At 40.8% G+C, this 56,781-nt stretch carries 63 protein-coding genes and 5 pseudogenes (1 of these 68 only partly in view); 46 read left to right on the forward strand and 22 right to left on the reverse strand.

The window, feature by feature from the left end; genetic code table 11:
- Positions 1-117 precede the first annotated feature (117 nt).
- From O9139_RS16670 to O9139_RS16680, 3 genes are all read left to right on the forward strand, one after another.
- A complete protein-coding gene (locus tag O9139_RS16670; protein WP_270880605.1) occupies positions 118-756 on the forward strand; it encodes an FMN-dependent NADH-azoreductase in 639 nt (212 codons plus the stop codon).
- 21 nt (positions 757-777) lie between these two features.
- Entirely contained in the window at positions 778-1,461 is a 684-nt protein-coding gene (locus O9139_RS16675) for an FMN-dependent NADH-azoreductase (protein WP_270880606.1), read from the forward strand.
- Positions 1,462-1,738: 277 nt separating this feature from the next.
- Positions 1,739-1,942, forward strand: a complete 204-nt coding sequence (locus O9139_RS16680) for a hypothetical protein (RefSeq protein WP_270880607.1) — start codon at positions 1,739-1,741, stop codon at positions 1,940-1,942.
- A gap of 105 nt (positions 1,943-2,047) precedes the next feature.
- Here O9139_RS16680 and O9139_RS16685 read toward each other — a convergent pair whose 3' ends face one another.
- Positions 2,048-2,821: a cysteine hydrolase gene (locus O9139_RS16685; RefSeq protein WP_270880608.1), complete on the reverse strand. Its 774-nt coding sequence runs from the start codon at positions 2,819-2,821 to the stop codon at positions 2,048-2,050.
- 142 nt (positions 2,822-2,963) lie between these two features.
- On the opposite strand from O9139_RS16685, the pseudogene O9139_RS16690 reads away from it, so the two are divergent.
- The 3 genes and pseudogenes from O9139_RS16690 to O9139_RS16700 all read left to right on the forward strand — a co-directional run.
- Positions 2,964-3,608, forward strand: a pseudogene (locus O9139_RS16690) (SDR family NAD(P)-dependent oxidoreductase); the annotation flags it as partial.
- Positions 3,609-3,749: 141 nt separating this feature from the next.
- Positions 3,750-4,120 (forward strand): annotated as a pseudogene (locus tag O9139_RS16695) (pirin family protein).
- 411 nt (positions 4,121-4,531) lie between these two features.
- The gene (locus O9139_RS16700; RefSeq protein ID WP_270880609.1) at positions 4,532-5,329 is read left to right on the forward strand and encodes a sulfite exporter TauE/SafE family protein; all 798 of its coding nucleotides are present in this window, start codon (positions 4,532-4,534) and stop codon (positions 5,327-5,329) included.
- Positions 5,330-5,497: 168 nt separating this feature from the next.
- Here O9139_RS16700 and O9139_RS16705 read toward each other — a convergent pair whose 3' ends face one another.
- Positions 5,498-5,845, reverse strand: coding sequence for a putative quinol monooxygenase (locus tag O9139_RS16705; protein WP_270880610.1), 348 nt, complete (start codon positions 5,843-5,845; stop codon positions 5,498-5,500).
- A gap of 93 nt (positions 5,846-5,938) precedes the next feature.
- Between O9139_RS16705 and O9139_RS16710 the strand changes: the two genes are divergently transcribed.
- The 4 genes from O9139_RS16710 (at position 5,939) to O9139_RS16725 (ending at position 10,391) form a co-directional block, all read left to right on the forward strand.
- The gene (locus tag O9139_RS16710; protein WP_377526701.1) at positions 5,939-6,253 is read left to right on the forward strand and encodes a thioredoxin family protein; all 315 of its coding nucleotides are present in this window, start codon (positions 5,939-5,941) and stop codon (positions 6,251-6,253) included.
- A 134-nt stretch (positions 6,254-6,387) separates the two neighbouring features.
- Positions 6,388-7,875 (forward strand): spore germination protein, encoded by a 1,488-nt coding sequence (locus O9139_RS16715; protein ID WP_270880611.1) that lies wholly within the window; start codon positions 6,388-6,390, stop codon positions 7,873-7,875.
- Complete coding sequence (locus O9139_RS16720; RefSeq protein ID WP_270880612.1) at positions 7,826-9,040, forward strand: Ger(x)C family spore germination protein; 1,215 nt, start codon at positions 7,826-7,828, stop codon at positions 9,038-9,040. Before O9139_RS16715 ends, O9139_RS16720 begins: the two co-directional genes overlap by 50 nt.
- Before the next feature lie 259 nt (positions 9,041-9,299).
- On the forward strand, positions 9,300-10,391 hold the full coding sequence (locus O9139_RS16725; RefSeq protein WP_270880613.1) for a GerAB/ArcD/ProY family transporter: 1,092 nt from the start codon (positions 9,300-9,302) through the stop codon (positions 10,389-10,391).
- On the opposite strand, the gene O9139_RS33345 is transcribed toward O9139_RS16725, so the two are convergent.
- From O9139_RS33345 to O9139_RS16730, 3 genes and pseudogenes are all read right to left on the reverse strand, one after another.
- Complete coding sequence (locus O9139_RS33345) at positions 10,386-10,610, reverse strand: IS3 family transposase (RefSeq protein WP_408638367.1); 225 nt, start codon at positions 10,608-10,610, stop codon at positions 10,386-10,388. The two genes, O9139_RS16725 and O9139_RS33345, sit on opposite strands and share 6 nt — an antisense overlap.
- Positions 10,517-10,825 (reverse strand): annotated as a pseudogene (locus O9139_RS33350) (DDE-type integrase/transposase/recombinase); the annotation flags it as partial. The gene O9139_RS33345 and the pseudogene O9139_RS33350, both read right to left, overlap by 94 nt.
- Positions 10,826-10,892: 67 nt before the next feature.
- Positions 10,893-11,417 (reverse strand): MFS transporter, encoded by a 525-nt coding sequence (locus tag O9139_RS16730; RefSeq protein WP_270880614.1) that lies wholly within the window; start codon positions 11,415-11,417, stop codon positions 10,893-10,895.
- Here O9139_RS16730 and O9139_RS16735 point away from each other — a divergent pair.
- From O9139_RS16735 to O9139_RS16750, 4 genes and pseudogenes are all read left to right on the forward strand, one after another.
- Entirely contained in the window at positions 11,380-11,793 is a 414-nt protein-coding gene (locus tag O9139_RS16735; RefSeq protein WP_270880615.1) for a Crp/Fnr family transcriptional regulator, read from the forward strand. The two genes, O9139_RS16730 and O9139_RS16735, sit on opposite strands and share 38 nt — an antisense overlap.
- A 90-nt stretch (positions 11,794-11,883) precedes the next feature.
- A pseudogene (locus tag O9139_RS16740) lies at positions 11,884-12,219 on the forward strand (isochorismatase family protein); the annotation flags it as partial.
- 631 nt (positions 12,220-12,850) lie between these two features.
- Positions 12,851-14,050, forward strand: coding sequence for an MFS transporter (locus O9139_RS16745; protein WP_270880616.1), 1,200 nt, complete (start codon positions 12,851-12,853; stop codon positions 14,048-14,050).
- Between the two features lie 37 nt (positions 14,051-14,087).
- Positions 14,088-14,441 (forward strand): winged helix-turn-helix transcriptional regulator, encoded by a 354-nt coding sequence (locus O9139_RS16750; RefSeq protein WP_270880617.1) that lies wholly within the window; start codon positions 14,088-14,090, stop codon positions 14,439-14,441.
- 294 nt (positions 14,442-14,735) lie between these two features.
- On the opposite strand, the gene O9139_RS16755 is transcribed toward O9139_RS16750, so the two are convergent.
- From O9139_RS16755 to O9139_RS16765, 3 genes are all read right to left on the reverse strand, one after another.
- Positions 14,736-15,083 carry a winged helix-turn-helix transcriptional regulator gene (locus tag O9139_RS16755; RefSeq protein WP_270880618.1) on the reverse strand — a complete coding sequence of 116 codons (348 nt, stop codon included), beginning with the start codon at positions 15,081-15,083 and terminating at the stop codon, positions 14,736-14,738.
- A gap of 446 nt (positions 15,084-15,529) precedes the next feature.
- Positions 15,530-15,904 (reverse strand): nuclear transport factor 2 family protein, encoded by a 375-nt coding sequence (locus O9139_RS16760; protein ID WP_270880619.1) that lies wholly within the window; start codon positions 15,902-15,904, stop codon positions 15,530-15,532.
- Positions 15,905-15,978: 74 nt separating this feature from the next.
- A complete protein-coding gene (locus tag O9139_RS16765) occupies positions 15,979-16,320 on the reverse strand; it encodes a putative quinol monooxygenase (protein WP_270880620.1) in 342 nt (113 codons plus the stop codon).
- A 621-nt stretch (positions 16,321-16,941) separates the two neighbouring features.
- Here O9139_RS16765 and O9139_RS16770 point away from each other — a divergent pair.
- From O9139_RS16770 to O9139_RS16805, 8 genes are all read left to right on the forward strand, one after another.
- Positions 16,942-17,580 carry an FMN-dependent NADH-azoreductase gene (locus tag O9139_RS16770; RefSeq protein ID WP_270880621.1) on the forward strand — a complete coding sequence of 213 codons (639 nt, stop codon included), beginning with the start codon at positions 16,942-16,944 and terminating at the stop codon, positions 17,578-17,580.
- A gap of 14 nt (positions 17,581-17,594) precedes the next feature.
- Complete coding sequence (locus O9139_RS16775; protein ID WP_270880622.1) at positions 17,595-18,293, forward strand: pirin family protein; 699 nt, start codon at positions 17,595-17,597, stop codon at positions 18,291-18,293.
- 210 nt (positions 18,294-18,503) lie between these two features.
- The gene (locus O9139_RS16780; RefSeq protein ID WP_270880623.1) at positions 18,504-18,986 is read left to right on the forward strand and encodes a GNAT family N-acetyltransferase; all 483 of its coding nucleotides are present in this window, start codon (positions 18,504-18,506) and stop codon (positions 18,984-18,986) included.
- A gap of 357 nt (positions 18,987-19,343) precedes the next feature.
- A complete protein-coding gene (locus O9139_RS16785; protein WP_270880624.1) occupies positions 19,344-20,039 on the forward strand; it encodes a pirin family protein in 696 nt (231 codons plus the stop codon).
- A gap of 24 nt (positions 20,040-20,063) precedes the next feature.
- Positions 20,064-20,390: a hypothetical protein gene (locus O9139_RS16790; RefSeq protein ID WP_270880625.1), complete on the forward strand. Its 327-nt coding sequence runs from the start codon at positions 20,064-20,066 to the stop codon at positions 20,388-20,390.
- A gap of 393 nt (positions 20,391-20,783) precedes the next feature.
- Positions 20,784-21,245, forward strand: coding sequence for a thioredoxin (gene trxA, locus O9139_RS16795; RefSeq protein WP_333742727.1), 462 nt, complete (start codon positions 20,784-20,786; stop codon positions 21,243-21,245).
- 44 nt (positions 21,246-21,289) lie between these two features.
- Positions 21,290-22,219: a thioredoxin-disulfide reductase gene (gene trxB, locus O9139_RS16800; RefSeq protein ID WP_270880626.1), complete on the forward strand. Its 930-nt coding sequence runs from the start codon at positions 21,290-21,292 to the stop codon at positions 22,217-22,219.
- 27 nt (positions 22,220-22,246) lie between these two features.
- Entirely contained in the window at positions 22,247-22,567 is a 321-nt protein-coding gene (locus O9139_RS16805; protein ID WP_270880627.1) for a thioredoxin family protein, read from the forward strand.
- A gap of 228 nt (positions 22,568-22,795) precedes the next feature.
- Here O9139_RS16805 and O9139_RS16810 read toward each other — a convergent pair whose 3' ends face one another.
- From O9139_RS16810 to O9139_RS16820, 3 genes are all read right to left on the reverse strand, one after another.
- Entirely contained in the window at positions 22,796-23,494 is a 699-nt protein-coding gene (locus O9139_RS16810; protein ID WP_270880628.1) for a Crp/Fnr family transcriptional regulator, read from the reverse strand.
- Positions 23,487-23,723 carry a glutaredoxin family protein gene (locus O9139_RS16815; protein ID WP_270880629.1) on the reverse strand — a complete coding sequence of 79 codons (237 nt, stop codon included), beginning with the start codon at positions 23,721-23,723 and terminating at the stop codon, positions 23,487-23,489. Before O9139_RS16815 ends, O9139_RS16810 begins: the two co-directional genes overlap by 8 nt.
- Before the next feature lie 65 nt (positions 23,724-23,788).
- A complete protein-coding gene (locus tag O9139_RS16820) occupies positions 23,789-24,142 on the reverse strand; it encodes a DsrE family protein (protein ID WP_270880630.1) in 354 nt (117 codons plus the stop codon).
- A gap of 959 nt (positions 24,143-25,101) precedes the next feature.
- Here O9139_RS16820 and O9139_RS16825 point away from each other — a divergent pair.
- The 6 genes from O9139_RS16825 (at position 25,102) to O9139_RS16850 (ending at position 31,093) form a co-directional block, all read left to right on the forward strand.
- Complete coding sequence (locus O9139_RS16825; protein ID WP_270880680.1) at positions 25,102-25,800, forward strand: Crp/Fnr family transcriptional regulator; 699 nt, start codon at positions 25,102-25,104, stop codon at positions 25,798-25,800.
- A 616-nt stretch (positions 25,801-26,416) separates the two neighbouring features.
- Complete coding sequence (locus O9139_RS16830; RefSeq protein ID WP_270880631.1) at positions 26,417-26,875, forward strand: cupin domain-containing protein; 459 nt, start codon at positions 26,417-26,419, stop codon at positions 26,873-26,875.
- 163 nt (positions 26,876-27,038) lie between these two features.
- Complete coding sequence (locus O9139_RS16835; protein ID WP_270880632.1) at positions 27,039-28,415, forward strand: FAD-dependent oxidoreductase; 1,377 nt, start codon at positions 27,039-27,041, stop codon at positions 28,413-28,415.
- 259 nt (positions 28,416-28,674) lie between these two features.
- Positions 28,675-29,580 (forward strand): pyridoxamine 5'-phosphate oxidase family protein, encoded by a 906-nt coding sequence (locus O9139_RS16840; RefSeq protein ID WP_270880633.1) that lies wholly within the window; start codon positions 28,675-28,677, stop codon positions 29,578-29,580.
- A gap of 356 nt (positions 29,581-29,936) precedes the next feature.
- Positions 29,937-30,215: a hypothetical protein gene (locus O9139_RS16845; protein WP_270880634.1), complete on the forward strand. Its 279-nt coding sequence runs from the start codon at positions 29,937-29,939 to the stop codon at positions 30,213-30,215.
- Between the two features lie 182 nt (positions 30,216-30,397).
- Complete coding sequence (locus O9139_RS16850; RefSeq protein WP_270880635.1) at positions 30,398-31,093, forward strand: nuclease-related domain-containing protein; 696 nt, start codon at positions 30,398-30,400, stop codon at positions 31,091-31,093.
- A gap of 165 nt (positions 31,094-31,258) precedes the next feature.
- Here O9139_RS16850 and O9139_RS16855 read toward each other — a convergent pair whose 3' ends face one another.
- Positions 31,259-31,867, reverse strand: a complete 609-nt coding sequence (locus O9139_RS16855) for a hypothetical protein (protein ID WP_270880636.1) — start codon at positions 31,865-31,867, stop codon at positions 31,259-31,261.
- Positions 31,868-32,091: 224 nt separating this feature from the next.
- Here O9139_RS16855 and O9139_RS16860 point away from each other — a divergent pair, with 224 nt between their 5' ends.
- The 4 genes from O9139_RS16860 (at position 32,092) to O9139_RS16875 (ending at position 36,053) form a co-directional block, all read left to right on the forward strand.
- Positions 32,092-32,367, forward strand: coding sequence for a hypothetical protein (locus O9139_RS16860; RefSeq protein WP_270880637.1), 276 nt, complete (start codon positions 32,092-32,094; stop codon positions 32,365-32,367).
- A 995-nt stretch (positions 32,368-33,362) separates the two neighbouring features.
- Complete coding sequence (locus O9139_RS16865) at positions 33,363-33,632, forward strand: hypothetical protein (protein WP_270880638.1); 270 nt, start codon at positions 33,363-33,365, stop codon at positions 33,630-33,632.
- A 391-nt stretch (positions 33,633-34,023) separates the two neighbouring features.
- Positions 34,024-35,106: a putative lipid II flippase FtsW gene (gene ftsW / locus O9139_RS16870; protein WP_270880639.1), complete on the forward strand. Its 1,083-nt coding sequence runs from the start codon at positions 34,024-34,026 to the stop codon at positions 35,104-35,106.
- Between the two features lie 209 nt (positions 35,107-35,315).
- Positions 35,316-36,053: an MATE family efflux transporter gene (locus tag O9139_RS16875; RefSeq protein ID WP_270880640.1), complete on the forward strand. Its 738-nt coding sequence runs from the start codon at positions 35,316-35,318 to the stop codon at positions 36,051-36,053.
- 199 nt (positions 36,054-36,252) lie between these two features.
- Here O9139_RS16875 and O9139_RS16880 read toward each other — a convergent pair whose 3' ends face one another.
- The 6 genes from O9139_RS16880 to O9139_RS16905 are packed head-to-tail and all read right to left on the reverse strand — an operon-like array spanning position 36,253 to position 41,672.
- Positions 36,253-36,591 (reverse strand): IS110 family transposase, encoded by a 339-nt coding sequence (locus O9139_RS16880; RefSeq protein WP_270880641.1) that lies wholly within the window; start codon positions 36,589-36,591, stop codon positions 36,253-36,255.
- 15 nt (positions 36,592-36,606) lie between these two features.
- Positions 36,607-37,815, reverse strand: a complete 1,209-nt coding sequence (locus tag O9139_RS16885) for an aminotransferase-like domain-containing protein (RefSeq protein WP_270880642.1) — start codon at positions 37,813-37,815, stop codon at positions 36,607-36,609.
- Positions 37,816-37,839: 24 nt separating this feature from the next.
- Positions 37,840-38,616: an ATP-binding cassette domain-containing protein gene (locus O9139_RS16890; protein WP_270880643.1), complete on the reverse strand. Its 777-nt coding sequence runs from the start codon at positions 38,614-38,616 to the stop codon at positions 37,840-37,842.
- Positions 38,617-38,635: 19 nt separating this feature from the next.
- Complete coding sequence (gene ssuC, locus O9139_RS16895) at positions 38,636-39,421, reverse strand: aliphatic sulfonate ABC transporter permease SsuC (RefSeq protein ID WP_270880644.1); 786 nt, start codon at positions 39,419-39,421, stop codon at positions 38,636-38,638.
- A gap of 26 nt (positions 39,422-39,447) precedes the next feature.
- Positions 39,448-40,527 (reverse strand): ABC transporter substrate-binding protein, encoded by a 1,080-nt coding sequence (locus O9139_RS16900; RefSeq protein ID WP_270880645.1) that lies wholly within the window; start codon positions 40,525-40,527, stop codon positions 39,448-39,450.
- 35 nt (positions 40,528-40,562) lie between these two features.
- Complete coding sequence (locus O9139_RS16905; protein WP_270880646.1) at positions 40,563-41,672, reverse strand: iron-containing alcohol dehydrogenase family protein; 1,110 nt, start codon at positions 41,670-41,672, stop codon at positions 40,563-40,565.
- A gap of 776 nt (positions 41,673-42,448) precedes the next feature.
- Between O9139_RS16905 and O9139_RS16910 the strand changes: the two genes are divergently transcribed.
- Positions 42,449-42,592: a hypothetical protein gene (locus O9139_RS16910; RefSeq protein ID WP_270880647.1), complete on the forward strand. Its 144-nt coding sequence runs from the start codon at positions 42,449-42,451 to the stop codon at positions 42,590-42,592.
- 237 nt (positions 42,593-42,829) lie between these two features.
- On the forward strand, positions 42,830-43,069 hold the full coding sequence (locus O9139_RS16915; protein WP_270880648.1) for a hypothetical protein: 240 nt from the start codon (positions 42,830-42,832) through the stop codon (positions 43,067-43,069).
- A gap of 204 nt (positions 43,070-43,273) precedes the next feature.
- Here O9139_RS16915 and O9139_RS16920 read toward each other — a convergent pair whose 3' ends face one another.
- On the reverse strand, positions 43,274-44,233 hold the full coding sequence (locus tag O9139_RS16920) for a Rieske 2Fe-2S domain-containing protein (protein ID WP_377526696.1): 960 nt from the start codon (positions 44,231-44,233) through the stop codon (positions 43,274-43,276).
- Positions 44,206-44,455, reverse strand: a pseudogene (locus O9139_RS33355) (IS110 family transposase); the annotation flags it as partial. The pseudogene O9139_RS33355 and the gene O9139_RS16920, both read right to left, overlap by 28 nt.
- Positions 44,456-45,353: 898 nt before the next feature.
- Here O9139_RS33355 and O9139_RS16930 point away from each other — a divergent pair.
- The 7 genes from O9139_RS16930 (at position 45,354) to O9139_RS16960 (ending at position 50,004) form a co-directional block, all read left to right on the forward strand.
- Complete coding sequence (locus tag O9139_RS16930; protein WP_270880650.1) at positions 45,354-45,779, forward strand: hypothetical protein; 426 nt, start codon at positions 45,354-45,356, stop codon at positions 45,777-45,779.
- Between the two features lie 179 nt (positions 45,780-45,958).
- A complete protein-coding gene (locus O9139_RS16935) occupies positions 45,959-46,393 on the forward strand; it encodes a hypothetical protein (RefSeq protein WP_270880651.1) in 435 nt (144 codons plus the stop codon).
- A gap of 346 nt (positions 46,394-46,739) precedes the next feature.
- Positions 46,740-47,186: an HIT family protein gene (locus tag O9139_RS16940; protein WP_270880652.1), complete on the forward strand. Its 447-nt coding sequence runs from the start codon at positions 46,740-46,742 to the stop codon at positions 47,184-47,186.
- A gap of 80 nt (positions 47,187-47,266) precedes the next feature.
- Positions 47,267-48,013 carry a GNAT family N-acetyltransferase gene (locus tag O9139_RS16945; protein ID WP_270880653.1) on the forward strand — a complete coding sequence of 249 codons (747 nt, stop codon included), beginning with the start codon at positions 47,267-47,269 and terminating at the stop codon, positions 48,011-48,013.
- Positions 48,014-48,233: 220 nt separating this feature from the next.
- Positions 48,234-48,959 carry an ATP-binding protein gene (locus O9139_RS16950; protein ID WP_270880654.1) on the forward strand — a complete coding sequence of 242 codons (726 nt, stop codon included), beginning with the start codon at positions 48,234-48,236 and terminating at the stop codon, positions 48,957-48,959.
- Between the two features lie 181 nt (positions 48,960-49,140).
- Positions 49,141-49,428, forward strand: a complete 288-nt coding sequence (locus O9139_RS16955) for a hypothetical protein (protein WP_270880655.1) — start codon at positions 49,141-49,143, stop codon at positions 49,426-49,428.
- A gap of 300 nt (positions 49,429-49,728) precedes the next feature.
- A complete protein-coding gene (locus O9139_RS16960) occupies positions 49,729-50,004 on the forward strand; it encodes a hypothetical protein (RefSeq protein WP_270880656.1) in 276 nt (91 codons plus the stop codon).
- Positions 50,005-50,114: 110 nt separating this feature from the next.
- Here O9139_RS16960 and O9139_RS16965 read toward each other — a convergent pair whose 3' ends face one another.
- Positions 50,115-51,170, reverse strand: coding sequence for a LacI family DNA-binding transcriptional regulator (locus O9139_RS16965; protein WP_270880657.1), 1,056 nt, complete (start codon positions 51,168-51,170; stop codon positions 50,115-50,117).
- Between the two features lie 326 nt (positions 51,171-51,496).
- Here O9139_RS16965 and rpiB point away from each other — a divergent pair, with 326 nt between their 5' ends.
- Together rpiB and O9139_RS16975 are read left to right on the forward strand one after the other, a co-directional pair.
- Complete coding sequence (gene rpiB / locus O9139_RS16970; RefSeq protein ID WP_270880658.1) at positions 51,497-51,958, forward strand: ribose 5-phosphate isomerase B; 462 nt, start codon at positions 51,497-51,499, stop codon at positions 51,956-51,958.
- 21 nt (positions 51,959-51,979) lie between these two features.
- Complete coding sequence (locus O9139_RS16975; RefSeq protein ID WP_270880659.1) at positions 51,980-52,807, forward strand: helix-turn-helix transcriptional regulator; 828 nt, start codon at positions 51,980-51,982, stop codon at positions 52,805-52,807.
- Between the two features lie 101 nt (positions 52,808-52,908).
- Here the strand turns inward: O9139_RS16975 and O9139_RS16980 are convergent, their stop codons facing one another.
- Positions 52,909-53,847, reverse strand: a complete 939-nt coding sequence (locus tag O9139_RS16980; protein WP_270880660.1) for a nucleoside hydrolase — start codon at positions 53,845-53,847, stop codon at positions 52,909-52,911.
- 265 nt (positions 53,848-54,112) lie between these two features.
- Between O9139_RS16980 and O9139_RS16985 the strand changes: the two genes are divergently transcribed.
- From O9139_RS16985 to O9139_RS16995, 3 genes are all read left to right on the forward strand, one after another.
- Complete coding sequence (locus O9139_RS16985; protein WP_270880661.1) at positions 54,113-55,072, forward strand: ABC transporter permease; 960 nt, start codon at positions 54,113-54,115, stop codon at positions 55,070-55,072.
- On the forward strand, positions 55,069-55,992 hold the full coding sequence (locus O9139_RS16990; protein ID WP_270880662.1) for a carbohydrate ABC transporter permease: 924 nt from the start codon (positions 55,069-55,071) through the stop codon (positions 55,990-55,992). The genes O9139_RS16985 and O9139_RS16990 overlap by 4 nt, the downstream gene beginning before the upstream one ends.
- A 62-nt stretch (positions 55,993-56,054) precedes the next feature.
- Positions 56,055-56,781, forward strand: partial view of an extracellular solute-binding protein gene (locus O9139_RS16995; RefSeq protein WP_270880663.1) — the beginning only. The gene runs 806 nt beyond the window's last position; only the first 727 of its 1,533 coding nucleotides appear in the window; its start codon is at positions 56,055-56,057; the stop codon falls past the right edge of the window.

Consider the following 56,781-nt stretch of genomic DNA (forward strand, 5'->3'; position numbering starts at 1 on the left):
AATGTAAGGTGCTTTAATTTTATTGATAATGGATTGATACTCATTTTCTAATAGAATTCTGCTTTTTAAAAAGGAATATGAATCCCAAAATTATAGATGAAAGAAGGAAAATTTATTATGTCAACTTTATTGTATATTACAGCGCATCCGAACGAGACTGAGGCATCTTATAGCTTGGCGGTAGGAAAGCAATTTCTCGAGGCTTACAGAGCTGCTAATCCGAATGACGAAATCTTACATCTTGATCTATTCAAAATGGATATCCCGCGCCTTGATGCAGACGTATTTAGTGCCTGGGGGAAACTGGGTTCGGGTACAACATTCGAACAATTAACGAATGCAGAGCAATCTAAAATTGGCAGACTCGCCGAGTTGGTGGATCAATTTGTTGCAGCAGATAAATATGTATTCGTAAATCCGACATGGAACTTCTCATTTCCTCCTGTGATGAAAGCTTATGTTGATGCAATTTGTGTTGCAGGAAAGACTTTTAAGTATACAGAAAATGGTCCTATCGGCCTTCTCGAAAGCAAAAAAGCAATTCATATTCAAGCAAGTGGCAGTGTATTATCCCCTGGTTCAGCTTTCGCAGATTTTGAAATTGGTCACCGTCATTTAGAAGTTATTATGAAATTCATTGGAGTACCCAGCTTAGAGACTGTATTTGTGGAAGGTATGGCCGCGGCTCCGGATCAAGCCCGTCAAATTAAAGAGGATGCTATCGTACAAGCTTGGAAGCTGGCAAAAACATTCTAAGTTGAAGGAGTTTATCAAACAATGATCCAATTTATGAAAAAAATATTCGGTTCTTCAAAGGCTAAAGAAAAGAAAGAGAAAGTGTTATATATCACAGCTCATCCCAATAACCAAGATACTTCATATAGCTTGGCGGTAGGGGCCGAATTTATTGAAAGTTATCTTCAATCACATCCTTCTGATGAAGTAGTTCATCTTGATCTCTATAATGCGATTATTCCGGACATTGATTCCGATGTGTTTAATGGATGGAGAAAGCTGGCTGACGGCGTAGACTTAACCCATGCTGAAAAAGCTAAAGTTGAACGTTTGAACGAATTAGTCGAACAGTTTATTGCAGCGGATAAGTATGTATTTGTAAACCCAACATGGAATTTTTCGTATCCTCCAGTGTTAAAGGCATATATTGATGCTATCTGTGTTGCAGGTAAAACTTTTAAGTATGTTCCAGACAAAGGTCCAGTTGGCTTATTAGACCTTAAAAAAGCAGTTCATATCCAAGCAAGCGGAAGTTTGTTGTCACCTGGCTCGGAGATGGAGAGTTTCGAAATGGGGCATCGTCATTTGGATGTCATTATGAAATTCCTAGGCGTTCCAAACTTTGAAGCGATTTTTGTTGAAGGCATGGGAGCAGCTTCTGATCAAACACAAGTGATAAAAGATAAAGCTATCCGTAAAGCTCGTGAATTAGCGAAAACATTTTAAATAGAAAGTGATAACGGCTTCGATTTCATCGGAGCCGTTTTTTTATGCAGAATATCACCCATATAAATTTGCTCATTTTTTCAGCCTCAAGTCTATGCCAATATACGCGTTCAAGGTACTAATCATTTTTTGTTAGGTAATCTATCTTACAGAATGATTACTTTGAAAGAGTTATCATATAAAAGTTAGAAATAGCATTTGCAAGAGATATACTCAAATATTTAAAGAATCATTTAATATTCCACCAATCGATATTATAAAGGAGATGTAGATAATCATGAATGAAGCTATTAAACAAGGTCTTGTTGGATGTTTTATGGGTGCGATTATGAGTTTTCTCATGAACTATTTCGTTTTACCTTTACCTACGACAGTGTTTGGAAATGCATTGGGTAATGCGATGAGTGGTGTATTAAGCGGATTTATGGGTGGTTTCATGGGAATTCTTATGTTTCTTCGAGCCAAAAAAAGAAAAAAATAAAAGTGAGAATTAATTTTGTTTTCATTTATTGTGTGCGTAATAACTAAAAGAGGGTGAATTTCCCTAGCTTAACGGCTAGGGAACCCTCATTTACATTTGGAGAATCTATTGATTTCTTGGTTTCGTGGATTTCATTTTCTGTACTACCTCACTAGTTGGCCAACTCGCACTGGCAATCATTTTAAAATTAGTTTTAGCAACCATGTCCCCATCCATTATTGGAGCGGCAGTTGCATCATAAATCACCGCAACTTCAAATCCTTGCTCAACAAGTTCTCGTAAATGAGATTCAACGCACAAGTTTGCTGCCATTCCTCCAAGAAGAACACGAGTAATTCCTGCTTTTCGTAGTTGTAAGACTAAGTCATTCGATTCGGGACCGTAAATCTTGTGAGGACTTGTAATAACTGCGTTAGTTTCTTTGAGTAGGGGTTTAAAACTTTCAAAAAAATCAGCACCTGAACCCTCGAATCCTTCGAGAGTTAAAGGACCTTTTCTTTGAAACATTTTATTAGCATGCGTCCAATCTTCCATAACTCCTCCAAACAACCATTTCTGGTCATATGGATAATAATAATGCGGAGAAATAAATACTTTATACTTATTTTCTTTTGCTGTTTTTAGAAGCAACTCAATGTTCTCAATGGTGTGATTTTTTGCAATGCTTTCTTTCATTAAATTCCAAGCAACACCCTTGGGGCTGAGATAATCATTTTGCGGATCTGTAAATACTAAAGCAGTTGTGATTGAATCTATCCTCATACCTGCATTTGTTTGTTGAGGTGCTGATTCTGAAGCTATAACAGGCTGTTGAAGTGCATAAAAGCAAAGACTGCTTTGGAACAAAAACAAGAGAAGCCACCGAATTGTTTTACTCATAATTCGCTCCTTTTTCATTTGGAATCATTATATATTTGTATACTATGTACTTATTATTGGGATTTATCCGTTTCTTGTTCATTGAGTGTATTCTAATTAATATCTAATACCGCATAAATAACTAGGTTGGCGGAAAGCTAAAGTATCTGGCCGCCGGCGAAGCGAATTGGATGCGGCGGTCAAATTAATTGGGAAGAGAGTAACCGGCATTCAAGGTGACATCTCTAATCTGAGCGATTTGAACAAGCTCTTTGATGAAGTGAAGCAGGAGAAAGGACACCTGGATTTTCTATTCGCAAACGCTGGCCTTGGCAGTATTCTGCCTCTGGGTCATATTACGGAAGAGCAGTACCATCTGACTTTCGATGTTAATGTGAAGGGAACCTTGTTTACCATCCAAAAAGCACTGCCGCTGTTTCCAAACAGTACAGGCTCGATCATCTTGACAGGTTCAACAGCGGGCACGATCGGCGATGCAGGATTTAGCGTCTACGGAGGATCCAAGGCAGCTCTTCGTCAGATGGCGAGGAACTGGATCATGGACTTGAAAGGCACCGGAATACGGTTAAATGTTCTGAGTCCTGGTATGATCCACTCGCCTGCTTATGACGATTTGTTTGGCGAAGCGCTGGATCAAGTCTTTGCTTCCGCCAAGGATAACGTTCCGATGAGACGTGTAGGAAAGACGGACGAGATCGCGAGTGCCGTCATGTTTCTGGCCTCGGAGGAAAGCAGCTATGTAAACGGCATCGAACTTTTCGTTGACGGCGGCATGGCTCAAATCTGATTAAATCATTAAAGCGTGCATCCGAACCTCATGATTAAATTCAAATCAGGCAGAGGAGTTTATTTCTTTGCCTGGTTTTTATTATTGGGATGTTCAACCTCCCCCTATAATTTGAAATAAGGAATAAGGAGTCGATGATAAATGATAACCGTGTGTACGGCAGATTCTAGAAACTCATTTGACCTTGGTTGGCTAAGAGGATGTCATAGTTTTTCGTTCGGGAATGATTTCGATGAAGGAAATTCGTCTTTTGGACCCATGCGCGTCTTGAATGATGATATCATTTCACCTAAGCGTGGGTTTGGGCCACATCCTCATAGCGACATGGAGATATTATCAATAGTTCTTAAGGGGAACTTCGGCACGAGGACAGCCTAGGAAATGTGAGGACTACGAATTTTGGCAGTATACAACGCATGTCTGCCGGTACTGGGGTAGTGCATATGGAACATAATCCATCTAAAACCGACTATGTATCCTTCCTTCAATTATGGTTCGAGCCTGAACAATGAGGTCTAACTCCGTCCTATGAGGCGACGAGTTTTGAAGTTGAAGTGCTCTCAGGGCGTTTATTGCCGATCGCATCCAGCAATGCAATGGAAAACACAGTCGCTAAATTACACCAAGAGATGACGGTTTATTTAAGTAAGCTGAAAGCAGGCTCGACAATAACGTTCAAACAAGAACAAGGAGAAGAGTATTTTTGTTCGTAATCGAGGGACGAATATTGCGGTTTTATTGGAGTTACCGGAGACTTCGGGTAAAGTAAACACTAGTAAAGCGTATAAAGCGCCGCTGCGATCGCTATAATGGATTTTGTATGACTTGAGAGGAAACCCAAAACGGTCAATCGTTAAAAAATCGAGAGTTTCACGAGGTGCAAGTAAGTGTATCCAATAATAATGTCGTGGGATGTCCCTGCGATGCTAGTGATGTTCATGCTTGGTTTAATCGCTTCGACATTTGGTGCAATTGTGGGTTTAGGCGGTGGGGTTGTAATCGTGCCCGCGTTGCTCCTGCTCGGCCCATCCATGCTTAGCAAGAACATAGACACGTCGCTGGCAGTTGGTGTATCGCTCGGTGCGCTCGTGTTTACATCGTTTACATCGACGCTAACGTTTGTGAAGGAGGGCAAAGTCGACCTTCGCAGTGCGCTATTCTTTTCGCTCTCGAGCGGTCCATTATCAGTATTAGGTGCTAGCCTGACCTCACTGTTCGATCCAGTAATATTCCGGCGAGCCTTCGGATATTTCATGCTTTTCATGGTCATTTTAATTCTGTTTCGAAAACGAATCAAACCTTATAAAGGTAACTGGCGCTATGTGCGGAAATACACAGATGCCGCTGGTGTGGAGCAAGAATACGGTTATAACGTGTTACCGGCACTGTTAATTGGTGGGGCTGTCGGCTTGATTGCCGGATTGCTCGGCATTGGTGGTGGTATTTTACTTATTCCCACCATGCTACTTTTGTTCCGCTTCCCGCCGCATATGGCTACGGCTACCTCGATGGCCGTTATCTTCGTCTCGGCATTGTTCGGCAGCGGCATGCATCTGATCCGCGGTGAATGGGATTGGCTGCTTGTATTGTCTCTGGCCCCAGGAGCGCTGCTTGGTGGCTGGATCGGGGCACGCATCTCTCGACGAATCAGCAGCGTGCTGCTGATTCGCATCATGTGCGGCACCTTGCTGCTGTTCGCGGTGAGGATGATCATAACATAGCTCAGCGAATGAGCCCAGGTATTAATACCCAGGGTATTTTCAATAGAAGTGGTCTTGCATCGTGTTGCCATAAAAAACAATCCCCCCCAGTTCATGTTGAGTTCCTTGTGAACTCAGCATGAACTGGAGGGGATTTTATTAAATATTTAAGAGCTTAATTCCTTTGCTTCAAGAAAAATGCTTGCCTACAGTAATCGTAGTTCCCCACTCAGCTGTTGGTGTGTAGAAGCTAAGCTCTCTTCTCAATAAAAACTCTGCTGCCTTAGTATAAGGACCCTGACGGTAAGCCTTCGATTCCTCTTCTGCCAGCCAAGTTTCTTTCGAACAGTTCCAAATTTCGTAAAATACAATTTCATCCGGATTGTCGACATTCTCATGAACAATTCCATTTACAAATGTCGGTTCTTTTGACATTATATCAAACAATGGCTTTAGATTATCAAAAAAAGCTTGTTTGTCTGAGTTCGGCTTTAATTGAAAGCGTGCAATAATTACGCTTTGTTCTATTGCGTTCATAATAAATAATTACTCCTTTAGACTTCATTTTTGTTTGTTTCCCGGGAATACTTCAGATTATATCGGGAACCTTACGAATGGTCTGTATGCTAAATTACAAATCAGCTTTGGCAAAGTCCACAACTTCCGTTTTACACTAGTGGGCTTTTTAAATCCGAATGTGAAACTTGCAAACAACAGCTTCCTATCTTAGAAGAGCTAGCCGATGAAGTAAGACATCAGGCAACACTTGTTCAAGTTGATATTGAACAAGAAGGAGAACTTGCCTCAGCATATGGCATAATGAACACTCCGACTTTCATGCTATTTAAGGACGGATACCAAGTAGAAACAATACTCGGCTTTCAAAATAAAGAAAATCTGAAGCAGACCATCCTCCGCTATTCAGGAATTGGAGATACGTGCTGATTTCATTCTTCAATGGTTTTGATGGAGAACCTGTTCGATATACTGAACAGGTTTTTGTGTTTTTACACTGTCTCAGCGGCGAATCATATTCCATATTAAGGACATACTGGGGGATAAGAAGGGGAGAATGGTAAATGGAATCATTGCATGCATCAGCCAGCATAAATTTGAAAGAGCTAAAGCGCCTTTATACCGGAAACGAATTGTTCACGTTCCAAAATATAGGTAACTCAGATGCCAACGATGAAGCCGTGGTCATCTATTTGAATCCGCTCGTAGATGAAAAGCGATTAAACCAATTAATCATTCGGAAAATGAATATGGATTTACGGGAAAACAGTGGGCCCGTTGGAGAAGTCATATTGGATTCGTTACATACACTGGGTGATGTCACCATTCTCGTAGAAATCGAAGAAATCATAAACCATATCGCAGATGCCAATTTCGTATTAATCATCGATGGGCATGTTGAGGCTTACGCCATGAAATTACCGGGCTTCGAAACGCGAGCGATAGACGAACCGCAGGTTGAACTTAACATTCGTGGCCCGCGCGAAGCCTTCACTGAGGACTTACAAAAAAACTTGGGTATGGTGTTGCGGCGGATAAAGTCGCCGCAATTGAAAGCGAAATCGTTTGTGATCGGGAAAGACAGCCAAACGAAAGTGATGCTTCTCTATCTTGCCGACAGAACCGATTCCCAAGTGTTGAACGAGCTCAGACAACGGATGGATGCCATTCAATTAGACGTGCTATCGGACAGCATGCAGATTGAAGAGTGGATCCAAGACAGCACGTTTTCGCCATTCCCGCAATTACTGAATACGGAAAGACCTGATCGGGTCGTCACGGCGATGAATAGGGGCAAGATTGTCATTATGACGGATGGTACGCCGAATGCCCTTATTGCCCCGAGCACGTTTTTTGAAATGCTTCATCCCAGCGAGGACCAATTTGAACGGTTTTACTTTGCTAATTTTTTACGTATTATTCGACTTATCACTTTGATTGTTTCATTAATCGGTCCTTCATTCTATATAGCATTGACTACGTTCCATCTTGAGATGATTCCGACGCCTTTGTTAATGACGTTTCTATCTGCAAAGGCGGGGATTCCATTTCCTACCTTCATTGAGGCTTTGATCATGGAGGTCGCTTTCGAAGTGCTGCGGGAAGCGAGTATGCGTCTTCCTCGCATTATGGGACAATCCGTCAGTATCGTAGGAGCGCTAATCATCGGGGAAGCGGCCGTTCAATCCGGGATAGTTTCTCGTCCAATGGTAATTGTCGTTGCGATGACGGGAATTGCTTCCTTTACAATCCCTTACTACAGTACGGCTATCGCACTTCGCTTGTTGCGTTTCCCGTTAATGTTCCTGACGGCACTTACTGGGATGTTCGGATTATCCATAGGAATGTTTATTGTCATTTTCCACGTTTGCTCCCTACGGTTTTGTGGCGTTCTGTATCTTGATCCGATCGGTTCAGAAGGTTATAAGAATTCAATAAAAAAAATCTTTTTGCCCCCAGTCAGATACAGAGCAAGATTGAAACGCGAAAGGAGTGAACTCGATGTACCCAATAGACAAACTCACTATTCTCACGCGAAGGAATGGGATTAGTCTAAAAAGAGGGGTAAGCTTTTTTTTAGCTGCACTATGCTTGCTTTCGATAACAGGTTGCTCGACAGACGTAAACGAAATCAGCGATATTGCTTTGGTTACAGCAGCTGCAATCGATTACGATGTCGAAACGAATAAATATTCGTTTAGCGCCTTTTGCGTCATGCCCTCAAATACAAGCCAGGAAAAGACTTCGGCACTTACCCAATGGGTTTCAAGCGCTACAGGTAAAACGCCATTAGATGCTGCAAGAAAAATGCGTTCACAAGTCGGAAAGAATTTAATCTTCCAGCATAATAAATTTTTTATAATCAGCGAGAGCGCGGCAAAACATTCTCTTTTTGAGGTGATGGACTACCTGTCGAGGAAAAGAGAATTTCGGCTTACGGCATATCCAATCATCGCGCCAGGGCAAGCTTCCGATAAACTTAAGCTCGGTACAGAGTCCGGTGATTTGTTATCCAACGACTTGCTGGGTCAAGTCCGTAATAATAAGCTGTCCGGTCAAGATGTAGCGTTAACGATTAAAGATTTTATGGATTTATTCGAGAATCCTACTCGGGGGTTCGTGGCAGCCAGAATAAAGATAAAATCATCAGAGACAAATAAAAAAGAGTTTCTCATTGTGACCGGGGGGGCAGTTATATACAAACAGAAATTTGCAGGGTGGGTGGAGGGTAACGACGTATTGATTCTTAATTCATTATCGAAAAGGAAAGTATGGAAAGATATTGAATTCAATGATGTCATTCATTCGAAGAACGGTTCGGTATTTTCAGCATTATTCCATGAAAAAGATTTGGAAATCCATGGCGATATTCAGAATGGAAGACCCCAAATGAGTGTGTATCTGAAATACACTGCTTCTGTGGAGGATTTGAACAAAGATTCCGATGTCGGTGATTCGAGTGTTATTTCACAAATGGAGCAAGCGGCCTCCAGTCATTTGGAGAAGAAAATAAAAAAGAGTTTGGCGTTTTTTCAAAAAAAATTGAAAATAGATGTTCTTGGATTCTCCGATTATTACAGTCAGTATCACTCGATAGCATGGAAAACAATGCAAAAGGATTGGGAGACTCTTTACCCCATGATTCCGATTCAAGTTCACGTCACCGTTCTGTTTGAAAAATCCGGCATGACTACATTCATAAAGGAGGAGTCGTAAATGTTTAATATAGCTATTTTTGTTGGCTCCCTTTGTTATGGCGTTGTATATTTTGTCCTGTTGCGTAAACGAGGAAAGATATCCGATGCTGTAATTATGTTATTTCTTTGCGGTTTCATTGCGGGTTATAACGCTCCATACATCGGGAAAAGGTGGCCAACGGTCGAAAAGCTGTACAACGGCTTATATACTCCGCTCTTCCGGTACATCTTCAATCATCTATTGAGTGTTAATAAGTGAAAAGGTGGGTCAAATGATTGTGAAGGAGAAAATAACTCATCTTCAATTAGGGTTCTTACTATTCGGATTTATCGCCGGTTTCGAAAGCATGTTTTTAACCGAATCCAAGCTGATGAAACAGGATGTATGGATCGCGAACCTTTTCAATACTGCAGCCGGGATCGCGTTGCTCTGGATTATTTCGTTTGTTCAACGTCAGTTCCCGAACCTTAATTTGACCGAGATTTGCGACAAGTTGCTGGGAAGATGGTTCAGCAAAGTGCTGCTCTGTGTATATCTGCTCAATAACTTGGAAACCGTATCGGGAGGTTTCAGGGCGGTATCCATGTTTTATACCACGGTAATTTTGCCAAATACGAATTCGGATTATCTAATATTTTTGTATGCGGCTTGTTCAACCTATGCTGTGTACATCGGCCTCGGCACTATTGCGCGTACAAACCTGGTCATCTTACCGTTCTTTTTGCTCGGTTTTCTTGTCACGTGCTTGTTTATCATTCCGGAAATCCAAACCAATCCTTTTCTACCTCAACTCAAGAGTTCGTTGCCGAATAGGGTGGTCGGAAGCATGCATTTGTTTACCTTTACCTTCTCGCAAGTGATTACGTTTGGATTTCTCATGTCGCGCGTTGAAAATATTAAGAAAATTTTCTCTTCCTGCACAATCGCAATATTGATGACAAGTATTTATTTAATTATGATTTCCTATCTGACTTTAAGCTCTCTGGGATTTAACTATGTGCAGACTTCGACGTATCCGTTCTTTGCGACGATTCAAATGGTAAAGTTCGGAGAGTATCTAGAGCGGATTGAAGTTCTATTGGTGGGTCTATGGACGGTCCTTACCTTGGTCTATATGGTGGTCATGCAATATGTGTTTACGCTTGTGGCTGGCCATGTTTTCGGTATTTCAAAGATGAAACCTTTTGTGGTAGCGATGGGGCTCCTATGCTTCGTACATACTTCAAAAAGCTTTATTCGCACTGCAGATCACTTTACGTACGGCATAAAGATTTATCCGCTTTCCTCATTACTGCCCTGTATTGCCTTTCCGGTCTTGTTACTGGTTATGACTTTGATTAAGAGGAGAAGAGAAGTGAAGTCCTTATGATGGGGATAATGTAATGTACCTTACAGCTAACCATGCGGTTTGGACCTCTGTCAAGAAAGTGGATACAAGCTTAGACTTTTTTCTCTTATCAAACTGAGCTGCGAACCGAGCGGGAGACATGTAGCCTAACGAGCCGTGGATCCGCTTGTGGTTGTAAAAGAACTCAATATACCGGTAAATCTCTTCATAGGCTTGCTGCTGTGGAAGGATTCGATGCAGGCGTTGTCATAGCAATTTCCTTTTCGACTCATACTGGCAATCATTACGTATGTCTTTAGCTGGTTTCGGTACTCTTCAGAGGTATACTGGGATCCACGATCTGAATGGTGAAGTAGCTCAGCTTTGGGTTGTTTGTTTACGTAGGCCTCGTCCAAGGCATTCAAAACAAGCGCCGTTGTCATACGGTCGCCAAGTCGCCAACCAACAATTTCGCGCGTACAGAGATCGAACTACAGGCACGAAATTTTCTACGCTAAAATTATAGTTTATAAATAACGAGTACTAGTTGATCAGGCTCTTCTTCAAATCATAGCATCGGACTCTCCACACAATCATAATCACTCCAATCCCCAGAAGCATGATACCACTCCAGGCGATCTGTTTAAGTCCTAAATCAGTGATGAACAACCCCCCAATAAACGTACCGAGTGTGATTCCTAAATTACTAAATGAGACAAATAAACCATTGGAAAACTGAGGCGCATCGGTTGCGATGGATGTAATCCATAATTGAGAAAAGTTCAGGCCGATGGTGGTGATAATACCCCAAAGCAGGACAAGCACGATCATTGGAATCGAGTAACAGCCAAAGAAATCAATCATCAAGTAGATGAAACCGAAAACAAAGGGGAAAATCAGGGCGGTTCTTATTGTATTTTTACTAAACAGATATCCAGCTACGCCGGACATAATTAAAGTGGAGGCGATTAGGTGGCTCTTTTTTACAAGAATTTTCGTTGTCCCATCTGAAGGAGGTAGCCAAGCAGTGATGTTAGATAAACGCTCATATTTGTCGAAAATGAGCATATTTGACGTATTGACCCCTGATGAATTGACGGAGCTTGATCATATTTCGCTCATGACCCATTTTAATGCTATCCCAAAAGGAAGCCTAATACAGACGCCTGAAACCGCTAAAGATAGACTGTTTTTTCTTAAAGAATGTAAATTGCGAGTATATCGCACGAATTTGGAAGGGAAGCAATTTACAATAGTGATTCTAGGCAAAGGCAATGTCTTCGGCGAGATCGACACATTCTCTTTTGGGACGAAAGGGCTTTATATCGAAACCATGGAGGAAACGTTAATATGTTCGGTGTCCAAACAAGATTTTGAAGATTTCTTAGCGGCACGTCCTCTGCTTGCCATGAAAATGTTAACGGAATTGATATTATCCACATGATCATAAATGTGAGTTCGTCAGCGTTGGCGAACAAATGATGCATAATTTGAAAAAGTTTAATGTCGACGGACCTCAAAAAGAGTACCGAATTCTTCACAAGCTGATTTTTATGAAGCATTTAAACCTTATATCGAAGACGAGGAGAATGTCGTTACAAGTCCCCACAAAATCTTCGGACCTGAATCGAATGATCTTGTTCTGCATCTGCGTAAACGTGGAATTAGTAAAGTAATGATCTCAGGCATGAATTCGAACATTTGTGTGGATGCCCATATGCGTGAGCTCGTGGAGCAAGGATTTGAGGTCGCCGTAATTCACGATGCTACCGCGGCACCAGGTATGGAAGCTTATAATGCGGGCAAAGTGAATTTCGGCTTATTATGTAGCGAGTCATGGACGACAGTCGAAGCTGTAGAGCATATGTAATCTAAAAACTAAAGAATTATGTACTGTATATAGAGTGACTACAAAATAGCGAATGAACGGGAGATTATCATTACTCGTTCGTCTAGGTATCCACTCAAAGCGGTACAGAAAGCGGGAGACGAATCGGTCAGTAGATTATTGGAGCATCCCTAATACAAAATTTGCAAAATTCATTCCGAATAAGATCCGGAAGTATTGAATTCTTGTTGCCATGATCATCTGCGTTTCCACTGTCATGGAGAAAATAAATCTTAGGCGAAGTTAATATTAGCAAATAGATTCAGCTTTTGTTCCATAATTTATCCACTTTTAAAGAAAGAATAGTAGCTCGACTTGCTCCTTTTCAAATTGACCTAGGAAGGAACGGACTGTTCGAGGTAAGAATGCAGATCATTAAATGGGTTATCCAATATTTCACATGAAAATGTGAAAACCGCGATATACAAGGCTTTAGCTTACTCATTAATACAATAATTACTTATAAGTTACTATATAACAAATAAGTGGGTACTTTTACTATTGTTACTTTTAATTCATAAAGTCGTTTGTAAGATGTTCTTAACATATTATAAGGGGCGCAAAAACACCGGGGTACGAAGATTTTTCAATAATATGATTGGGGGAGTAAATAATGAATAAAAGTGAATTATCTAAACAACAGAAATTTTTGATATTTAGTTTGTTTTTATTAACCTTTGTATTGGGGACCAGTGAATTTGCCATTGTAGGATTATTAAATGAGATTGCAACCGATCTTCATAGTACAATTGCAGCAGTTGGAACATTAGTATCTGGGTTTGCAGTCGCTTTTGCCATCGGTACACCAATATTAACTTCGCTATTGAGCCGCTTTAATAAATATCCCCTAATGTTAATGTTGATATCTTTCTTTATTATTGCCAATGTCCTTAGTGCATTATCCTACAATTATGAAGTATTATTTTTATCTCGAATTCTTACAGCAATTGCTGAAGGTGTCTTGGTTGCATATGCGCTAAATATTGGAACAAATGATAAGATTCCAAATGAAAAGAAGGGATTCGCCCTCTCCATGATATTCTCAGGATTCACCTTTTCTAGCGTCATTGGAGTTCCCTTAGGCACATATATTGGACAAGTATACGGATGGCATATGACATTCTGGACTACATCAGTATTAGGTGTTATTACACTTGTTATTTCTATGAGCATCATTCCAAGAAATATAGTTGGAGTGGAAAGCTCTATTAAAAATCAAATTGGTCTATTTATTCATCCGCAATTTATTTTGGCCTTCTTCATTCCAACATTGAGTATTGCGGCAACATTTATTGTGTACACGTATCTAACAGCGATTATAAATGAAGTATTGTCCATTCCATTAGAATACGTTAGCTTGGTCCTTCTGATATATGGTATTTTTTCAGTTATTAGTAATATGATCGGTGGGAAAATAGCGTCAAAAAATGGAGTAAGTAAGCTGAGATACATTTTTATATTCCAAGCTTTAATTCTCGCATCCTTGTATTTAACAGCTTTTTCAATTTATTCTGCGATGATTAGTATCTTATTGATGTCATTGGTTGTTTTTGTCCAAGGATCTACAAGTCAAATTTATTTTGTTGAGTTAGCAGAGAAGCATTTTCCAGCAGCAAGGGATTTAGCTGCATCATTGACCCCTGTATCCATAAATTTTGGTATTGCTATCGGATCTGCTATTGGTGGTTTGGTTGTTACTAACATGGGACTAATTCATGTCTCATGGGTAGGAGGAATCTTTGCCTTAGCTGCTTCATTTGTAACCTTCTTGAGCTTTCGTTTGAATCAGAAAGTGAAGGCGAAAAAATCATGATTGGGGACATATTATAGAGTATAAGGAGCTATTGAGTATGAAAATTTATTATTGTGACATTGAAGTGGCGATGCAAATACTCGGGGGAAAATGGAAAACACAAATTTTGTATCATTTGACGAAAACACCGAAACGAACGAGTGAATTAAAGCGACTAGTTCAAGGTATTACTCAAAAAATGCTCATCCAAACACTTCGAGAATTAGAGACAGATAGAATTATTACTCGGACGATTTACCAACAAGTCCCTCCTAGAGTCGAATATTCTGTAACAGAACTCGGACAATCACTTGAGCCTGCATTGAGATTGCTTTGCCAATGGGGGCAAAATTATGTTGAAGAAACCTTTGCTAAAGGTGAGGTCCAAATTTTGAATTTAGATAAGAATTAAGATGGTAGTACAACTTAGTAACAAAATGAACGGGTGTTCCAGCCTAGATTTAGTTCTCACGGCTAGCAAAGGAACTATTAGCAGTGTGCCAAGAAAGCTCATATATAAGTTGTCACCGCGATTTCCCGTAAACACAGTAGTGCTGTGAAAGCCTGAATTTAAACAGTCCTGTAAACACCAAAACCAGTGTTCACAGGACTGTCATTTTAAGTGTTAAAAGGTCAACAATTATGAATACCCATAAAATGAATTGAATCAATATTCCAATAGATATATTTGAAACTAAGATTAACATTATTCTACGGATAGAATTTGATACTCATCCTCAGAGAATGTTTTTTCTGCATAATCGCCCCCCCAGGAGCAAAGTGCTCTTAGCATAGGCTCGAGCGACTGACCAAGTTCAGTAGTTGAATATTCAACTTTAGGAGGTACTTGTTTATACGTCTCCCTGCGAATAAGACCGTCAGTTTCTAATTCACGAAGTGTTTGAATTAGCATTTTTTGAGAAATGCTTTGAATAAGTTTTTTTAACTCGCTTGTTCGCTTTGGACCTTTTATCAAATGGTACAAAATAAGCCCCTTCCACTTACCTCCAATAACGTCCAACGAAATCTCTAAGTCGCAATAATATGTTTTCATATTTGATATAACACCTTCCCATTTTAATTGTAACTCTTTGGTTACTATGTAACAAAAAAAGTGTGTACTTTTCATATTACTTCATATGATTCATAATATCATTTAGTATGTTAACCAACTGAAAAGAAAATAACCATGACAAAACCGATATTAGTGCTTATTCTTATGTAAATTTGATAAACGATCGCAATGATTAACGATTGCAATTAAATACTTGAAACTTGGCTTCTTAATCTTATTCTGTTCTTAAAAGAGAAATCTTCAGTTTTTGCGAAATGGAAATTTGATTCAAATGTATACCTTTTTCTTTGTTGTTGAAATTTTCGAATCCACATATTAGCGAGAAGTCCAGCTAGCATTTGCAAAACAGGCCACCAGATTGAATCTGGTGGCCATTATCATTTTTTTCAGTTGCCATGATTAATACTGCAATAACTGTTAGTATTTTATGAAGACGGTGCATCAATGAATAAAGTTAGGGAAATGATTTTACCATCTTCAACGAGAATAAAATCTTGACCAGTGATCTTGCTTGGTTCTTCGGGTGGTCCGTAAAACCAGTTAAATCTCACTTGACCATGGTGCTCGTCTATAGATTTAGGAATTATAGTGAATTTAAAACCAGGGTTTTTAGCTTGTACCTCATCGATCAGCCCCATGAGAGCATCATGTCCAACAATTACATCTTCAAAAAATGGATCATACACCCGACAGTACTCAGAATACACCTCAGAGATTGCGATTCTTCTTTTCTTGGGATCGATCTCGCTCCAAACATTATCGATGTGTTTGTGTATTAGATCATTGATTGTGGTCGCCATTCGTTATATCTCCCATTGCTCAATATTTACACTACAGCATTTTGGCAGTCATTATTGCTAATTTTATTAATATTTTAACGAGTCGTGCTAGTCAGCTTGCTGCCCCATTCCCCGACAGGTTCAAGCCAACTTATTATTCTATCCTCAATGAGGCTTGAAAGTGCACCTTCATACTCACTACGGTAAGGCTTCGGAAGTTCTTCTTGTATCCAGTTTTCTCTAGTACCTTGCCAAATCTCATAAATAACAAGATCATTGGGATTATCTAGATCATCAGATACGATTGCATTTACGAAAGTAGGCTCATTTCTAAAGTTGTTAATCATTGAAAACAAACTGTCACGAAATGATTCTTTTTTCCCTGGTTTTATTTTAAAACGAATATTGAGAATAATTTGATTTGTATTAGTGGACATAATCGCCCGCTCCTTATATTTTAAATAATTTAATGTTTTCGTGGCCACAAGAGTCATTATGGACCAAAAGTATTAATGCGAGAAGTACAGACTTTTTGGTTACATAGTAACTAAAAAGTAATATTTGAGGCAAAATAATGCAAAATCACAAATGGAAAATGTTGCGGCAATTAAGCAAAATGAAGTTAAATAAAGTTTTGTATGTGTTCTAATAACATTATTATTAGAAATTATAATCTGGAGTATACTTAGTTTTTTAAATGAAAAATACCAGAACATGTTTTGGTTATATTATCATTAATCCTAATCTGTATACAGCAAGTACTTTTTCTGCATAATTACCCCCCATACTCAAAACGCTTTCAACATAGGCTCAAGCGATTTATGTCTTCCATTTACCTCCAATTACATCCAAAGAAATCTCTAAATCTCAATAGTAAGTTTTCATGTTAATAACAACTGCTAATAAACAATTATTACTTTTTAGTTACTATGTAACAAAAAGGTGTGTTCTTTCCAAAAAAGTTATTTTGATTCATAATAGCATTTGTTCGCGAACAAATATAGAATACGAAAATTATATTATTTTTTATTATCAAGCAACCACTAGGAGTGATTAACATGTCAACCGTACTGTACGTAACAGCACATCCTTTAAATGAGAGTGTATCCCACAGCTTGTCTGTAGGAAATGAATTTATTCAAGCATATCGTGAAGCGAATCCAAAAGATGAAGTCATTCATCTGGATTTATATAAAATGGATATTCCACAAATTGATGCAGATGTCCTAAATGGATGGGGACTATTAAGAAGTGGTGCTTCCTTCGATCAATTAAGTACAGAATCAAAAATGAAAGTCTCACGCTTAAATGAATTAGTTGATCAATTTCTGGAAGCAGATAAAATTGTCGTCGCTAATCCAGTCTGGAATTTTTTGTTTCCTCCTGTATTAAAAACATACATTGACGCAATATGCATAGCAGGGAAAACATTTAAATTCTCTGATGAAGGAAAACTTATAGGTTTAGCATCTGACAAAAAGCTGCTGCATATTCAAGCATCCGGTAGCGTCCTCTCGGAAGGGCCGTTCTCATCCTTCGAATTTAGTCATCGCTATCTGACAGCAATTGCGGCATTCATTGGTATTCCTTCAGTTGAAGTCATTTATATAGAGGGTGTAGGTGCATCAGCTAACAGAGTACCTGAAATTAAAGAAAAAGCACTCGAACAAGCACTAAAACTAGCCAAAATCTTCTAGAAGCAGGTGATACTATGATTGAAGTGTTTCCAGCATCATCACGGCATCGTGCTGACTTAGGGTGGTTAACTAGCAACTTAAGTTTTTCGTTTGCGGATTATTATGATCCAAAAACAGTGTCGTTCGGCCCTATGCGAGTTTTAAATGATGACTTTGTAGTAAGTGGAAGCGGGTTTGGTATGCACCCTCACCGGAATATGGAAATCGTATCTATTGTTCTGGAAGGGGAATTGCAGCATCAAGACAGCACCGGGCATACAGCTGTGACCACATTTGGCGGTGTGCAGCGTATGACTGCGGGAACAGGAATCATTCATTCTGAGATGAATCCGGGAGAAGATACTGTAAATTTCCTTCAAATGTGGTTTGACCCGGAGGAAAATAACTTAACACCTTCATATCAAACAACTCAATACGATCCTTCGCTCATGAAAAACATACTATTACCGGTTGTTTCTAAAAATTCATCGACCAATGTATCGCATATTCATCAAGATCTCACGATTTATTTATCTGATCTTGAAGCAGGCGAGGTATTGAATTATGAGCAAGCAGAAGGACGGCGTATTTTTGTCTTTATTATTGAAGGTTCATTATGGTTAAATGAAAAAGAACTTCTTAATAAAAGAGATTCCGCCAGAATAACGAGTACATCAGCACTGCAACTTATTGCTGCCGATCATACAAGGTTCATGCTAGTTGATTTACCTTAATTAAAACTACTCATGGAAAGTGTATGTTTCTTTCCAAGAACTGAACTAAACTTCCAGTACCTAGTTGAGTTTACTTAAAATCATATGTAGGTATTACAATCGAGGGCCGGAGGCAAAACTGCTTTACGGCCCTTGCGATTGTAGCATACCAACCCGGGAACCACTATTACTGATTACTTATATAAGAGTATCCTATAGGAGGGATTTACAATGATTTCAGTATATAATCAACGGTTTAGAGAAGAAGTTATTAATTTAATACTTCATGTTCAAAACGTTGAAAACGACCTGAATATTACGCTCGAAGAACAACCGGATTTATTAGATATTGAAGCTCACTACTTAAATATTGGGGGACAATTTTGGGTTGCTCTAGACAATAAGGAAAAAGTCATTGGCTCAATAGGGTTATTGAATCTTTCCAATGAGATTTCCGTTTTAAAGAAGTTTTTTGTATATGAACACTATCGAGGTAAAGAACATTCTATTGGGCAAAAACTGTTTAATGTACTTACAGAATACGCTAAAGCGCAGGGAACTAAAACAATTTTGCTGGATACTCCTTCTATAGCAAAGAGATCACATAGCTTTTATGAGAAAAATGGATTTATTCAAATTAACAAGGATGAATTGCCAATTCAATACGATTATCCTGATAGAAAATCTTTATTATACCGACTCGATCTTGCCTAGTCTGACAATACAAGTAAGCAATCTTGTTTAACCCTTTTATAAGTGCCAAAGTTGTTAAGAGATATTGGTATTGGCTTGCCTAACGGTCGGATGCTGAAATCAGAACACTTTGACTATTTTAGTTTCTTCACAACAAATCGTTTTGTTATTTACATTACAGAATTCATAAATCATTCATATTATTATTAATTCAGGACAGTTACTTGAAGTATTAACTTATTTCAGCAGCAAAGAAGCAATTAGGGTATGTATTATATTGAACCAAGTATAACAAATTAAGGATGCAGTGTTTTTTATACAGTATAAATTTTGTAAATTAATTGGGTTTACAATTAGTGATCAAACAAGGAGGCAGTTATGATACAAGTTTTTCCTTCAGAAACGCGTTATCAAGTAAATAATGGTTGGCTCAACAGTAAATTGAGTTTCTCCTTCGGTGAGTACTTTGATCCTTCCAACACGGCATTTAGTGTTATGCGAGTATGTAATGATGATGAAGTCGCTCCAGGTAAAGGTTTTGGCGCCCACCCTCACAGTGATATGGAAATTGTTACAATAGTTCTGCAAGGAGCAGTCAGACATGAGGATAATCTTGGTAATACAGAGATTACATCAGTTGGTGAAGTGCAGAGAATGAGCGGAGGATCAGGAATTGTACATGCTGAATTCAATGCATCACATACTGAATCAACTAGATTTCTGCAGCTTTGGTTTATGCCTAATCAACTTGGACTAAAACCATCTTACGAAACCAGTAAATATAATTATGATAAAATGCAAGACAAGTTACTTCCCGTTGTAACTTCAGAAGGGTTAGATAATACTGCGAAAATCCATCAAGATCTATCGATTTATCTGAGTCGAATAGGGAAAGAAAAATCAATTTCTTTTGAGCGAGAAGATCGGAGAGTATTCCTATTCATGATTGAGGGTAATGCTTCAGTGAATGAGGCTACGCTTCAATCTGGAGATACTGCTCGGATTGAAGCAATTTCGGAATTGAAAATAAAAGCTAACGAAGACACATTTTTGATGCTTATCGACTTACCATAAAAATCAGATAAAGCGGGGATGGAAATGCGAGAAGAACTGGTATTAAAGCATGCGGTAGGTGGCCGTACATTTATCCAAACAGGAAAAAAACCTCTAGATTACACGATAACGCAAGAGGGTTCTAACTGGAAAATTTCGGTCCATCTGACACCCGAAATCGATATCCAAGAGATATTAAAATGGAAACAAGAGCTGAATCTGTTTTTGTTTCAGGAATTTGAAGATCAACCTACGAATAAGATATGGTTTTATATTAAAAACGGCCCTGTACTATATAATGAGCAAATCCAATTGTTAACTATAGTTGCTGAATCAAAAATCGAATATATACCATCCAATTATTCAGTTTAACAAAGGCGTAAAAGTGGAAAAAAGGAGCCATTATTGGCTCCTTTTAATACCTGAAGGAGTGGAATTCTTTAGTTGTGTGTTAATTTCATTTTCTTAATAGCCTCAATCTTTGGCCAGCTCGCACTTGCAATCAATACTGAAATTCGCTTTAGCGATTACATCCCCATTCAGATCATTAATTCTTGTAGAGAATTAAGATATTCATTTTGAGGATTTATGTTCTGACTTTCAAAGATTTATTCAGAAGTTACAATTTTCAACTTAGTATAGACAGTTGTATAACACATATTTGGATAATTTACTAAGCAGGAGTGAAATCGTTTAAAATAAAAAGTTCTTTGGAGTTAAGGCATACCAGACTGGTTTGGAGGGAAAATAGGAGAGACGAATTGATTGTTTAATTCTACGGGAGCAGAAACCCTTGATGGAAAAGAAAGATCTCGCCACCGTAAAATAGATTACAGATCAAAGTCAAGGTTCGAGATAGAATATGAGTATACAATGAAAGGAGAAACAAACAAAATGGACACTTTGACATTAACAAAAGACACGTTTCGCGGGCAAATAGAACATGGTATTACGCTTGTTGATTTCTATGCAACTTGGTGTGGACCTTGTCAGCGTCAACTGCCTATCGTAGAAGAACTTGCAAGTGAAATGAAACATTCGGCTTCCGTTGCGAAAATAAATATTGATGAAGAGTCGGAAATCGCTACGACATATGGAGTAAAAAGTATTCCAACTTTGATGATATTTAAAGATGGCTATCTCTTAGAGACTATGGTTGGCTTGCAAAGCAAAAGCTTTCTACGTGAGAAATTAAATCTGTATTTGTCTATTGGTGATACTTGTTAATTTCTTAAAGTAGAAGAATATCTGTTTGATAAAGAGAGGATTATATGGAAAATGCAATTGTGATTGGAACAGGACCTGCCGGATTAACAGCAGCTATTTATCTAGCCCGCGCTAATTTGGAGCCGCTAGTTATTGAGGGACCTGAACCAGGAGGTCAGCTTACAACTACCACTGAGGTTGAAAATTTCCCAGGGTTTCCTGATGGAATTATGGGACCAGAGTTGATGGATAATATGCGCAAGCAAGCTGAAAGGTTCGGCGCAAAGTTTCGTACAGGCTGGGTTAATAGCGTCGATTTATCGAAACGCCCTTTTAAACTGTTTCTTGAAGGCGGTGAAGAATTAGTAGCTAAAACTCTTATTCTTTCAACCGGTGCGTCTGCGAAGTATCTAGGTATTCCTGGTGAAAAGGAAAATGTTGGTCGTGGTGTTAGCACATGTGCCACATGTGATGGATTTTTCTTCCGTGGCAAAAAAATTATTGTTGTCGGTGGGGGAGACTCAGCGATGGAAGAAGCTCATTTTTTAACAAAGTTTGCTTCTGAAGTACGCATTGTGAATCGCCGAGAAGAGCTTCGTGCCTCAAAAATCATGCAGGACCGTGCTCGTCAAAATAATAAGATTACGTGGAGCTTAAATAAAACACCACTGGAAGTCGTAGAAGGTAATAGTGAAGTAACGGGCCTAAAAGTCCGTAACAATTCGACTGGCAAGGAAGAAATCATCGATACGGATGGCATTTTTGTCACCATCGGGCATACTCCCAATACAAAGTTCTTAAATGGACAATTGGAAACAGACGAGGTCGGTTATTTGAAAGTTAAACCAGGAACCTCTGAAACTAATGTCTTGGGAGTGTTCGCTTGCGGAGATGTAAAGGATAATAAGTATCGTCAAGCTATTACAGCAGCGGGTAGTGGAGCTATGGCAGCTATAGATGTTGAAAAATTTTTAGAACAAATCGAAAATCACTAATTTTATAAATAAACGGGAGTGATCAAAATGGAACGCATTCAATCTCAAGAACAATTTCAAGCGAAAATTACTGATGAAGGTTATACTGTCATGAAATTTGATGCAACTTGGTGCCCAGATTGCAAGAACATGGATCGTTTTATCGGCGATGTTATTAAAGATTATCCGGATAAGAAGTTTTTTGCGGTAGATTCTGAACAATTTGAGGAGTTTGCAGATAAGTATGAAGTTAAAGGTATTCCAAGTTTGCTTGTGTTTAAGAATGGCGAGAAAATAGCTCATCTTCATAGTAAATTTGCGAAAACTCCAGCCCAAATTCGTGAATATTTAGATACTATTAAAGCTTAAACAAGTCTAGCAGATGAAATGCACCCCTGAGAATGGACATCGGAATAACCCAGGTTATATCGATGGAAATTCTAGTGGTGCATTTTTTAGCTTATAAAAAATAGAAGACTGAAGAAACTATATTCTGAATCATTTTTTACATATGAAAGAAGATTAAAGCTACCGAAAGATGAGAGAACACATCAAGGCACTAACTCATGGTGTACCACGATATGGGTATTAGTTGCCTTATTTTTCAAGCAAAAGATCCTCTTCTGCCTTGAGTTGGTCCACATATATTTTTGACCTGCCAGTACGAATGATCCCTTGTTTCACGAGCTCGTTCAGTGAGCTTGTGACGGATTCACGAGTTGCGCCAATCATATTTGCAATTTCTTGATGCGTTAGCTTAAAATCAATACGCTTGAAGGATTCTTCAGTTACGCCAAATTGAACGGACAATTTAAGCAATAAAAAAATAATACGATCTCTAACGTTTCCAAGCGCGAGTTTCTCCAATAACTCGGTCGTTTCCTGAAGTTTTGCGCTGATTTCTTTTAAAAAACGTAAAGCGAGTTGAGGTCGTTTCAACAGAAAGCTTTCAAAGTGTGTTTTTAGAACAGAACAAAGTAATGTTTCTTCTAATGTTTCAATATAAAGGCCGCGTGTGCCGAGAGAAAAAGCATCAATTTCACCAAACATATTGCCAGGACCGAGGATACCTGCTGTAAACTGTTTACCATCAGGGCTCAACTTATACATACGAAGCTTTCCAGTTTTAATGAAAAATAAACCATCCCTATTCATTTCAGGTGACTGAACTATTGTCCCCTTTGGGATAGAATTAAAATGAGTCATGGGAGCCATCTGATCAATTTCGATTAAATCTTCTGGAGGCAATGCCTCAAATATACGAATTTTTGATAAGTACCAAAGTTTGTCATGCATTGGTTCTCATTAGCACCTCCTTGATTTTATCTCGATCAAAATAATGAAAAGCGGAATCTTCAATCAATATAAACGGTGTTGCGATTCCGCCTAAACGAAGCATTTCTTGAAAATGTTCCTTATTTACTTCCACGTCAAACTGCTTGTAGGCGATGCCTTGTTCTTCGAAAAAACTTATCGCTTCCTTACATGATGCGCAATGTCCACTTGAGTAAACGATAACCTCCATATAGTGTACCTCCAATACAGACAGATAAGCCATCGGTTAGATGGCTTATCTGCTTAAAGTCGAAATTATAAAGTTATAATTTGATAGCCGTCAGCAACCAACTTAGCAACACTGAAATGGCCTTCTGCTTCCGCTAACGTATTGATACCTGCTGCTTGAATATCTTGAGTGACACCGAATGCATCTGCACAAGAACCGCATGCTCCTGCGAGGATGCCAGTGGCTTTCACAGCTTTATACAGAGGATTAAACATATGCGAAGGATCTTCCATTGTTTTTACCCAGACTGTCCCTTGGCCATCAAAATAAACTTTAACTTCAATTTTTGCTTCATGCAGTTCTTGTGCATACAAGAGTGCATGCAGTGCTCTACCCATTTCATTTTCTGTTGCGTGAACAATAATAGCTACTTTTGTCATTTTAAAAAGCAACTCCTTTTTATTATTTTGCAATATCTATACTGGCATACGGATACTAATAAATTTGCTTTTGAAATTATATTGCTTGTTATTCCTCCCTTGTCGATTGACTTAAGAGCATCATACCTCGAAGGAAGTTACTCTTCTGTAATCTTTTTTACAGAGCCAATGCTCGGTAATGCTACACAAAGGGATTAGTGTTTGAAGTGTCACCAATAATCCTCGACTAGGCCTCTAGTTACTCTCACATATTTCGTGTTTATAACCCATTACCTGAATTATTCCTATCAGGTTTCGCAATTGGTTCGCCAGTTGATAGGATCTGTGATTGATAAAGTAGTAAACGAGGAGGGAACGGCAGAGAGTAACAACAAGCTTAACATCCTGAGGGTTTTCTATGCAGGTTCTGTAGTAATGAATGAAGATGTCAGCTGCAATAGTATTTGATTTGTAACGACATAAAACATACTTTTACTTCTCTTGGATAACAATAAAATATCTGTCCAATGTTTATTTGATTTGAGTGAAAGGTGAGAACAAAATTGCGGCATTTTATCGGGGATATATATGATTACAATCACATATTTGACGCTTGGATCATTAGGATTTAATTATATTTAATTATATTACGACGTCAACTTTCCCATTTTTACAACGATTCAATTGGGAGTTTAGGGAATATTTGGTAATATTTTAAATCGTTCTTATCGGAATATGAACAGTCCTTGTCTGGACTTTTGATCATTTTACATATGGATCTAAAATTTACCCTTTTTCAATTTTGCTTCCTTGCATTGATTTTTCCAATCTTATTAGCATTATTAGCAGTGTTAAAACGAAGGCAAAAAGATACTTTTTAAGCTTAATACAAATTACACCTAATCCTTAGCCTATACATTAATGCTAAATGAACCATTATCGTATTAGACATTTAATTGAGGAGCTGTTAGGTAGTGGACATGATCAAACCATGGAGGCTGTCAAAATTTAGATTATTCGAGTTGTTACCACAAGAGGATCTAGAGAAAGTTGATGAAATGGCGCCAATTACAAACATAAGTGTTTTTCCTAAAAATACTTTAATACAAACGCCAGATATTAAAAATAAAGGATTGTTTATTGTTATAAATGGAATGTTTCGATTGTATAAAACAAATTCGGTTGGCAAGCAATATACTGTAGGTATTCTAGGGGCAGGTAGTTTGTATGGTGAGATCAATATGTTGTCGTTCGGGACAAATGGAAACTATATGGAAACCTTGTGTGAGACGACCGTCTGTTATATACAACAAGATCAATTTGAGCAATTATTAAATGAGCGTCCAGAACTTGCTTTTAAATTGTTAGAGGAACTCAGCAATCGATTGCTTGATCGTGATGAAGTGCTGGAAAGATTAGTGTTAAGCGATCTTCGTGGCAAGGTGCTTTTTTTTCTAACTAAACTATCTAAGAAGTTCGGTATAGAAGAAAATGAGTATCAAAAAATAGATATGCCGATTACCCATCAGGAATTGGCAAACATGATTGGTGCCTCAAGAGAATCAGTTTCTTTGGTCTTACAGGAGCTGTCCAATGAAGGAATTATAATAACAGGAAGAAAGAGCATCATGGTTCAACTAGAGAAGGCGAAAGAACGTCTAAAAACTAACCACAAATGACTTTAAATGGGATATCAAACTAACCGAGATTCCTAAGCTATATGCCTTCTAATCCTATTCTGTTCATAATTAACATTTTTGTTACACTGCAAAACATTGATGCATATAGTCGGAAAATAACCATAAATAGATTTAAAAGAAAACTTCTTTGTAATCTTCCTCACTGAATAATTACTGAGAAAGAGTTACTATAAAGAAGTTCGATCGGAGTAGAAAGGGGGATTAATCGTAAAAATTTACAAAAACTCGTTTAATACAATATCGAGACAGATCTTTGAAAATCATCCTATGCTTAGGTATTAAAGAATTCCGTTTTGAAAATATTATTCAAGACAGGTTTGAAAGAAAAAGATATCAGTTGCTTTAATTATCATTTAAGAGAAAATAAACATTTCGAAAATTAGCACCACATTAAACTGAATTGAATAAATTTGAACTTTATAGACTTGCTCAATGCGATTACATTTGGTCAAAGATCAGTTCATATAATAATTTGTTAATTACTTTTGTAATTCTTATCGGAGTTTAAGATGTTCACTGATAAAATGTATCATTCTAAAGTTTAAAATCAATAATCAGCCATAAAAATATTCATTTACATTAGGAGGCTACATCAATGTCAACATTTTTGGATGTAATGGGACCACGTGTTCAACTATTAACGAATTTAACGGAAAATAGAGATTATTCCCTTATGAAGGCCGAAGTTCCACCGGGTGTAACAGTGCCTGTCCATAGTCATGGAGATCGTGAAACTTTTGTTGTTCTCTCGGGGGAACTCGAAGCTTTCATTAAAGATAGTTGGGTTTCTGTTAAGGCTGGTGAGACTGTTGATATTCCAGGAGACGTAAAGCACGCGTGGAGAAATTCTACTAATGAGACAGTAACATTGTTAGTTGCCTCCACTGCCAGAATGGGAGATTTCTTTGTTGAAATAGGTCGTCCAGTTGATCAGATTCCTGCAGGCCCTCCTTCACCAGAAGTTTTACACCATTTTGTTCAAATGGCAATTGCTTACGGTTATTGGCTTGGAATGCCTGATGATAATGCAGCAATTGGTATATCACTAGGTTAATCTTTTCAACTTAAAGCTTTTACAATATGTATAAAAGTGCAATTCTGTTGATTTCCAAGGGAACTTCGATTAACAGCAAAGAATATCCAAAGCCTTTTTAGTGAGGCTTTGGATTTTTATATACACCCAATATTCATCCCTTAATAATGGAGGTATCTAAAGCATGATTAACCAACAAACAGATGCATTAATTATCGGTTTTGGCAAAGGCGGAAAAACTTTAGCTCCTTTTTTAGCAAATAAGGGATGGACCGTAACCGTTGTTGAACAATCTTCAACCATGTACGGTGGAACCTGTATCAATATTGGTTGTATCCCGACAAAAGCATTAGTGCACTCGGCAGAACAGGTTTCGGCTCAGGAAACTTCAGATTTTGCTTCTAAGGCAAGAGCTTTTAAGGAAGCCTGGAATTTCAAGGAGGAACTGGTATCCCTTCTTCGGAGCAAAAACCATGATAATCTTGCCAATCATCCGGGTATAAACCTAATTACTGGTCAGGCATCGTTTGTTTCACCTCATGAGGTCCTTGTTGAGAGGTTGGATAGAGAGTCACTCATTATAACGGCGAAACATATTTTTATCAACACTGGCGCAATTCCATTTATGCCAACCACAACAGGGGATAGCAACCATATATATAACAGCACGACGCTGCTTGAAATGAGCGAATTACCTCGTCGCATGGCTATCGTGGGAAGTGGATTTATCGGCTTAGAATTTGCCTCCATGTATGCTACCTTCGGTACTGAAGTTACCGTGGTCGAGAAAGGGGCAGATTTTCTAAAAAGAGAGGACAAGGATATCCGTAAAGAAATACAGAGTATTCTAGAAGCAAAAGGCATTCGTTTTCTATTCTCAAGCAAAGTGGAAAGTGTACAAGACAACATAAAAGGGACCACTATAACGATCCGGAATGAAAATGGTAGTACACAGGAACTTGATGTTGACGCGGTGCTTTTTGCAACAGGTAGAAAACCGAATACGGCTAACCTGGCACTGGAAAGAGCCGGGGTGCAAGTTAATGATAAAGGTTTCATTATCGTTGACGATACGTTGCGTACAAATGTACCTCATATTTGGGCCATCGGAGATGTAAATGGTGGACCTCAATTTACGTATATTTCTTTAGATGATTTTCGTATCATTCGTAGTCACTTGTTCGGAGACAAATCACGTTCCCGCAAAGATCGGAAAAACATTCCGACATCCGTTTTTATTACACCTTCATTAGCTAAAGTTGGCCTTACAGAAGAAGAAGCCGTCCAGGCCGGCTATCGTATTAAAGTTGCGAAGTTGCCCGGAATTGCATCCCCAAGAGCGCGAATATTAAAACAGACAAGTGGACTTTTCAAAGCTATCGTTGATGAAGAGACTGGTTATATTCTCGGCTGCACTTTATTCGGTGCTGAAGCCGCGGAAATCATTAATATTGTTGCCCTCGCAATGGATACGAATCAAACGTATTTGGATCTTAGGGACAGGATTTATACACATCCTAGTATGACAGAGATTCTAAACGATTTATTTTCTCAAATTTGAAAACCCACGTGTTGGAAAGCATACGACAAAGTGGCGGAAATAGCTATTTTGTTTGTATGCATTTAGAGAGGTTCAATCCCAATGTAGGGAGTAAATATTAATTGCGCATGAAGTAAAAGATACTTCTGACAACAAAATTACTTATACTAGGCAAGTGATCACTCTCTTGACACTCTAATGCCCAGCAAAAAGGGGCTTTTTTTGATTGACAAAGTACGAAACATGGTCCCAGACGTTCTGGACCCAATTGGAGGTATAAATGTACGAGTTATTTCATGAAGGAGAACTGATGGTTCAATTTAGGGCAGGAGAAAACGTTATAGCTGCTCAGAACGCGAATATGATTACCAGCCACTTTTCGAATGGGATGATTCATTTTCTCATCAGTCAGCAGTTTGCGATCCTGTCATCCAAGGATAGTAAGGGAGATGTATGGGTAACTTGGTTGACCGGACAACCAGGTTTTATTAAAGTACTTGATGAAAATAAAGCGATAATTAAGTCCAAATTAATTGCTGGCGACCCTCTAGCACTGCATTTTATAGAACAAAAACAAATCGGACTGCTCATAATTGATACAAATCGACGAATTAGACTAAGAATCAACGGAGTAGTTACTAAACATGAAAATCAATTCATCGTGACTGCGAAGCAGATTTACGGGAATTGTCCTAAATATATTCAGAAAAGATCATTTCAACCGAAGGAAAATAGGCTATTAAAGTCAAAACATCAAAGCGAAGAATTGAACCGCACACAGGAGGAATGGATTTCGAAAGCCGACACCTTCTATATCGGCAGTGTTAATAATAGAGGAGAAATGGATGCCTCGCATAGGGGAGGTAATCAAGGTTTTGTTCACGTTATCGACTCAAGAACACTATTATTTCCCGATTACTCGGGAAACTCGATGTTTAATACATTGGGGAATATACAGTTGAATCCTTCATCGGGTCTTTTGTTTATTGACTATGATCATGGCCACTCACTCCATATGACGGGTCTTTCTGAGATCATTTGGGATAAACCGGCAACTGCTGCTTTTCCTGGCGCGAGAAGGTTGGTAAGATTTGAAATTAAGAATGTTGTTCAATTGAATAATGCCACTGAAATGCAGTGGGAATTTACCGAGATGTCACCATTTAATCCTAAACCTGAGCAATGACGGTAGAGGGATGCGGCCGGCATCTTTACTTTTTTATTTTCATGTGAAAACCGATGTCCAATGACACAAATTTGCCTACATAAACCAGAGTGAAAAAGCTTGAGAAATCAAGCTTTTATTTTTTTATGTAGGTGAAATTGTGTCATAGAAAAATGCACAAATTTCCCTACATTGTAGTCCTGTGACACAAAACTACCTACATTCTAGGATCAAACCTCTTGGCAGGTTGAGTACTCGATTAAAGGTGTTCCAGTAAGCATGCGTTAAATATCCTATTCAGTTAACGGGCACGAAAGCGCGGTGCGCTCCGCTCAACTATCTGGGGTGTCTTCAAAAAGCTGAAGGTGAAAAAGATAATGAATAATAATCAGTTGCAGGAATTAATAAAAGAATTTCGGAGGATGCCGATTACTTCGTTGCAAGACGTGGGTAAGGCAATATTTCAAAATGCATTGACTTGCTTTATTCAAGAAACTGAGAACAAGATTCGCTCTGTTTCAACTGATGAGCTACAAATGAAATGGGTTGAAATCAAAAATCACATATTACCTTGGACGACGAGGCATATCTCGACGATTTCCCCGACGGTTACTTCTATTTCGCTGACCTATGGAGAAATGACGCTAATCATTTAACTATCGGGACACGATAGCTAAATCAAAGTTAAAGGCAATCGACCACAGCATGCCGGCTGCCTTTTCTTATGTCCAGCAAAGTTGATTAGTGCTAAAGATTAAAAAAAGATTACTCATATTCCGATGAAGTAAGTTAGAGTCATTTGGCATATAAGATTTCGTAACAGAGGAGATAATTCTATATGTTTAAGAAAATACTATCATGGTTCAGTTCATCAAACGAGAAGGAATCCCCCAAGAGTACTCCTAGGAAATCCTCGTCATCGAACGCACCTAAGAAACGATCAATTGACTCCTCTAGAATTGGAGAACTCGGTGAATATAAAATTAATATACAATTGGATCAACTTCCGAAGGACACAAAATACCTAAGTGATATTATAATAAAAAATCTAAAATCTCGTACGGGTTATTCTCAAATTGACCACATTGTCGTTTCACCACATGGATTATTCATCATTGAAACCAAGAACTACAACGGAGAAATTAAAGGAAGCCGGTCTGATAAGTATTGGAGGGTTAGTAATAGATTTAACATGTTCAATCCTCTAAAACAAAACTTTGGACATATAAAGGCACTTGAGCGTATACTATCTGATTTCCCTGACTTACTTTATATATCTATGATCTCTTTTACTATGCGATGTCGCTTAAGTATTGATTCAGAACTTAGGAAGATTGAATCCAATGAGCTAATTGTTTATGATACAGAGCTATCAGAGTTTATTAGTCGTAAGATAAATAGGATTAAAGCTACTTCATCTAAGGCATTGCTGACTGAGTCTGAAGTTCAAAATATATATGATATTATTCAAAGCTCCAATATTACCGATCCTACTATTAGATTGGAGCATGTAGCTAAGATAAAAAAGGACTAACCAATGGTTTATTGAGCAAACGAGATACGATAACGCGGCGATGGAACCGATCTGTCGCTTTTTTTGGCGTTGCTTGAAAAAACTTCGTTAACCTAACGGGAGTTTACTTCAGCCGAGACAATCGGATAACGGCTCGGAAAATCGCTATTTTCGTTTGTCTGAAATCTAACTGATCCGGGTGGCATTCGATGGAATATAAGGCTCCGCATCACCGTGAGACCATTTTCCTGTGTACGAATTTCCATCACTCGCAAAGACATATCGGAATCTTCCACTGTCGCTGGGTCTACTCCATCGACCTTCTAACGTATTTCCTGATAAAGTACCGGTAAGTGTATTCCCATAAGAATCAGTACCAGTAACATTATTACCTGATTGGCTGAAGGTCTGCAAAGTACCATCAAGAGTTTTCCATTTCCCGCTAACATTCAGATGAGAAACACCATGAACTGCATAATCGCCAGCCCAAATATAACCGTGCGGAAATTGCTGGTTTTTTGTATCCTCAGGCCAAAACTGTATCGATTTCATTCGATCTGCTCTCAAAAGCATCCGGGTCCAAACATGCAAAGCTAGACCAAAATTACCAGAATAATCGTTATTCCATAAATAACCGTGAAGTAACCCCTCACTCTCGTGTGCTGCATCTTGCAGCCAAAACCATATCGATTTCGTCGGATCGTCTTTCAAAAACATCTGGTTCCAGTTATACATTTTTAGACTAAGCTGTCGGGTATCATTATTCTTCTCAATCACAATTTCATTGTTGATCATTAAAACTTCCTCCTTGTTTTTGCTGCTTATAATGTATGAAGCATTAACCTAGTTGGTGTACCAAAAGAATCGCTTGTGCAGGAGGGGCTAGAGCAAGATGCAGCTCACCGGACATGCAAAAAATGCGAACTCTTCATAAGCAAATAGGCTATTATCTTATGTCAACAGCCTAAATTTCACATATGATATTCAAAACATGATTATCACATAGAGGAGGACTATGAATGGCATATCAAAAATTTCATGAAGTTGCTAGTCAACCAGTTCCATCGCCATTATTCATACCACCGGCACCGTTACCAAGTACTGCCGTTATGATTCCAGGGATCAAATACTGGATACCTAACCTTCCGATGGCAACATACGGAACGAACCCCCAAATATCAGTTTATGGTCAACCTTTCCCGCCACAGCTACAACAATTGCCGTCTTATCCCCCGTACTACCAAACCCCGCCGCAAATGGTTACAACGCCTTGGTGGCAAATGTTCCAACCCTAGTATCTGTAAAAATCAAAACCCAGGAATGAAGGTCTGCGCCAATTCCTGGGTTTTTTATGCTTTGATTTTAAATAAGCGATGACGCGTAATAACTTTTCAGCAAACGCTACATCAATCTCTTTGCCGGATTGTGCGTGAATGTGATTTTCCAGCGTATTCCATTTAAAATTTTAAAAGATCATTCAACTAACTGGGAACTATTAGTTGAACATTCAACAGGAACTAGGCTGCCGGCAATGGACGGCAGCCGCCTTTCGTTCACCTATCTGGCAGATTACTTCAATGATTTCCGATACAGTTTATGGTAGCTTAATGTTGTAATTAGTTTATATGAACGTGGGTGAGATATCAGATGGAGTGGAGTTCGCTATGCAGTATTGTTCGTTTCTGTCCAATGGAACAAGTATTTAAAGAATGGAAAGCCCCAGAATTAAAGATAAAAGACCGTCCCCTCTAACACGATAGTTCCATAAAACCGCTCTTTTCCGAGAGCGGTTTTTCTATGCTGAAATATCAACATTAAGATTTAACATAGCCTAAAATAAAGATAAATAAATGTGTTATTCATAGATTTCTCATCTTCAAATAATATCATATTAATTACTGAAAATATCGGCTCGACCAAGAATCATATTCTCAGTTTTAGTTTATCTCTTTTAATCGTAATTACATCTAATCCTACCAATCATTCTCAAGTGAATGATCAAGAAACGTGATCAAGTGATGGATTACAATGAACAATAGATAGAGGATCGCATAAGACATTTATTGAGGCGGCAAACCATTAATTTATTTGTTTGGGACATTTTTAGTTGTTAGCATTTATTTTCTTTTTCGATATATGAAAGATCATACTCGCAGGAAGAGAGAGCGTACCTCATTTCAGTCTTCTCCTTTCTGATCGCTTTGGTCTTTTTGGGTATTCAAGTTTTCTCTAACCAACAAAATTTTGCGCTACCAACAAGAATGCTGGGAATAATTCAAACGCTACATCTATGGAACTAACGAAACAAGCTTATGTCCAACAACTCAATAGCCTAGGAATCATTGATCTTCTAAACGTTATTCCGAATTATGGCATTTCCTTGCATGGTGTTTCTTCTAAAAAAAGTGATGATATAAAATTGGTAACAGAGATAAATCAAACATACCTTCCGAAATATAAAGCTGCTCTGGGGCATGCTCTCGACTTGAAAGCACCTGAAGATTTCATGAAGTTTCATCAATCCTCTTTACAAGATATCCTAGGCGAGTTTGCCGGTTGAATGGAAGAAATGAACAAACACGTTTCCGATCCTAATGAAGAAACCCATTTATCCAATGCAATTGCTCTTTATAAGTTATCTTCCGAATCTGCCTTGAGATTAACTAAATTATCCCCATTTCGTGAGCTGAGTAATAAGAGGATAATAGCGTCTCAGGGACCCCAATAGAGCTATGTTTCAGAAGTAAAATACCGCATCTACCGTAAATAGGGAAATAAAATTATTCCACTGAGAACAGTACTGAATTGCCCAATGAAGACTTGAAATAATTTATGGAGCATTTATGACACCATTAATTCATTGTATTCGACATCATATATAGAAGTAAGAAAGAACAGCGGAGGCGAGTAGGCTGAAGAATTTTTTAAAAGGACGACCTGATTTTCTACTTATGTTATTAACGATTATACTTGTTGGCTTTGGTATCTTAATGGTGTTTAGCTCAAGTGAAGCATCAGCCTCATGGAAATTCAATTCTTATATGTATTTTATGGAGAGACAAGTCATTTGGGGTCTTGTTGGTATGTTTACAATGCTAATCGTGATGAACATACCTTATCAAATATTTCAAAAGTGGTCTCGTCCCATTTTTGTTTTGATTCTTATTTTATTAGGGCTTGTTATTATGTTCGGTACAAAAATTAACGGACATCGAAGCTGGTTTGGTGTCGGTTCTTTTGGTATTCAACCTACTGAGTTTGCAAAAATAGGATTAATCATCTATCTTGCAGCTCTAATCAATAAAAAAGGGGAAAATATCAGGCAATTCAAAAAGGGTCTACTTCCTTTATTTATAATAGTTGGACTCGTTTTGGGACTAATCATGCTTCAACCGGATATAGGATCAGACCTCGTGATCCTGATCGCGGCGACCATTGTGATTGTTGTCGGGGGGGCAAACCTATTGCAACTTTTTGGAATTGGTCTTGTCTTGCTTCCAATTGCAATTGGAATTGTCCTTGCTAAGAGCTACAGGCTTCAAAGATTCACGGCTTACCTTCATCCATGGAATGATTCTCAGGACTCCTCTTACCAATTAGTTCAGTCTTTATTAGCGCTTGGGCATGGGGGATGGACGGGAGCAGGGTTGGGTAAAGGGGTAGAGAAGATGCTTTATTTGCCTGAAGCACATACGGATTTTATCTTTGCAACAATTGGAGAAGAGTTCGGCTTTATTGGATCTTTTATTTTTTTAATCATGTATATCTTGTTTATATGGAGATGTATTGTAGTAGCTTTGAGATGTCCTGATTTGTTCGGAACTTTAATTGGTATTGGAATCGTATCTCTTATTGGTGTTCAAGCACTTATTAATCTAGGCGGCGTTACGGGAAGTATCCCTATTACAGGTGTTCCTCTTCCGCTAATTAGCTATGGGGGATCGTCTTTATTAATTACCATGGCGAGCGTCGGCATCTTGCTAAACATCTCAAGAAAAGGAAGAGCCTCGCATGATCAAAGAGCTACTGCTTAAAGCTAAAAAAATTGATCTTATCATAATTGTGTCAAAAGAAAAAATAGTTTTAGACTGGAAAATAAACCGTTAGACTTAGGAAATAAAGATATAGACTGAGAAAATAAAGTATTAGACCGGCAGCGGCGTTACGGGCAGTTATTTTGCATTAGCGGTTTTCAAGTTACAGAACAAGGCGTAAGATAGGTGTAGTTAATGAGGAGAGTGAAGTGAAGTCATATATGTTACCCGCCCCCGCTAAGCGCGTCGCATCTATCGCCATTCCTGCGATTGGCGAAGCCTACTTGCAGTGCCTATTGGGCGTTGTGGACGCCTGGTTTATCGCCCGAATTAGGATCGTCGCCGTTAACGCGGTCGGCGTGACGAATATTTACAGTCTTACATATATCGGTGTCTTCACTGCGGTTTCCACTGCTTTATCCGTGTTTCTCTCGCGAGCCGTGGGAGGCAAGAATTTCGAACGAGGACGTTCTGTAGTTTGGCACGGCTATGTGGTCGCCTTGGCGCTGGGGTTCATCCTCTCGGCCGTTTCCATCTTTCTTACATCGCCTTTGCTCCACATCATGGGGGCGTACGGAGAGCTTGAAGAAGCCGCCTTGCCATATTTTCAAGTTGTGCTCGGCATCTCCCCGCTCATCGCATTGTTTACCGCTCAATCAGCTGCGTTTCGTGCCACAGGGGATACCAAAACACCTCTCAAAGTAGCTCTTGATGAACGTGCTTCACGTCGCACTGGATTATGTGCTGATCTTCGGTTTCGGGATGATCCCAGGGTTGGGATTGGCCGGAGCTGCTTGGGCTATGGTAATCGCACGGCTGTATGCGCTGCTTCGCTTATGGTGGAAGTCCAGAAGGGTGGATGCGATCCGTTTGCGCAAAGAAGACTGCATCTGGCGTCTACCAATGAAATAGACAATAATGTATTGAAATGTCAAATAAAGTTTTGAAATGACAAATAAAGTTTTGAAATGACAAATAAAGTTTTGAAATAGAGGTTTAGCTGGTGATAGTAGAGGGAAAGATATTATTAAACCATTAGAGCAAGCGATACTATCCTTCGTAAGTAGTATCGAGGACACCAAGGCCCCGACCAACAATTTGGTCGGGGCTTTTGTTTTTATCCTTAGGAGGAGAGTGAAAATATGACTAGTTATCTCTGTTTTCCTTATTGCGTTTGGTTGTCATTGGATTGACAAGAGCCACATCAATTCCTTGCTCCACCAAACGGTTGGCAATATTGAACCAGTAGTGACCGATGCTCTCCATTCCCACAACGACGTCACTCATGCTGTGCATCTTCTGTAACTTCCGAATGCTGTGTTCTAAATGCTCGAAACCGGCAAGGTCATTCGAGAATAGAATAGGGAGCTTGGAATCCTTCTCCAGGAAAAGAGGGAAAAATGGAACCGAAAGGGTGTACGCCAAGTGATTGAAAAATAAACCCAGCCATAAAACAAAAAGGTTACGTTTCCAGTGAACTTCCATGCGGTCACCGCCCTATTAGCTAGGAACGGGGTTATTGAGATAAGCAAAATAGGTGTCCGCCAATATTTTTACGCCGCGAACAATTTGTTCCTCGCTTACATAGCTGAAGCACAGTCTGGCATATTGGTAGCCTTCCGGCTTCACGAAGAAGCTTTTCCCATCTACGAAGCTAACGCCCCGATTCGCGGCATCCTGCAGAAATTCGCTCGTATTCACATGATCGTCAAATCGAAGCCAAATATAGAAGCCCCCCTCGGGCAAATGAAACGATACATGCTCCCCGAAGCTCTCCTTGATTGCCTCGGCCATGACATCTCGCTGCTTGCGGTAATGCCGGCTCAGACTGTCTACATGCCCCTGGAAAGCAAAGTTCTCAAGCAGCTGTGCCAAAATTTCCTGTGTAAACACGCCGATGCTGCCGCCCAGATTCAGCAGCCTTACTTTATCGATGACATGCTGGTCCGCGATCAACCAGCCCAGGCGCAGACCGGGGCCAATTATTTTAGAGAATGTGTTCAAATAGATGACTCTTTCCGGAATAAGCGTGTAGAGAGGGGGATATTTGTTCCCGGTAAAATTCAATTCGGAGTATGCGTCGTCCTCAAGAATATAAAAGTTATACGTTTCGGCCAGCTCCGCCAAACGCTTCCTTTTTTCGACGGATAACGTCACGCCGCCGGGATTATGGTAAGTCGGCATTGTATAGACCAATTTGGGTATAGGCTTATGATTCCGCTTCGCTTCGAGCAGAGCGTTCTCAATCAGATCGACGCGAACGCCATCCTCATCGATTGGAAAAGAGGTGATTACCGCTTCCGCAGTCCGAAACGCTTGAAGCGCACTGAAGAAGGAAGGGGACTCCACCCAGACATGATCTCCCGGATCGACCAAAATTCTTGTCGCTAAATCAATGCCCTGCGTTGAGCCGTAAGTGACCAGAATTTGATTCAGCTCCGCATTGATCCCGTGAACCAGGGAGCGATTCTGAATCCACTTCAGTATTTTTCCGGGGCCGCCGGAGCCTGAATATTGCAGCGCTTTTCTTCCATGAAGTGTGACGGCTTCCGCCGCCGAGACGGATAGCTGATCTATGGGGAATAGATGCGGCGCAGCGAAACCGAAGGATAAATGGATGTGATCCGGCTTCGTTACGGTTGTGCTGCCGATGGATGGCGTGGAAGGTACCCGTTTGGCAAAAGAGAATGACGCTAATCGTCGAGTCAACATCATCACCTGCTTTCGTAAGAGTTATATGGAATAAGATAATTTTCTTGACTGTACAAGCTCTGCATCCCGGGGATCTTTTTTCAGCACCCGATTAAGAATCAGGTTCTCAAAGTGGGCGAAGCCGGAATCCCGTTCTCTTGGTCGCGCCAAGGTAACCATGGCATCCATCGCGATTTTCCCTTGCTCGATGAGAAGCACCCGATCCGCCAAGGCGACGGCTTCGCTGACGTCATGCGTGACCAGAATGACCGTAAATCCATGCTTCAACCATAAATGCTCGATCAATTGCTGCATTTCGATTCTTGTCAAGGCATCCAATGCGCCGAGCGGTTCATCCAGCAGCAGGAGCCGCGGACGGCTCACTAATGCACGGGCCAAGGCGACGCGTTGCTTTTGCCCGCCGGAAAGCACACTTGGCCAATCGCCCCCGCGTTCAGAGAGTCCGACCAGGCCCAGCGCTTCCGTAGCGCTTGCTTTATCCTTGCCGGCATCGCCGATGCGGACATTATCGAGCACTCTTTTCCATGGCAGAAGACGCGCCTCTTGAAACAAGACACGCGTATCCTCATGCGTTATGCCGACAGCTTGATTGTCCAGATAGATGGTGCCGTTAGAAGGTTGGTCAAGGCCGGCGATCAATCGGAGCAGCGTGCTTTTGCCGCAGCCGCTCCGGCCTACGATAGCGATAAATTCTCCAGGTTCAATCGTCACATTCACGTCTGTTAATACCGGATGTTGATCGAATTGCTTCGAGACATTGAGGAGATGAATGCGGGAACCTATTTTTTTCTGAAGCATGCTGTCTTCCCCCTTTTTGTCAGGACTTTGCCGAATAAGTCGGATTCCACTGCAGCCACCATTTTTCAAGCAGCTTGGCCGCGCTATCCGACAGCTTTCCTAACAGCGCATATATCAAGATGCTCAATACGATAACGTCCATCTGGAAAAATTCTCTGGCATTCATCGCCATATACCCTAAACCCGACTTGGCTGCAACCGTTTCGGCGACGATCAGCGTGAGCCACATGATGCCGAGGGCATAACGGACACCAACAAGAATAGAAGGGAGCGCCCCGGGCAAAATGATGTGAAGGTATAGAGATACGCGATTCAACCCGTATACCTTCCCCATTTCAATTAATCCCGGATCAATCGAACGGATGCCGTGGAACGTATTTAAATAAACCGGAAAGAATACGCCGAGCGCTACGAGTACCAGCTTGGCGGGTTCCTCAATCCCGAACCAGATGATGACCAGCGGGATTAAGGAGAGATGAGGGATGGTACGGATCATCTGGATGGTCGAGTCGGATAATCTTTCGGCCGTACGCCAAAAGCCGTTAATTAAACCGAACAAAAATCCGATGCTCCCGCCGATCATAAAACCGCTTATAGCCCGCTTGGCGCTAATCCCGATATGGATGAACAGCTCACCGGATTTCAGCATGCTGACAAAGACGCTGAGCACCTTGAGCGGCTGCGGCAGCACATTCGCCGGGATGAGCCCGGTGCTGGTGAGCAAATGCCAGGTGAGCAGGATCAGAACGGGCAGTATCCAGGGGGCAACTTGATGAAACCGCTGCTTTGCCTTTATTGCCTTCAATTGCAACTACGCTCCTTTTAACTGTTCTATTTGGATTGCGCCGTTATTTTTTTCAGCTCTTCCTCAAAAGCCCTGCTCCAAGTGGCGCTGACGTCTACTTTGCTTTTTAAGAGTCCTACGCCGACTAACGTATCGGCGACATCCTGCTCGGAAGCAATCGCCTTCTCGAAGTTGGCGGAGAGCTTGGATGGGCGCTGTTCTTCGCCCTTTTTCAGGGTATCAAACGCTTGCTCAACAGGTTGCTTGGTATTCGCCGCCGTAATTTCGGCCCACTTTTGCTGATTGCTGCGGCTCCAGGCATAAAACTTGTTCAAACGGGCCAAAAAATCGACGATAGCGGCATGCTTGGCCGGGTCATTAATCGCTTCGGGGGTAGCCTCATATAAGAAATTTCCGGATAAAATATCCTTGGCGCTGGCTAATTCCGTCGCTCCGTTTTGATGAGAGGAAATAATTGCGTTGCCATAGCTGGCCAATGCGTCGACTTTGCCGCTGATCAGTGCGCTTAAACCGTCTGACGTCGATAAGGGAACGGCTTCGACATCCGTCCATGACAAACCCGAAGCTTGCAGCATTTTGACCAAGAAGTAGTGGGCTGTTGTAGCGTTTACGAAAGCGACCTTTTTTCCTTTCAAATCGGCAACGCTCTTGATCGGCGAGCCTTTGGGTATGACGAGCTCCTGATTCAGCGTCGTAGATTCAAAAGAAGCGATGACTTTGAAATTCCCCCCGTTGGCCGCTTGGGAAGCGAAGATTGGAGGGATTTCGCTCGTGGAGCCCAAATCCAGGTTACCGGCCGCCATCGCCTCGAGCTGCAGATTGCCGCCCTGGAAGACGCTGTACTGCACTTTGTAAGGCGTATCGCTGAGACCTGCCTCTTTAAAGCCTAGCTCCAAAGTTCCCCATCCTGTCTGTCCGACGCGCAAAGTGACTTTGCTGAGGTCGACGGAAGGGGAAGTAGCGCTGGCCCCTGACACCGGTGCCGCAGACGTCACCTGGGATTTCGCATCTCCTGAGGAGGCAGTTTTACTTCCGCACCCGGCGGCTAAAACAACGATGAATAAGGAAATAACAGTTTGCTTGGCAAATTTGGTGAATCTGAACATGATCGTAACGCACCCTTCTCCATGTAAGGTAAGTTTTATAATTTTGCGTAACCTTTCTGAATGATGCGCTGGCCCCATTGATCCGCTTGCCTAATTGCTTGGGCTAGCAGGGACTCATTGACATCGAATGACAAGCCTTTCGCCGCGCCTTCCCGCAGCCTAACCCCTTTGGCTATTTGAATCGCAATGACGGCAGGATCTTGGCTGATTCCCAGCTCTGCCAGCGTAATGGGGAGGCCCAGCTTATGGAGCCATAGCGCAAGCTCATTGATTTCTTGTTCCGCTCTCCGTTCAAGTACCGCCTGAGTGAGAAGTCCGAATGCCACCTTCTCTCCGTGCAGGGTGCCGCCGGTTTGCGGGATAAAGGTCAGGCTGTTGTGAATGGCATGAGCGATGGCGGCGCGGGCTGTCAAACCCTGAACGGTACCCGCCAATCCTGCAAGCGCGATGACGGCATCGATCGTCTCCGTAAGAGCGGGCGTCACTCGGCCGCTTCCGGCCGTATCATAAGCCTGCAAGGCATGGACGCGCAGCCTTTCGAGCGCAAGCTTTCCCGTTTGGGTCGCGATTCTGATATCCAATCCGTCGGGATCATCACTCAGGTTTACGACGGTTTCATACCATTTCACAATGGCATCGCCGATGCCTGAAGCTAAATAGCGTTTGGGTGCGGATGCCAGAACACGCGTATCAGCCAGCACCAATACCGGTGAGCGTTCATTTAAAATGTGCCCGGAGGAACGTCCCAGATCGTCGTAGAGGATGGAGACTGCCGCCCAAGAAGCGCAGGTCGCCGCTACTGTCGGTACGGCAACAACAGGAATGCGGAGCTTGCCGCCGACCGCCTTGGAAACATCAAGAACCTTGCCGCCGCCGACTCCGATAATAACGTCCGCCTGCTGCTCCGCAGCCGTAGCGGTATAAACTTCGATTTCTTCTTCGGTGACCTTTCCGCTGAACTCCGCAATTGTAAAGGTAATCCCGGCTTGGTCCAGGCTGTCAAGGAATGTGTGGCTTGCAGCTTTCAGCGCTTTTTGACCGGCGATAATTAGCGCCTTCTTGCCATAAGGGGCAATCAACGATCCGCTTTTTAACAAAATATCAGGTTCATTCCAATACTGCTCAGGCGCTTTAATGTTGATCATGTGTGCTTCCACTCCTCTAAATTTAAAATCAAATTATTCCTATGTGTTAAGTGTGAATATAGGAGTAACACTAACACAGGACACGTCAAAGCGTCTAATTGAAGTTTTCTATCCAAAGATATAGCACTTCTATCGTAGAGGTACGATTACGGGAGAATCTAAATTATAATTATATATAATTTAGTATTTATTAAATTGTGTTGCACATTAATTAGATGTTCGATAAGGATAATTGGATGGCTCGTAGCAAGGAAAAGACTACAAGAAAACAATGCCAATCTAACTAGCAGCTTAAGCAATACCTTACCCTTCGTAAGATATCTTGAAGCCAGGTAAGAAATTCTATGAATCTAGTATAAAGACATAGATTTAGGTTTATGCTATATTCTAGGAGGTGTATTATAATCATGACACTTTTAATGAAAAAAGCACTTAATCAATATAATTTCCTTATGTACATTAAAACCGGAGAACAAAAATACTTAAGAATGATTCAGACTGGACTGTCCCAGCTGTGAAGGCTCTTATAAACGATAATTCAGGCTTAAGACTATCGCGCATTCGCGGTATTTTTGTTTTTCGCTAAAATCCAAGGGACTTTATTTCAGTTTGATTTTCACATACGAAGAACAGGATCTAACCATGGAGTTAATAAAGAAAACGAGTCAGCCCGATAGTGAACGTTCAATTAGGATGGGAATCAAAGAGCTTGAAAATGGCGGTTATATTAATCGAAAAACACTTCAAAATGGAGAACTTGTTGGAGTTTTAATACAATGAAGTATAAAGAAATTAAAAATGCAGCGTCAGTTAATACCATAAAAGGAAAGAAGAAAAATCAAACGAATAAAACCATTAGTAAAAAGGCGCAATCAAAGAAGAGTACACGAACAAAGAAATCAACCCAAAAAAGGATTTAATCGTGCTTTAAGCAATTTCTTCAAAGAGTTTTTATAGTGGTAGACCGCTGTTAGTGATATAGGAAAATGTGCTAATCTGGGTAATGCAAGAAAGGGCAAGAAGTGGAGAACTGCTTCAGAGCAGGTTTGAATACGGAGCGAGTCCACGAAATAAGAAGGATTTATACTTACGACTCCTGGGATCATTTATAAAAGCTGCAGGGATATAAAAATAAAGTTTCTAAGGAGAACAAGTAGATGGGAGTTAGCGAATTCGATTCGAAAGACGATGTTGAGGTAGGAGATATCGTGTTTCTCAAAAGTGACCGCATGCGATATCATATTCGTGATATTCGTTTGGCACATTCCCCAAGTAATAAAGTAGAAATGGAATATCAGCTTCTTTGCGGTAATGGCGGAAAAATCATCGATTGGTTGAAACGCGACAGCTTTGATGTATTCGAAAGGGGTATCGAAGGGGATTATACACCTCGGTGAAGGCAGCCGTCTCCGAACTTTTGTGTCGTTTATGTAGGAACATTTGTAGTAGTAGTCTAGTTCATCTTTTCCTCTTATTTTATATCTCTTATTTTCGCGTATAATACCAATTTTAGTGACCTTTTTTTACCCGTGTTTGACGATACAATAGTGGTCTACATCCCCGCACTTTTGCTGCGAGGATGTTTATTGATAGTCTGGATTTTAACGAAGTCTATCAAGTCTTATCTTCTTTTCATCTCTGGTGAGAAAATCGTACCACATCTGTCGAAACCTCACTTGACGGCCATCTGCAGGCACATGCGCTTCCATACGTAACGCCTCAGGGATTGGTCTCGGATGCTGACTTTCGACAATCATACGGTCCTCTTCCAGTACCTTGGCGCTGTACCTGGAAAAAATTGAGTTGATGCCCGGGACAGATTTTGCAAAGTTTCGCCCGACTAAACCAAAAATCGCCGTCTTATTTTCATCCATGGGCGTGAAGGTAACATAGTTGTAAATTTTGTTGCGCGTCTGGTTGGGAAGTGTCAAAACCCATTGCTGCGGAAATTGATACTGAAGTAAACCGTTTCCATTTCTTACTTGGATATGGTCCTCGTCGGCTTCGAAGTCGATTTGAATCTCTTCCTTTGATTTTTTTCCAATAGTCGAACGATGTACGATCGGAACATGTGCAACATCGATTACACTTTCAATGACTCGTGTAAGATGTGCTTCCCATATGGCTGCATATGGGGCAGCTGTATACTGTGGATCCTCAAGTTCGGGAAAAATCTGAAGGCTAGGTATTATCGCCTCTTCATTGCTTTTATCATTTGCTTCTGGATACACCCACAGCAGTCCTGCACGTTCTGTGGCTGGGTAGGTAAATGTATGGGCAAACGCAGGAATGGGACGATTTGGGTGGGCCGGGATTTCGATACATCTTCCGTCGGTATCGAATCTCCATGCATGATACGGACAGACCAATTTTCCATCTCGACATGACCCGAGCGACAAGTCAGCACCGCGATGCGAACAATAGGCATGCATGGCACTAGCGTTACCAGCTTGATCACGGTACAGAACGAGATCCTTGCCAAGCAATTTACGTTTAATCGGTTTTTTGTCCAGATCCTTTGACCACGCTACTTGATTGTGTTGTCTCGATCTCTCTTCAATGATGCTGCGGTAACGCATAAGCTCTCGAAGTTCACGTTGGATTCGATTTGGAATGAAGCTGGCTTTTAGAAGTCCATGGCGGAGAAGTTTAGCGATCCATTCGGAATCTTTAACATCTGTTTTACGCCCAGGTAATGCTTTCATATGCTGGGCATTGACCACTAAAAATTCAATTCCTTCAGCTTCTAGCAAGTTGACGATTGGTTTCCAAAACACGCCCGTGCCATTTTCATCATCTGTGGTGCGGCGCTTGCACTGCTAACGGACAGGATTGGTCAATTGTTCCACGAATACCTCCGCTTTCCTAAACAAAAAACCGTCCTTTAGAGGAACGGATTATTTTGTGTTTTTTACCTTCCAGAAAGAAATCCCTGGCATATGTCCAATCAAGAAGTATGTACTGAGCGTATGATTATACCGTAATGAAAATTAACTTGAGGGGAATGATTAAAATATGGGTGCAAGTTGTGCAGGTTATAGTGGCTACTCCTCAGCTGCGGTGGTATTGGTCCTTTATGTTTTACTTGTAATCGTTCTTGCAGTTTTTGCTTGGTAATACAGTAATAAAAGAACAAGATGGCTCGAACATTCGAAACAGCCCATACCCATTTCTCTAGACAGAATAGACTAATAGCACCATAGCGCACACCATACCCAGAATACTCATTCGATATCACCTTGTAGTGTACCGAAAAAGAGGAATCCTTTAAGTTTTAAGGGGATTTCTTTTTTTGTGTTCATAGAATCAATTCGAGTTGTATGTACAATATACGATAATGTACCTTTGTTCAATTAACGCAGAACGTTAGTAGAACAAACACAGTGACAGTCTAAGATTAGACAAAAAACAAAACAAGGCCGCAAATGTCGAGTGACAAGAATATAGTCCGATTAATATTCGCCAAAATGGCGGCTTTTTTATTTTATCGGAACATATTCTTGTCATTTCTTAATGTCAAGAATATGTTTCTATTGCCGATCTAGGCCAAGAATATCGTCCGATTGCCGACAAGTCCAAAATATATATACTTTTGGGAATTCAGCTAACGGGCAGGAGGATAATTCAATCAAAGCTAGAAATCAACTTAATGAAATTTCTTTAAGTTAGAAGGTGAACTAGATGGAGGGTATTCATCAGCTTATTAGGGAGTTGAGTTGGAACCAGCCTGAAAACATTCAACAAAATGCAGTCGAAAAATTATCAAACTTGAAAGGAAAAGATGTAATTCTTCTTGCTATACAATCAAATGAATTGTGTAGTAAATCATGCTGGGATAACGCTGCGATTGTGTTGGGGAATATTGGTTATCCAAACAATAGAGCTGCATTACCTTACTTAATGGAATTGTTTCAAGACTTAACATGGCCAGGGGTAAGACCGATTATTACTACATTGAAGGATATTAATAAAAAAATATTGATACCATTTATCGAAAATGCATCAGTCAGAGCAATTAATAAACATGATGATTGTTGGGCAAATGGGATAATTTATTTAATAAATGAGCTGGATTTTACTGAAGCGGACTTCAATGATTTACGTTAGTTGGAAACTTAGTAAAAATGGCTGATAGATGAAAGCAAACGTTAGCGGGATAAGCAAATCAAAGAAGAGGCTGCCGGCAATATCGGTGGCCTCGTTAAGCTATTGGGCAGGATTATGTGGTGATTGTATTGAAATAGTATGCATTTCCAATAGGACTTAGGGTAGAAGGGGAGGAAAAGATGTCTGCCGAAGTTGTTAAGTTAATCCCGACTGATCCAGAATATGTTCCAACTGAGAAATGTATTGAAATGATCGATGAATGGATACAACGTTTTCATGCACAAATCATAGTTACCGAAGAGGTGCGGTTCATAGATCAGGGCGCAAATTTTGAGAAAATTATCTGTCCTTTTTGTTTAAGCAACATTGAGATCGAATGGTGGCAAAACCAGATGGATATAGCTTCAGAAAGTTCTTTTCACGAACTCAAAACGATTACCACATGTTGTAACCAGCAAACAACACTAAATGACTTAAATTATATCTGGGAGGCCGGCTTTGCTCGATTTACAATAGAAGTATTGGAATCGTCGAGTGATATTACTAAAGCTGATGTATTGACAATTGGGGAAAAGTTAGAGTGTTCATTGAAGAAAGTAATTGCACATTACTAGGTGAAGCTAACTGGGAACGTTAGTTTAATCATTATATCATCAAGGCAACCGGCCAGACGAATCGGTTGCCTTTTCTCAACTAACTGGCAGATTAACGCAATGTGCAACTATAAATTTGTCCAATTCGTCTTCTTATAAAAGGAGAGCGATGAGATGAATGTGGAGCCCCACAACGATCGCACGTATGGACGTTCTATGTCCAAGCGCCTGGTGGATTTACTGTCGAGGTTCTGTGTTAATTGATTACTATAACGGAGAACGCGAATGAAGACTCAGCAGGCCAACAATGACCGGCAACTGATCCTTACCTAAGTATGATACGAGTCTATCTCGAGGGGGAATACATATGTCATGCTTTATTTGTGTTAAGCATATTGGTATTACCGACCAACCACCTGGTGGATATTTTTATGAAGATGAACATTGGAAAGTCTGTCATTTCCCAGCACAGCAATCCATTTTAGGGCGAATAGTTTTAGAATCGAGGCGCCACTTTCTCGACTTTTCTGAGATGACAGAGGAGGAAGCAGCGTCATATGGGATTTTGATTAAGAAATTGTACTCAGCACTCAAACATGTCACCGGTGCAGAACGAGTGTACTCACTTATTACCATTGATGGTGTTCCACATTTTCATGCACATTTCATTCCCCGAAGGAGTGAGAACACAACAAAAGGGATAGAGTTCATAAAACAAAATTGGTCCTGTAATGAAAAAGATGCTACTGATGTGGTTCAGAAATTACATGCTTTTCTTAACCCGAATTCGGAGAAGAACCGTTCAGCTAATTAAGAAGGTTACTTACAGGATCGGGACAGGCCAAACAACGGAGTATAAGTTAATAGGAAAGGGAGGTATTGGGTGATTAATTTATGATAAATAAAAAAATAATGATGGAAAGTGTTTACAGTCAACTTGCCATTGACTATAACTGTTCGCCAGATGATTTTTTAAAGGACGGATTTATTTTTACTGAAGCAAGCGAAAACAAAGATAGACGACCATTTCCCTGGGTAACTCCTCGTATCGAGATAGTCACATCAGGACGCAGTGTAGTGATAAATGCTTCAAGAGATATTTTACCTTATATCCGCGAACAACTTGAAGGTAAGACGCGTTATGAAGCACTTTGCATGCCGTTTGTTTATGGTATAAGCCCATATTTTCTTTCCGATATTGGGAAAATTAGCCCTATGATTAACCCTGATGGGTTTGAATATGAGATTGTTGAAAGAAGTAGTATTAAAAAGCTTTATGATATTGCTGGCTTTCGCAACGCTTTACAATATGACGAAAATCACCCACGTCCCGATGTATTAGTTACATTGGCTAGATCTAATTGTGAAATTGTCGGTATAGCAGGAGCAAGTGCTGACTGTAAGACAATGTGGCAAATTGGGGTTGATGTATTGCCTCCCTACAGAGGCAAAGGGCTTGCCGTTTCGCTTGTAAATATGCTAACACTCGAAATCTTAAGGCGTGGATATATTCCTTATTACGGTACTGACGGTAGCAATGTGGTGTCACAGCAAGTGGCGGTCAGAGCAGGTTACATTCCTGCATGGGCTCATTGTTACAAAACGAGACTTGACGGGGTATTGATACCACCAGTTTGTTGAATGCTGGGTCTTGGCTGCAAATCCAATAGATATTTACAATAGAGTAACTCCAAACTGTCTTCAGAATAATTTCAAGTTCGGGGATTGCGTTGATCTAACGGGATACTTTAGTTCAAAAATGTAATTAAATTGAACTCTTATTTTCATGCTGTCTTAACGAATTAAGCCTATACTAAAATTAAGACCCCCTTTAAAATATATAACTTAGATCCGCAGCCCGGTGCTGAGGATCATTCGCGACATTACCCAGCGGAAAAAGTCAGAAGAAATGGTCATAAGATCGGAGAAGCTATCGCTCATTGGCGAATTAGCAGCGGGCATCGCTCATGATATTCGCAATCCACTCACGTCGTTAAAAGGATTTGTTCAATTATTAAAGGCGAAAAATACGGAATACATAGATGTTATGATGGAAGAGTTGGAGCATATTAATTACGTAGTGAATGAATTTATGACTCTGGCAAAACCGCACCTAAATCATTTTATTGAATGTAACATACAATCACTCGTGCAGAGTGTAGTACATTTTATGAAGCCTCAAGCGTATCTCTATAACGTTCAAATACTCATAGAAATGGATCAAGACGTGCCGGCAATTCAATGTATACCTGACCAAATCAAACAGGTTTTAATTAATCTTTTAAAAAATGCCATAGAGTCAATGACTCACGGGGGAGTTTTATATGTTACTATTCGAAATGAGCAAAATCAAAGCATCATTGTTAGCATCCAAGATCAGGGGGCGGGAATATCCGAGGAATTGTTATCTCAACTAGGTGCTCCGTTTGTCACTACCAAAACGAATGGAACGGGCCTCGGTCTGATGGTATGCAAACGAATTATTGAATGCCACGGAGGTAAACTATCATTTCAAAGTAAACTGAATCAAGGCACGACTGTGGTAATTGAACTGCCTCTGATGCCAGTAAACAACCCAGATCTATAAGCCCAGATCTTAGATACGCACTAATTTTAGGACTTTCTTAAATTAATTCGTTAGTTGGAGAGGGTATGTCATGAAAGATAGATGCCCTAAAACAATTGCCTGACATTGGACAATCCTGTAGCTTTCTTAAATGCTTCTATAAATGCGTATAAAGCTTCTAAGCGAGAGGAAGTGAAAAGCCATGATTAATATGAAACTGATAACATTAGTGGCAAAGTCATTCATAATCAGTCTGTTTATCTTCGCACTTATTAACTTGATCTTCATCCATCACAAAAGTGCAGTAGATCGGATCATGCTTATCTTCAACGCTGGTTTGATGTGCGGAGCGGCTTGGGGTATGTGGGCATCGTGGGGCCGTAGTCGTGGTCTAGTGATGTTAAATATCTGTATGCTGGTGGTTAACACAATAATGATGGTGGTCAAAATGGTTGGATTTGATAACGTGAAAGCAATGATCTATGGGTAGCGGTATGAGGAAGCCCGTCTATTACGCCGAAACTCCTCCGGACGTTCAAAGCGTTCAAGACGTTTGAAGGTAGATTTGCTGTGGATAGAAGTTGTCCAACTATGAGCAGCCGTGAACTAAGTAATGAACGTGAGTGCCTTGAAATGTACCGGTAGCAGAAAGCAGCGATTCCGCCTGGTCCTGATTTGTAGGTGAACGACTGTTTTTATGCATGGGTGGACATGTATCCAATCGCTGTTACTTAAACAGTAGTATATTGTATGGCAATGTATCTCTGTTGGCGGAAAGAGGTGTACGTTCGTGACATCCCAAATTCGGATAAAGGACGTTCGTAAAATGGTCGGTAAACAAATTATGGCAGTGAAAAGAGACGGAACAAGCGTTTCAGGCAAATTGGTCAGAGTTAGCGGAAACACATTGATTGTAGCTCCACAAAAAGGTAAAAGAGTACAGGTTAAAGCGATCATCCCATTGATATTGTTTGATCTCTTAGCCATCGGAACTGAACCTTTTGCATTCGGTGGTTTTGGCGGGTTCCCGTTTGGCGGCTTCGGTGGTCCAGGATTTTGGTGGTAAAATGAAGGGCTGCACCGAAAGATTTATTTCGGCGCAGCCCTTTTTTTATTGAAGGCGTGCCTGCCCAGATGAGATGGGACAAAAGGTGAAAATGGAATAATAACTTGTGCTTACTTCGCAGAATAAGGGTTCTGCGAAGTGGAATGATTGCGAGCCGTACTGTCTCTAATAATCAATTCGGGTTTCTTCGACCGTTCCGTAGTTAGAGGTTTACTCTCGATGCGTTGGAGCAGCAAATCAACAATTCCGTTGCTCGTCCACGCAATGTCAAAGCTGACGCTTGTCAAATTCGGACGGAGATTGCGGAAAAACTCGGAAGGGCCAAATCCGATGACGGAAACATCTTGCGGCACCCGGTAGTTATGGTCGTAAAAGTAGTTTAATGCGGCGACTGTCGTAATTTCGTTAGAAATCATCAGCGCTGTCGGTTTATGTGTTTGAAATAATTGATGAATTAGGTTATAGCTTTCCTCCATCTGACCGGGAATGGGAACGATCATCTCATCACTAAAAGCCACCCCGTACTCGTCTAAGGCTTTCTTGAACCCCGCAATTCTATCCATGTTAAAAGACATAAGGCCTCCTTTAACTAGCCCGACAATAAAACGGATATCGGTATGGTTCAGGTCGAGCAAGTATTTCGCTGCGATATAGCCTCCTTCAAAATTATCCGAAGTTACATAATAATCTTCTTCCGGTTTGTTGGAATATTTCATGTTAAATACATAGGGAATACCTGCTTCATCAAGAAGAGCAGGCAATGATTCGTTAGCAGACGGGCTTAATATGATAAATCCGTCGGCTACCTGATTTTTAATCACTTCAAAATACGAATGGGCATCGGCGTTGGCTGATGTAATAATCAAAATGTTATAGCCTTCGCTGTGAGCTTTTACCGTCAAAGCTTTAAACAGTGACTGAAAACCGGCGTTGAAACTGAGCTCACTGATATGTTGTGTACTAACCACGAGTCCGAGAATATGGCTTTTACCTGATTTGAACATGCGGGCTGTATTGTTGGGAATATAACCGAGATTTTTAATAGCTTCCAAAACCCGTTGTCGGGTGTGCGGCTTAACGAGATTGGAATCGTTCATGACTCTGGATACGGTGGAGGGTGTTACTTTTGCCTCTAAGGCAACATCATGAATCGTGGGCTTTTTCATTATTGGCCCCTCCTTGAAAGTAAAAAATGACATAAAAATGGTAACGTTATCATTACAGCCATTATAGCAATTTGTTTGCAATCTATGTAGTACAATTTTAAGCAAAGCACAAAGAAATTTTAGGTTGACAGGGCTATAAAATTGAAATATTATAGGCTTGAAAGTGCTTACAACATTGAATTGTGTTAGCAGCTTTTCTTTTTTTTCACTGAATTGGCAACGATGCCAAAGCTCTTAGAAGAAATTCGAAACTAACTAACATCATTTTTTTTAGTAATTAATGGCATCGTTTTCATTTTATTAAAGTCGTTAAAAGGAGGATATTTATGATCGTTGCCATAGGATGCGACCACGCAGGGTATGCGCTTAAAGCTGCAGTTGCGGCACATCTCGAATCGATTGGATGCAAAGTGCTGGATCATGGGTGTTACAGTCCGAATGCCGTTGATTTTCCGGATATCGCCAGGCTGGTATGCGATTCCGTACGTAAGGGCGAGGCTGTGCGTGGAATTATGGTGTGTGGGACAGGGGTAGGTGCCTGTATTGCAGCGAATAAAATTCCTGGTATTCGTGCAGCCGTCTGCCATGATTATCATTCCGCGCACCAAAGCGTCGAGCATGACGATGTTAACGTCATGTGCATAGGAGCACAGATCGTCGGCGCCTGGCTGGCCAAAGATTTGATATCAGCATTTATTACGGCCACATTCAGTGACGAAGAACAATTTCGCCGAAGAGTCGGCAAGCTGGAGCAATTGGAAAAAGAAGCCCAAACAAAAACTGAATAATCAAACTGGAATTTTGACCACATGCAAGCGAATGATATAAAAATCGCAAAGTGGGGGATGATTGTGCAAAGCCTAAGGAATTTCACAAGTAATTCGTCTATTGCGTTCAAGTTGCCTTTTAGCCGGAACGTAAAGCCAAGTACGGCGAACGATGCCGACCGTTTTTTATCTCCAAAGCATACTGGTTTTTATGAGCTCGAAGAGCATTTGAGCAACTCCACGCTAAGACGGGTACTGCAACAGGTTCTGGAGTCGCTAGACGGAAAGGACACAGGTATGGAAGATACACAAAACGCAGTTACTGACTCCATGAGGCTTCAATATCTGCAGCTGGCGCATGCATTGCTGCAAACAACGCAAAACGCTGGCTTGACTCTCCACCACATTTTGGGTAATGACCACGATCCTTATTCGCACATTATTGAACAATCAAAAACCCTCTGCGAATATCGCAGCTACTTGATGAACTTGTGTCAACTCATTGGCAATTATGCTTCCAGTCAGCGCAAAGGCAAAAACCAGCGGACGGTATGTGAAGCAATCACCTACATCGAGAAACATTTCAGTGAAGACTTTGGCCTGGATCAGCTTGCCGAGACGATGCACTGCTCCTCAACTTACCTCAACCGCTTGCTTAAGCAGCATGCCGGAAATACCTTTTACAACTTACTCACGCAAAAGCGAATCGATCATTCCAAGCGGCTCTTATCTTTCAATTATCGGACTGTTAATCAGATTAGCAATGAGGTTGGCTATAATAATGTCCATAGCTTTATTCGTGCCTTTAAACGAAGCGAGGGCATGACTCCAGGACAATATCGGGAGTGTATGGGTATAGGCTTGATTTGAATAAAAAGTGATGCTTTCGGTAACTGGCACTCCGTACGTCTTCGAAAGTTTGAGAATAATCAGTAATAAAATACGGAGTGCCTTGTCATTTTCTTTCGAATTTAGTTTTGCTGCGCAAGTTTTTGAAACATGTCCTTAAACACTTCACTGCGATCGATATCTATTGCTTCTTTATAAAAATGCCGTGTATCGTCGAACGAATATGTGAAATTCGGATTTAGAATGGGAGCCCGTCGGACTGCGGATGGCACCCATTTCTCATTCAAGAGCCAAGCAATGGCTGAGACGTCCCAAAGCACTTTAGACCAGCCCATACGATCTTGACCAAAACGAGTAAACCGCCCTCTGATCAAATCGCTAAAATAAGTCCCCAGTTTATTTTTGTCCCGCAAGCAGGCATCGATTTCATAAGGTGTTGTCAGCAGGTGGGAAGCCACACTGTGACAAGGAAGCACGATAAGAGGCACGCCACTGTCAAATAAGATGCTGGAGGCATGGTAATCTTGCGAAACATTGAAGATTTTTTGAGTTGGCCACCAATAAGAATTGGGTCCAAGCCAGACAACAATGATTTTGTGAATGATCTCCGGGCATTTCACGATCGCCGACGCCACGTTCGTGACAGCGCCAATAGCTGTTACATAGAGGGGATCGGAGCCGTTTGAAAAAGCTAACTCAATGATCTTATCCGCTGCTTCGCTCGGTACGTACTCCTCCCGACTGCTCATGTATTGATTGGAGCCTCGATAAACCGGAGGAGGTGAATCCAAATCCATTAGCTTGTAAATGTTGAAGATTTCATGATAGCTCTTCTCCATGCCTTCTCGCGGACTGGTTGAATTCCAGTTAAAGAAGGGGGCAGCCGTAACCGCCAGCAAATCCAGCTTTGCAGGTGAAAGCAGGGAATAGGCGAGTGCAAATTGATCATCGACTTCGTTAAAAGCGTCGGTGTCCAGAACCATTTTGACTTTGCCTTCAGGATGGGCTAGCCGCTTCAGCATGTCTCCGTCTTCGAGCTTTGGCCATTTCATTTCACTCATAGATTGAATCACTCCATTCGAACGATGTGGTTGCCTTTGAAGCTTATTATAGGCGTCTGGCAAGCAAAGCGGAATGTTCATATATCAAATGACAGTAGAGCATTTAATGTACATGGAGTTAGATAATTGCCCATTTAGATTGATAACTGTGTATATAAACGGCAAACCGGAATGATTACAATAAAGATGTGTCAAGCGGATCCTTAGAAATCGATTTAAATGAGGGCTTTTGAAAAATCGAACGATTCAGGGTGAGGTGATCTGAGTGATAGAAGAAGCAAACATTTCGACTAAGTTAGTTAGAAGGGAGCTCTCCAAAGCTTCAAAAATAGTCCGAATGTGGCACGTACTGATCCGCTATAAGTATTTGTATTTGATGCTGGTCCCAGGCCTGCTATATATTGCAATATTTCATTATGCTCCAATGTTCGGGCTCGTCATTGCCTTCCAGGACTACCAGGTTTTTAAAGGAGTGATGGGCAGTAAATTCAACGGACTGGATAATTTTATTTTCTTATTCCAGTCTCCGCAATTTATTACGGCGGTAAAAAATACGTTTATTATCAGCGCATATAAAGTTGTTATAGGTTTTCCCGTACCTATTTTGCTGGCTTTACTGATTAATGAAGTGCGCTTGACGATGTTTAAGCGATGCGTGCAGACCATTTTATATTTGCCCCACTTCCTGTCATGGATTGTCATGTCGGGGCTGCTAATCAATTTTCTCTCGGAGCAGGGTCCAGTGAATCAGTTGATTAAATTGCTGGGAGGCAAAGCGATCTTCTTCTTCAGCGAGGAGAAGTATTTCAGAAGCATCCTGGTCATTTCGGATATTTGGAAAGAGATGGGCTGGAATGCAATTATATACCTTGCGGCCTTGACGGCAGTTTCATCGGAGTTGTATGAGGCGGCAAAAATGGACGGAGCAACCAGGATGCAATGCATGATGAAAATATCGCTGCCTGGCATTATGCCGATTATTATGATCATGCTGCTGCTCAAAATGGGAAGTATCCTCAATGTAGGGTTCGAACAAGTATTTAACCTCTATAATCCGTTGCTTTACGGTGTCGGAGACATCATAGATACCTATGTGTACAGGATCGGCTTTGTGGATAATAAGTTTCATATTTCAGCTGCCGCAGGCATGTTTAAGTCCATTGTAGCTTGCATAATGGTAGTGACGACCTACTACTTCATGAATAAAGTGGAGGATAACCGATGAAACCATCACAACCGCAATCCGCCGAGCCGCAGAGAAGACGCGTTCGCTTCGACGTAGACAACATCTTTGGAGCCTCTAACATGTTGCTGCTAACGGTCATTACAGTGATTACCCTGGTACCGATTGTGGCCGTCGTGCTAAGCTCGGTCACACCGATGAGCGATGTCATCAAGAATCCCAAAGCATTCATCGTGATACCAAGCAGTCTCACTTTCGATTATTACGCCTGGCTATTTCGTGGAAGCACGGCTATTATTGACGCTTATGTGATAACGATTCTCAGAACGCTGGTTGGCACTGCCTTATGCCTAGCGCTCACGGTTTTGACGGCATATCCGCTATCAAGGCAATATTTGCCGGGACGCGGCCAGGTGATGTCGATATTCTTCTTCACAATGCTGTTCTCAGGCGGCATTATTCCTACCTTCTTGATTGTTAACGGCCTTCATTTGACCAATACCTTCTGGGCATTAATTATTCCAAGTTCATTAAGTGTTTACAATTTGATCATTATGCGATCTTTTTTTCAAGCGATTCCAATTGAGCTTGAGGAGTCGGCCCGGATCGACGGCGCCTCAGAATTAACCACGCTCATCAAGGTCATCCTTCCGGTATCTTTGCCTTCCTTAGCGACAATAAGTTTGTTCTATGCTGTGTTTCATTGGAATGCGTTTTTCGATGCCGTCCTGTATATCACCGACCGGAAGCTGTGGCCATTGCAGTTGATTTTGCGCGAAATTTTGGTCAGGAATGATGTGGCCGATTTGGCACTGGGCGGATCGCTTAATGACGTCATTCCTCCAAGCTCCGTGCTCATTAACGCAACAATCGTAATTGCTGTGCTGCCAATTTTATGCGTATATCCATTCTTGCAGCGATATTTCGTAAAGGGCATGATGATCGGTTCCGTAAAAGGCTAGATCCGGCAATTGCTGCCATAAGGCAGTTTGCAATATGCAACAAAACTAAGGGAGGGTTTGACATGTCAAAAGGCAAAAAGAAAGCGGTATTAGGGATGTCTGCTGTATCCGCCTTACTCCTGTTTTCCGCCTGCAGCAGCACCAGCACGCCATCGTCGTCTCCTACAGCCCAATCTGTGAATCCTACAACATCCACTGATGCAGGGCCAATCAAATTGCTTTATACAAAAGGCGGGTTTGAAAAGGCTCCGGACGGGAATCTGATCAAAGCGGAAATTGAGAAAAGCTCAGGCGTCAAATTTGATATGGTTTCACCGCCTTCAGCCGATTATGCGAAGCAAGTGCCAGTCATTCTAGCATCCAACGACAAGCCGGATATTGCGATGATGGCCACAAATCAAGCAGTGTTTGACTACGCCAAGCAGGGCGCGCTCCTTGACCTGAAGCCATATTTGAGTTTGATGCCTGATGTTGTGAAAAACATTCCGAAAGCGGCTCTGGATTATTTTACTGTAGACGGTAAACTGCTGGCGATCCCGGTCTGGACTAGTCAGCAGCGCTACAACTTTATTGTTCGCGGAGATTGGCTGAAAAAGCTTGGACTGCAGGCTCCGACAACGCTGGATCAACTGCACGATGTACTGAAGGCTTTTGTTGAGAAGGATCCCGACGGCAATGGCGTCAAGGATACTTACGGTATCAGCGGTCTTGGATTTGACTCTCTTGACGCTATTTTTGGAGCGTTTGGCGTCGTCGCCGGCGATGCGCCTTGGGTGAGTGATTCAAAAG

The sequence above is a fragment of the Paenibacillus aestuarii genome (assembly GCF_027789125.1).
GTDB lineage: Bacteria > Bacillota > Bacilli > Paenibacillales > NBRC-103111 > Paenibacillus_E > Paenibacillus_E aestuarii.

Bases quoted from the DNA above. Each gene is read 5' to 3' on its own strand.
- trxB (WP_270880626.1), top strand. From the start codon at position 21,290: ATGGAAAATGCAATTGTGATTGGAACAGGACCTGCCGGATTAACAGCA.
- O9139_RS16700 (WP_270880609.1), top strand. From the start codon at position 4,532: ATGCTAGTGATGTTCATGCTTGGTTTAATCGCTTCGACATTTGGTGCA.
- O9139_RS16930 (WP_270880650.1), top strand. From the start codon at position 45,354: ATGGAGGGTATTCATCAGCTTATTAGGGAGTTGAGTTGGAACCAGCCT.
- O9139_RS16755 (WP_270880618.1), bottom strand. From the start codon at position 15,083: ATGAAAACATATTATTGCGACTTAGAGATTTCGTTGGACGTTATTGGA.
- O9139_RS16880 (WP_270880641.1), bottom strand. From the start codon at position 36,591: ATGGAAGTTCACTGGAAACGTAACCTTTTTGTTTTATGGCTGGGTTTA.
- O9139_RS16705 (WP_270880610.1), bottom strand. From the start codon at position 5,845: ATGAACGCAATAGAACAAAGCGTAATTATTGCACGCTTTCAATTAAAG.
- O9139_RS16855 (WP_270880636.1), bottom strand. From the start codon at position 31,867: ATGATCAACAATGAAATTGTGATTGAGAAGAATAATGATACCCGACAG.
- O9139_RS16750 (WP_270880617.1), top strand. From the start codon at position 14,088: ATGAAAATTTATTATTGTGACATTGAAGTGGCGATGCAAATACTCGGG.
- O9139_RS16765 (WP_270880620.1), bottom strand. From the start codon at position 16,320: ATGTCCACTAATACAAATCAAATTATTCTCAATATTCGTTTTAAAATA.
- O9139_RS16730 (WP_270880614.1), bottom strand. From the start codon at position 11,417: ATGCTCATTTTCGACAAATATGAGCGTTTATCTAACATCACTGCTTGG.
- O9139_RS16720 (WP_270880612.1), top strand. From the start codon at position 7,826: ATGTACCCAATAGACAAACTCACTATTCTCACGCGAAGGAATGGGATT.
- ftsW (WP_270880639.1), top strand. From the start codon at position 34,024: ATGTTATTAACGATTATACTTGTTGGCTTTGGTATCTTAATGGTGTTT.
- O9139_RS16990 (WP_270880662.1), top strand. From the start codon at position 55,069: ATGAAACCATCACAACCGCAATCCGCCGAGCCGCAGAGAAGACGCGTT.
- O9139_RS16835 (WP_270880632.1), top strand. From the start codon at position 27,039: ATGATTAACCAACAAACAGATGCATTAATTATCGGTTTTGGCAAAGGC.
- O9139_RS16715 (WP_270880611.1), top strand. From the start codon at position 6,388: ATGGAATCATTGCATGCATCAGCCAGCATAAATTTGAAAGAGCTAAAG.
- O9139_RS16685 (WP_270880608.1), bottom strand. From the start codon at position 2,821: ATGAGTAAAACAATTCGGTGGCTTCTCTTGTTTTTGTTCCAAAGCAGT.
- O9139_RS16670 (WP_270880605.1), top strand. From the start codon at position 118: ATGTCAACTTTATTGTATATTACAGCGCATCCGAACGAGACTGAGGCA.
- O9139_RS16910 (WP_270880647.1), top strand. From the start codon at position 42,449: ATGAAGTATAAAGAAATTAAAAATGCAGCGTCAGTTAATACCATAAAA.
- O9139_RS16675 (WP_270880606.1), top strand. From the start codon at position 778: ATGATCCAATTTATGAAAAAAATATTCGGTTCTTCAAAGGCTAAAGAA.
- O9139_RS16680 (WP_270880607.1), top strand. From the start codon at position 1,739: ATGAATGAAGCTATTAAACAAGGTCTTGTTGGATGTTTTATGGGTGCG.
- O9139_RS16845 (WP_270880634.1), top strand. From the start codon at position 29,937: ATGAATAATAATCAGTTGCAGGAATTAATAAAAGAATTTCGGAGGATG.
- O9139_RS16980 (WP_270880660.1), bottom strand. From the start codon at position 53,847: ATGAGTGAAATGAAATGGCCAAAGCTCGAAGACGGAGACATGCTGAAG.
- O9139_RS16760 (WP_270880619.1), bottom strand. From the start codon at position 15,904: ATGGCGACCACAATCAATGATCTAATACACAAACACATCGATAATGTT.
- O9139_RS16830 (WP_270880631.1), top strand. From the start codon at position 26,417: ATGTCAACATTTTTGGATGTAATGGGACCACGTGTTCAACTATTAACG.
- O9139_RS16780 (WP_270880623.1), top strand. From the start codon at position 18,504: ATGATTTCAGTATATAATCAACGGTTTAGAGAAGAAGTTATTAATTTA.
- O9139_RS16905 (WP_270880646.1), bottom strand. From the start codon at position 41,672: ATGATCAACATTAAAGCGCCTGAGCAGTATTGGAATGAACCTGATATT.
- O9139_RS16825 (WP_270880680.1), top strand. From the start codon at position 25,102: ATGATCAAACCATGGAGGCTGTCAAAATTTAGATTATTCGAGTTGTTA.
- O9139_RS16820 (WP_270880630.1), bottom strand. From the start codon at position 24,142: ATGACAAAAGTAGCTATTATTGTTCACGCAACAGAAAATGAAATGGGT.
- O9139_RS16770 (WP_270880621.1), top strand. From the start codon at position 16,942: ATGTCAACCGTACTGTACGTAACAGCACATCCTTTAAATGAGAGTGTA.
- O9139_RS16810 (WP_270880628.1), bottom strand. From the start codon at position 23,494: ATGCATGACAAACTTTGGTACTTATCAAAAATTCGTATATTTGAGGCA.
- O9139_RS16745 (WP_270880616.1), top strand. From the start codon at position 12,851: ATGAATAAAAGTGAATTATCTAAACAACAGAAATTTTTGATATTTAGT.
- O9139_RS16815 (WP_270880629.1), bottom strand. From the start codon at position 23,723: ATGGAGGTTATCGTTTACTCAAGTGGACATTGCGCATCATGTAAGGAA.
- O9139_RS16975 (WP_270880659.1), top strand. From the start codon at position 51,980: ATGCAAGCGAATGATATAAAAATCGCAAAGTGGGGGATGATTGTGCAA.
- O9139_RS16805 (WP_270880627.1), top strand. From the start codon at position 22,247: ATGGAACGCATTCAATCTCAAGAACAATTTCAAGCGAAAATTACTGAT.
- O9139_RS16915 (WP_270880648.1), top strand. From the start codon at position 42,830: ATGGGAGTTAGCGAATTCGATTCGAAAGACGATGTTGAGGTAGGAGAT.
- O9139_RS16790 (WP_270880625.1), top strand. From the start codon at position 20,064: ATGCGAGAAGAACTGGTATTAAAGCATGCGGTAGGTGGCCGTACATTT.
- O9139_RS16865 (WP_270880638.1), top strand. From the start codon at position 33,363: ATGGAACTAACGAAACAAGCTTATGTCCAACAACTCAATAGCCTAGGA.
- O9139_RS16890 (WP_270880643.1), bottom strand. From the start codon at position 38,616: ATGCTTCAGAAAAAAATAGGTTCCCGCATTCATCTCCTCAATGTCTCG.
- O9139_RS16735 (WP_270880615.1), top strand. From the start codon at position 11,380: ATGTTAGATAAACGCTCATATTTGTCGAAAATGAGCATATTTGACGTA.
- O9139_RS16900 (WP_270880645.1), bottom strand. From the start codon at position 40,527: ATGTTCAGATTCACCAAATTTGCCAAGCAAACTGTTATTTCCTTATTC.
- O9139_RS16935 (WP_270880651.1), top strand. From the start codon at position 45,959: ATGTCTGCCGAAGTTGTTAAGTTAATCCCGACTGATCCAGAATATGTT.
- rpiB (WP_270880658.1), top strand. From the start codon at position 51,497: ATGATCGTTGCCATAGGATGCGACCACGCAGGGTATGCGCTTAAAGCT.
- O9139_RS16965 (WP_270880657.1), bottom strand. From the start codon at position 51,170: ATGAAAAAGCCCACGATTCATGATGTTGCCTTAGAGGCAAAAGTAACA.
- O9139_RS16940 (WP_270880652.1), top strand. From the start codon at position 46,740: ATGTCATGCTTTATTTGTGTTAAGCATATTGGTATTACCGACCAACCA.
- O9139_RS16860 (WP_270880637.1), top strand. From the start codon at position 32,092: ATGGCATATCAAAAATTTCATGAAGTTGCTAGTCAACCAGTTCCATCG.
- O9139_RS16785 (WP_270880624.1), top strand. From the start codon at position 19,344: ATGATACAAGTTTTTCCTTCAGAAACGCGTTATCAAGTAAATAATGGT.
- O9139_RS16955 (WP_270880655.1), top strand. From the start codon at position 49,141: ATGATTAATATGAAACTGATAACATTAGTGGCAAAGTCATTCATAATC.
- O9139_RS16775 (WP_270880622.1), top strand. From the start codon at position 17,595: ATGATTGAAGTGTTTCCAGCATCATCACGGCATCGTGCTGACTTAGGG.
- O9139_RS16840 (WP_270880633.1), top strand. From the start codon at position 28,675: ATGTACGAGTTATTTCATGAAGGAGAACTGATGGTTCAATTTAGGGCA.
- O9139_RS16850 (WP_270880635.1), top strand. From the start codon at position 30,398: ATGTTTAAGAAAATACTATCATGGTTCAGTTCATCAAACGAGAAGGAA.
- O9139_RS16945 (WP_270880653.1), top strand. From the start codon at position 47,267: ATGATAAATAAAAAAATAATGATGGAAAGTGTTTACAGTCAACTTGCC.